This is a genomic window from Evansella clarkii (genome assembly GCF_002019695.1).
Classification (GTDB): Bacteria; Bacillota; Bacilli; order Bacillales; family Salisediminibacteriaceae; genus Evansella; species Evansella clarkii.
Map to the genome: position 1 here is coordinate 1,682,390 of NZ_KV917376.1, position 57,671 is coordinate 1,740,060.

General features: G+C 44.0%; 43 protein-coding genes (2 of these 43 running past the window's edge). 27 read left to right on the forward strand and 16 right to left on the reverse strand.

Annotated elements, in window-relative coordinates; all coding sequences use genetic code 11:
- The 8 genes from BK582_RS07735 to BK582_RS07765 form a co-directional block, all read left to right on the forward strand.
- Positions 1–58: the end of a sulfite exporter TauE/SafE family protein gene (locus tag BK582_RS07735; RefSeq protein WP_078593976.1), read on the forward strand. It extends 680 nt beyond the left edge of the window; the window shows 58 of its 738 coding nt (coding positions 681–738); its start codon lies beyond the left edge, outside the window; the stop codon is at positions 56–58.
- Positions 59–192: 134 nt separating this feature from the next.
- Positions 193–336: a sporulation protein YjcZ gene (gene yjcZ / locus BK582_RS26445; RefSeq protein ID WP_134163543.1), complete on the forward strand. Its 144-nt coding sequence runs from the start codon at positions 193–195 to the stop codon at positions 334–336.
- A gap of 345 nt (positions 337–681) precedes the next feature.
- Positions 682–1,809, forward strand: a complete 1,128-nt coding sequence (locus BK582_RS07745) for a cytochrome-c peroxidase (protein WP_078593980.1) — start codon at positions 682–684, stop codon at positions 1,807–1,809.
- Positions 1,810–2,182: 373 nt separating this feature from the next.
- On the forward strand, positions 2,183–3,349 hold the full coding sequence (locus tag BK582_RS07750; RefSeq protein ID WP_078593981.1) for an endo-1,4-beta-xylanase: 1,167 nt from the start codon (positions 2,183–2,185) through the stop codon (positions 3,347–3,349).
- Positions 3,350–3,705: 356 nt separating this feature from the next.
- Positions 3,706–5,778, forward strand: coding sequence for a bifunctional 2',3'-cyclic-nucleotide 2'-phosphodiesterase/3'-nucleotidase (locus BK582_RS07755; RefSeq protein ID WP_078593983.1), 2,073 nt, complete (start codon positions 3,706–3,708; stop codon positions 5,776–5,778).
- A 462-nt stretch (positions 5,779–6,240) separates the two neighbouring features.
- Positions 6,241–7,407 carry a nucleotide sugar dehydrogenase gene (locus BK582_RS07760; protein WP_078593985.1) on the forward strand — a complete coding sequence of 389 codons (1,167 nt, stop codon included), beginning with the start codon at positions 6,241–6,243 and terminating at the stop codon, positions 7,405–7,407.
- A 401-nt stretch (positions 7,408–7,808) separates the two neighbouring features.
- A complete protein-coding gene (locus BK582_RS26860) occupies positions 7,809–7,955 on the forward strand; it encodes a hypothetical protein (protein WP_169910896.1) in 147 nt (48 codons plus the stop codon).
- A gap of 14 nt (positions 7,956–7,969) precedes the next feature.
- On the forward strand, positions 7,970–9,223 hold the full coding sequence (locus BK582_RS07765) for a glycerate kinase (protein WP_078593987.1): 1,254 nt from the start codon (positions 7,970–7,972) through the stop codon (positions 9,221–9,223).
- Between the two features lie 129 nt (positions 9,224–9,352).
- Here the strand turns inward: BK582_RS07765 and BK582_RS07770 are convergent, their stop codons facing one another.
- Positions 9,353–10,447: a multicopper oxidase domain-containing protein gene (locus tag BK582_RS07770; RefSeq protein ID WP_236939108.1), complete on the reverse strand. Its 1,095-nt coding sequence runs from the start codon at positions 10,445–10,447 to the stop codon at positions 9,353–9,355.
- A gap of 489 nt (positions 10,448–10,936) precedes the next feature.
- Here BK582_RS07770 and BK582_RS07775 point away from each other — a divergent pair, with 489 nt between their 5' ends.
- The 4 genes from BK582_RS07775 to BK582_RS07790 all read left to right on the forward strand — a co-directional run bounded on the left by BK582_RS07775 (position 10,937) and on the right by BK582_RS07790 (position 16,549).
- Positions 10,937–11,998 carry a tartrate dehydrogenase gene (locus BK582_RS07775; RefSeq protein ID WP_078593990.1) on the forward strand — a complete coding sequence of 354 codons (1,062 nt, stop codon included), beginning with the start codon at positions 10,937–10,939 and terminating at the stop codon, positions 11,996–11,998.
- Positions 11,999–12,189: 191 nt separating this feature from the next.
- Positions 12,190–12,462: a YciI family protein gene (locus tag BK582_RS07780; RefSeq protein WP_078593992.1), complete on the forward strand. Its 273-nt coding sequence runs from the start codon at positions 12,190–12,192 to the stop codon at positions 12,460–12,462.
- Between the two features lie 537 nt (positions 12,463–12,999).
- On the forward strand, positions 13,000–13,839 hold the full coding sequence (locus BK582_RS07785) for a hypothetical protein (RefSeq protein WP_078593995.1): 840 nt from the start codon (positions 13,000–13,002) through the stop codon (positions 13,837–13,839).
- Positions 13,840–13,885: 46 nt separating this feature from the next.
- Positions 13,886–16,549 (forward strand): cation-transporting P-type ATPase, encoded by a 2,664-nt coding sequence (locus BK582_RS07790; RefSeq protein WP_078593997.1) that lies wholly within the window; start codon positions 13,886–13,888, stop codon positions 16,547–16,549.
- Between the two features lie 74 nt (positions 16,550–16,623).
- On the opposite strand, the gene adhP is transcribed toward BK582_RS07790, so the two are convergent.
- Positions 16,624–17,688: an alcohol dehydrogenase AdhP gene (gene adhP, locus BK582_RS07795; RefSeq protein ID WP_078597882.1), complete on the reverse strand. Its 1,065-nt coding sequence runs from the start codon at positions 17,686–17,688 to the stop codon at positions 16,624–16,626.
- A 376-nt stretch (positions 17,689–18,064) separates the two neighbouring features.
- Between adhP and pruA the strand changes: the two genes are divergently transcribed.
- Entirely contained in the window at positions 18,065–19,612 is a 1,548-nt protein-coding gene (gene pruA / locus BK582_RS07800; RefSeq protein WP_078594000.1) for an L-glutamate gamma-semialdehyde dehydrogenase, read from the forward strand.
- A gap of 185 nt (positions 19,613–19,797) precedes the next feature.
- On the opposite strand, the gene BK582_RS07805 is transcribed toward pruA, so the two are convergent.
- Complete coding sequence (locus BK582_RS07805; protein ID WP_078594002.1) at positions 19,798–21,189, reverse strand: NAD-dependent succinate-semialdehyde dehydrogenase; 1,392 nt, start codon at positions 21,187–21,189, stop codon at positions 19,798–19,800.
- A gap of 235 nt (positions 21,190–21,424) precedes the next feature.
- On the opposite strand from BK582_RS07805, the gene BK582_RS07810 reads away from it, so the two are divergent.
- A complete protein-coding gene (locus BK582_RS07810) occupies positions 21,425–22,147 on the forward strand; it encodes a metallophosphoesterase family protein (RefSeq protein ID WP_078594005.1) in 723 nt (240 codons plus the stop codon).
- A gap of 86 nt (positions 22,148–22,233) precedes the next feature.
- On the opposite strand, the gene BK582_RS07815 is transcribed toward BK582_RS07810, so the two are convergent.
- The 3 genes from BK582_RS07815 to BK582_RS07825 form a co-directional block, all read right to left on the reverse strand.
- On the reverse strand, positions 22,234–22,764 hold the full coding sequence (locus tag BK582_RS07815; protein ID WP_177344637.1) for a hypothetical protein: 531 nt from the start codon (positions 22,762–22,764) through the stop codon (positions 22,234–22,236).
- A 159-nt stretch (positions 22,765–22,923) separates the two neighbouring features.
- Positions 22,924–24,696, reverse strand: coding sequence for a M4 family metallopeptidase (locus BK582_RS07820; protein WP_139368220.1), 1,773 nt, complete (start codon positions 24,694–24,696; stop codon positions 22,924–22,926).
- Between the two features lie 296 nt (positions 24,697–24,992).
- Positions 24,993–25,226 carry a hypothetical protein gene (locus BK582_RS07825; protein WP_078594007.1) on the reverse strand — a complete coding sequence of 78 codons (234 nt, stop codon included), beginning with the start codon at positions 25,224–25,226 and terminating at the stop codon, positions 24,993–24,995.
- A 506-nt stretch (positions 25,227–25,732) separates the two neighbouring features.
- Here BK582_RS07825 and BK582_RS07830 point away from each other — a divergent pair.
- The 4 genes from BK582_RS07830 (at position 25,733) to BK582_RS07845 (ending at position 31,084) form a co-directional block, all read left to right on the forward strand.
- Entirely contained in the window at positions 25,733–28,129 is a 2,397-nt protein-coding gene (locus BK582_RS07830) for a M14 family metallopeptidase (RefSeq protein WP_139368221.1), read from the forward strand.
- A gap of 114 nt (positions 28,130–28,243) precedes the next feature.
- Positions 28,244–29,110, forward strand: coding sequence for a VanZ family protein (locus BK582_RS07835; protein WP_167553047.1), 867 nt, complete (start codon positions 28,244–28,246; stop codon positions 29,108–29,110).
- Between the two features lie 9 nt (positions 29,111–29,119).
- Positions 29,120–29,446 carry a hypothetical protein gene (locus tag BK582_RS07840; RefSeq protein WP_139368222.1) on the forward strand — a complete coding sequence of 109 codons (327 nt, stop codon included), beginning with the start codon at positions 29,120–29,122 and terminating at the stop codon, positions 29,444–29,446.
- A 231-nt stretch (positions 29,447–29,677) separates the two neighbouring features.
- Positions 29,678–31,084, forward strand: a complete 1,407-nt coding sequence (locus BK582_RS07845) for an LVIVD repeat-containing protein (protein WP_078597888.1) — start codon at positions 29,678–29,680, stop codon at positions 31,082–31,084.
- Positions 31,085–31,281: 197 nt separating this feature from the next.
- On the opposite strand, the gene BK582_RS07850 is transcribed toward BK582_RS07845, so the two are convergent.
- Together BK582_RS07850 and BK582_RS07855 are read right to left on the reverse strand one after the other, a co-directional pair.
- Positions 31,282–32,901: a glycoside hydrolase family 43 protein gene (locus BK582_RS07850; protein WP_078594013.1), complete on the reverse strand. Its 1,620-nt coding sequence runs from the start codon at positions 32,899–32,901 to the stop codon at positions 31,282–31,284.
- Between the two features lie 453 nt (positions 32,902–33,354).
- The gene (locus tag BK582_RS07855; RefSeq protein WP_078597890.1) at positions 33,355–34,542 is read right to left on the reverse strand and encodes an ROK family transcriptional regulator; all 1,188 of its coding nucleotides are present in this window, start codon (positions 34,540–34,542) and stop codon (positions 33,355–33,357) included.
- A 356-nt stretch (positions 34,543–34,898) separates the two neighbouring features.
- Between BK582_RS07855 and BK582_RS07860 the strand changes: the two genes are divergently transcribed.
- From BK582_RS07860 to BK582_RS07870, 3 genes are all read left to right on the forward strand, one after another.
- A complete protein-coding gene (locus tag BK582_RS07860) occupies positions 34,899–36,248 on the forward strand; it encodes an extracellular solute-binding protein (RefSeq protein WP_078594015.1) in 1,350 nt (449 codons plus the stop codon).
- A 131-nt stretch (positions 36,249–36,379) separates the two neighbouring features.
- A complete protein-coding gene (locus tag BK582_RS07865; RefSeq protein ID WP_078594017.1) occupies positions 36,380–37,258 on the forward strand; it encodes a carbohydrate ABC transporter permease in 879 nt (292 codons plus the stop codon).
- A 15-nt stretch (positions 37,259–37,273) separates the two neighbouring features.
- Positions 37,274–38,095, forward strand: coding sequence for a carbohydrate ABC transporter permease (locus tag BK582_RS07870; RefSeq protein ID WP_078594019.1), 822 nt, complete (start codon positions 37,274–37,276; stop codon positions 38,093–38,095).
- A gap of 245 nt (positions 38,096–38,340) precedes the next feature.
- Here BK582_RS07870 and BK582_RS07875 read toward each other — a convergent pair whose 3' ends face one another.
- Positions 38,341–38,949, reverse strand: coding sequence for a YesL family protein (locus BK582_RS07875; protein ID WP_078594021.1), 609 nt, complete (start codon positions 38,947–38,949; stop codon positions 38,341–38,343).
- A gap of 197 nt (positions 38,950–39,146) precedes the next feature.
- Between BK582_RS07875 and xylA the strand changes: the two genes are divergently transcribed.
- From xylA to BK582_RS07895, 3 genes are all read left to right on the forward strand, one after another.
- The gene (gene xylA / locus BK582_RS07880) at positions 39,147–40,472 is read left to right on the forward strand and encodes a xylose isomerase (RefSeq protein WP_078594023.1); all 1,326 of its coding nucleotides are present in this window, start codon (positions 39,147–39,149) and stop codon (positions 40,470–40,472) included.
- A gap of 30 nt (positions 40,473–40,502) precedes the next feature.
- On the forward strand, positions 40,503–42,002 hold the full coding sequence (gene xylB, locus BK582_RS07885) for a xylulokinase (RefSeq protein WP_078594025.1): 1,500 nt from the start codon (positions 40,503–40,505) through the stop codon (positions 42,000–42,002).
- 1,229 nt (positions 42,003–43,231) lie between these two features.
- Positions 43,232–44,215 carry an aldo/keto reductase gene (locus BK582_RS07895; protein WP_078594029.1) on the forward strand — a complete coding sequence of 328 codons (984 nt, stop codon included), beginning with the start codon at positions 43,232–43,234 and terminating at the stop codon, positions 44,213–44,215.
- A 67-nt stretch (positions 44,216–44,282) separates the two neighbouring features.
- Here BK582_RS07895 and BK582_RS07900 read toward each other — a convergent pair whose 3' ends face one another.
- Positions 44,283–45,320, reverse strand: a complete 1,038-nt coding sequence (locus BK582_RS07900) for an aldose epimerase family protein (protein ID WP_078594031.1) — start codon at positions 45,318–45,320, stop codon at positions 44,283–44,285.
- Between the two features lie 348 nt (positions 45,321–45,668).
- On the opposite strand from BK582_RS07900, the gene BK582_RS07905 reads away from it, so the two are divergent.
- Positions 45,669–47,045, forward strand: coding sequence for a M28 family peptidase (locus tag BK582_RS07905; RefSeq protein WP_078594033.1), 1,377 nt, complete (start codon positions 45,669–45,671; stop codon positions 47,043–47,045).
- A gap of 56 nt (positions 47,046–47,101) precedes the next feature.
- Here the strand turns inward: BK582_RS07905 and BK582_RS07910 are convergent, their stop codons facing one another.
- Positions 47,102–47,716, reverse strand: a complete 615-nt coding sequence (locus BK582_RS07910; protein WP_078594035.1) for a cell wall hydrolase — start codon at positions 47,714–47,716, stop codon at positions 47,102–47,104.
- A 253-nt stretch (positions 47,717–47,969) separates the two neighbouring features.
- On the opposite strand from BK582_RS07910, the gene BK582_RS07915 reads away from it, so the two are divergent.
- The gene (locus BK582_RS07915) at positions 47,970–48,551 is read left to right on the forward strand and encodes a protein-L-isoaspartate(D-aspartate) O-methyltransferase (protein WP_078594037.1); all 582 of its coding nucleotides are present in this window, start codon (positions 47,970–47,972) and stop codon (positions 48,549–48,551) included.
- A 210-nt stretch (positions 48,552–48,761) separates the two neighbouring features.
- Here BK582_RS07915 and BK582_RS07920 read toward each other — a convergent pair whose 3' ends face one another.
- Both BK582_RS07920 and BK582_RS07925 read right to left on the reverse strand, forming a co-directional pair.
- Positions 48,762–49,991, reverse strand: coding sequence for a glycoside hydrolase domain-containing protein (locus BK582_RS07920; RefSeq protein WP_078594039.1), 1,230 nt, complete (start codon positions 49,989–49,991; stop codon positions 48,762–48,764).
- A 147-nt stretch (positions 49,992–50,138) separates the two neighbouring features.
- Positions 50,139–51,551 carry an LVIVD repeat-containing protein gene (locus tag BK582_RS07925; protein WP_244895362.1) on the reverse strand — a complete coding sequence of 471 codons (1,413 nt, stop codon included), beginning with the start codon at positions 51,549–51,551 and terminating at the stop codon, positions 50,139–50,141.
- A gap of 475 nt (positions 51,552–52,026) precedes the next feature.
- Between BK582_RS07925 and BK582_RS07930 the strand changes: the two genes are divergently transcribed.
- Positions 52,027–53,460, forward strand: coding sequence for an LVIVD repeat-containing protein (locus tag BK582_RS07930; RefSeq protein WP_078594041.1), 1,434 nt, complete (start codon positions 52,027–52,029; stop codon positions 53,458–53,460).
- 330 nt (positions 53,461–53,790) lie between these two features.
- On the opposite strand, the gene BK582_RS07935 is transcribed toward BK582_RS07930, so the two are convergent.
- The 3 genes from BK582_RS07935 to BK582_RS07945 form a co-directional block, all read right to left on the reverse strand.
- Positions 53,791–54,024 carry a hypothetical protein gene (locus BK582_RS07935; protein WP_078594042.1) on the reverse strand — a complete coding sequence of 78 codons (234 nt, stop codon included), beginning with the start codon at positions 54,022–54,024 and terminating at the stop codon, positions 53,791–53,793.
- Between the two features lie 1,068 nt (positions 54,025–55,092).
- Complete coding sequence (locus tag BK582_RS07940) at positions 55,093–56,142, reverse strand: YhjD/YihY/BrkB family envelope integrity protein (RefSeq protein ID WP_078594044.1); 1,050 nt, start codon at positions 56,140–56,142, stop codon at positions 55,093–55,095.
- A gap of 405 nt (positions 56,143–56,547) precedes the next feature.
- A protein-coding gene (locus BK582_RS07945; RefSeq protein WP_078594046.1) for a S8 family serine peptidase crosses the window boundary here: on the reverse strand, positions 56,548–57,671 show its 3' portion. It continues 4,186 nt past the right edge of the window; 1,124 of the gene's 5,310 nt are visible here — the last part of the coding sequence; its start codon lies beyond the right edge, outside the window — the gene reads right to left on this strand; the stop codon is at positions 56,548–56,550.

Genomic DNA, 57,671 nt, shown 5'->3' on the forward strand with positions numbered 1-57,671 from the left:
AAAGTTTGCAGGAGTGGTAGTCGCACTTGCTGCCATCAACCTCATGCTGTTTGGATGATAGATGGCCGGCTGCAACAAGATGGCGTTTTTCCAGGTGAAAGCCCAATTAGGAAGAAGCGTTGTAAACGTCCAACCGATGGGCATGCAGTTACATATGCTATGAGTGAAGCCATATTAAAAGGAGCTGAAATAATGTCTCATCCAGGTAAAGGACCGGAAGTTTGCCCGCCAGCAGAAGGAGCACCTGTTGCAGGGGCAGGAGCGGGCTTCGCTTTTGTTGTTGTAGTGTTTGTGCTGCTCGTAATAATCGGGGCAGTAATCGTAAGGCCATATTAGAAGTTTTTTCAGTAGTTCCAGTCAGCAGAGAACTATTGTGAAAAATTAATTTCTTATAATATAAGCAGCCTGTGCCGGCAATAAAACCGGACCAGGCTGCTTTATTCATGAGGAGAGATTTTAAGCAGATGTAAGGTATTTTTCAATATTTTTCAAAAAGGAAGCCAAAAACCTTGTTTAAAAAAGCGACATTGTTAAATTGTGAACAAACATTCATAATGCCTTCATAAAATGTGCCAGTTTTTAATAAAACTTATTTTATAATAGTACTAGATAGTGAAAGGAGGGGGGACTTTCGATCTGTTTTGCTGACATAGGGGAGTACACATTAATGGAGGGATTAAAATGAAGGGGAAAAAAGTATTACTTAGTATTTCTGCCGCTTGTCTGATGCTCTTTGCCGCTGCCTGCTCGGGGGATAATGAAGATGTAAGTTTAGGAGCAGTGGATAATAACGTTGGGGAAAGCGATTCCGCTGCAGAAACTAGTGGTCCAGTGGCAAAAAGTGGACAAGATCTTGAGCCTGTAATTGACGAGCTTATGAGCAATGAACTTTTAGTACCGCTTGGAAATGTGCCTGTTCCTGAAGATAACCCGATGACAGAAGAGAAAGTGGAACTAGGTCATCTATTATTTTTTGATACACGTCTTTCCGGTAACGATGAAGTAAGTTGTATGCACTGTCACATACCTGAATTAGGATATGGAGATGGAAGAGCTACATTCGAAACCTTCCATGGGGAAGATGGGCCGAGAAACTCACCAACTGTAATTAATTCAGCATACTATACTTCAAATTTCTGGGACGGCCGGGCTGAATCTTTAGAAGAGCAGGCACTTGGGCCAATCCAGGATCCGAACGAAATGAACATGTCGCTGGATGAGTTAATTCCTAAGCTGGAAGCTATAGAGGGATATGAGGAGTTATTCATTGAGGCAGGTTATGGAGACGGCATCACTCCGGAAGCCATTGGATATGCGCTTGCTGCGTTTCAAAGGTTAATCGTCGTTGAGAATACACCGTATGACCAGTTCCTGAATGGCGACAGAGAGGCTTTATCGGATGCGGAAATCCGGGGTCTTGATTTATTCGCCGGAGATGCAGGATGCATTAACTGCCACCAGGGTGAAAACTTATCGGATAATGATTTTTATAATATTGGACTGGACAAAGATGATGAAGGCCGTTTTGCTGTAACTGGGGATGAAGAGGATATGGGGGCTATACGCACACCTGGTTTATACGGCATAACACATACTGGCCCTTACATGAGTGACGGAAGCATCAGAACCCTGGAAGAAGTTATTGACTTTTATGACCGGGGCGGGGACGGACATGAGAACACACACCGCCTGATCACTGAGCTGAATTTAACGGATCAGGAAAAAGAGGATTTACTGGCGTTCCTTAAAGTACTTGGAGGAGAGCCGACAATGTTTTCGAAACCTGAGCTTCCTGGTACGAATGATTAAGTGAGTAGTGACGAGGGGGTGTCCGAAAAGCCTGGCTTTTGGTGACACCCTCTTTTTTTAGTCCGGGGACCGCTTTGCTGCAGAAACAAGGCGTGAAGCTTTTCTTTCGTCTCCTTTCGAAATTGATCAGCCTCTCTCTGGTTGTCCTGGTTTCCCATATATCGTTTTAAGCTGGATAAGTAATATTACTTATTTATGAAAGCGATTACACAGCTAAAGTAACGAAGTTATTTTGAAGTAGTTAGGTATATTTCATAGTCTTCAGAAAACTTCGTTAGTTCACTAGATAAACAAAGTATCCCGGGCTATAATCAGATTTGTGAGAGGTGGTAACTCTTTTTTTACATTATCTATTTTAAAAGGAGAACTGACTATGATTAAAAATGCCAGAAAGTATGCTGCTGCAGGTTTAGCTCTTACAATGCTTTTACCAGCCGGAATGACAAGTGTATCCGCTCAGGAAACGGTAAGCGGGCTGGATGTAACTCCTATTAAAGATCTTTACGAAGACTCATTTTCTGTCGGAGCAGCTGTGGAGCTTTATCAGCTTGAAGGTATCCACGGAGAAATGCTGAAGAAGCACTATAACAGCATCGTTGCGGAAAACGTCAAGAAGCCTCTTTATATTCAGCCGGAAGAGGGAGTTTTCTACTGGGATGATGCGGACAGAATCGTAGAATTCGCACGAGAAAACGACATGGAGCTTCGTTTCCATACATTGCTGTGGCACAATCAGGTACCGGACTGGTTCTTCCTTGATAAAGACGGAAATGAAATGGTAGACGAAACAGATCCGAAAAAACGGGAAAAGAATAAAAGAATAGTTTTAAAGCGTCTTGAAAAGCATATTAAAGAAGTGGTAAAACGTTACAGAGACGATGTAGATGCATGGGATGTAGTGAACGAAGTAATCGATCCATGGGCTTCTAATGATGAAGGGCTGCGTGAGTCAAAATGGTACCAGATTACCGGCACTGATTATATTGAAACCGCCTTCGTAACAGCGAGAAGATTTGCAGGCAAGGACGCTATGCTTTATATTAACGACTATAATACAAACGAATCACCGAAGAGAGAGTACCTTTATGATCTTGTAACGGACATGCTGGACAAGGGAGTGCCAATTGACGGTGTTGGACATCAGACACATATCAACGTGAGCTGGCCGGAAATCGATGAAATTAGCGAAACATTTGACATGTTCACCGATTTAGGGCTGGATAATCAGGTTACAGAGCTTGATATGAGTGTATATCCATGGCCTCCAAGCGGTGAATATAAGTCATATGAGGAAATTCCACAGGAAGTGCTCGACCTGCAAGCTGACAGATACAGAGATTTATTTGAACTGTTCGTGGAGAAAGACGAAGATATCAGCAACGTCACCTTCTGGGGGATCGCTGACGACCATACATGGCTCGATGACAGCCTTGTAGATTCTCCAGGCGGACCTGGTAAAGACGCACCTTTCGTATTTGATGTTAACTTCAATGTAAAGCCTGCTTACTGGGCACTTGTTGAAGCTGCACAAAAACAATAAAAACGATGAAGAGTGACTGGTCCCCTGCCTCGTCAGGAAGGGGGCCGGTTTTTGTATGATTTTGGTTAGTTTTGACTAAAAGAGGAGACTTAAGAGCCTTACAAAACATCGATTAATCGGCATTGCTCTTCACAGGTCTGAGCTTCAGCATTCCTCAACAAACTGCCCCGGAGTAAAAATATTGTAATTTTATAGCCCTTTTACACATAGCAGGAATACTCCTTTTTCCCTGTATTTTTTAACTGTATACTATGGTAACCTGTTCAATGAAAACGCCATCATGTCTGAGCTCTTACTTTTTGTCCAACATATTTACATAAAGTAGAGGAGACAAAAATTCAAGGGAGGAATATTTTATGGGAAATTTTAAAGATAGCGCCCGACGCGTACTGATTAGTATGTTGTCTGTTTTAGTCGTGTTTTCTCTGTTTTTACCTGGGGCTTCCGCAGAAAACGCAGAAAACAGTGAAACTCATAAACTGGCAATCATGGGAACTACCGATATTCACGCCCACATTATGCCATATGATTATATGGAAGATGTGGAGGATGAAACAATTGGATTATCAAAGGTTTACAGCGTAGTAGAAGAAATTCGCGAACAATATGATCATAGCCTGTTAATTGACAACGGTGATATGATTCAGGGCAGCATTCTGGGAGATATTGAGGCCACAGTGAACCCGAGGGAAGACGGCGGGAGCACTATTATCGATGTAATGAACTTTATGGGATATGATGCTGCGGCATTAGGGAACCATGAGTTTAATTTCGGCCTTGATCTGCTGGACCGGTTTGTAGATCAGTCTGAATTCACGTGGCTCGGCGGAAATATTTATAACGTGGGAACAGATGAACACCGTTATGATCCTTATGTTTTGATAGATCAGGAGATTGATGGGGAAGAACTGACCGTAGGAGTTCTTGGTTTTGTGCCGCCTCAGATCATGATCTGGGACAGGGTTCATCTTGAGGGCAATGTTTATGTAAACGAGATTGTTGAAACAGCGGAAGAGCTTATTCCGCAGATAAAGGCAGAAGGTGCGGATGTTATTGTTGTTGCTGCACATTCCGGTTTTGACCTTTCAGAAAATGCCAGTGAAAATGCTTCATACCAGCTTAGCCAGCTTGATGGAGTCGATGCTTTAATCACCGGGCACCAGCATTACACTTTCCCTAACGATACAGACCGTTACGGGGATATGGAAGGTGCTGATGTAGAAAAAGGAACTTTAAACGGCACTCCGACAGTTATGCCTGGAGCATGGGGAAGCCACCTTGGGCTGATAGAACTTGAGCTTGAGTTTAACGATGGAGAATGGTCGGTTGTTGGCGGGTTCGCCAATGCTATTGAAACAGCAGACTATGATTCTCATGAGGCTGTGGAACAGATCATAATGGAACGCCATCTGGAAACAGTTGAATATGTGAACAGCCCTGTCGGCGAGACAGTGAATGAGCTGAATACATTCTTCTCCCGTGTGATGGATAACGAAGTAGTTCAGCTTGTCAATGATGCCCAGCTTGATTTTGCAGAAAGCCGTTTTGAAGGAACAGAATACGAAGGTATGCCTTTATTGTCAGCTGCCGCACCATTCCGTGCCGGACGCGGCGGACCAGGTTACTTTACTGATGTTCGCGGAGACATTGCGATAAAGGATGTTGCAGACCTTTACATTTACCCAAATACAATTCATGTCGTGAAGGTTGACGGAAATGATCTTCGCGGCTGGCTGGAAGAGTCTGCACGGGCGTTTTTCCAGATTGACCCGGAGGCTGCAGAAGACCAGTATTTAACCGACATGGATTTCCGCGGGTACAACTTTGACACCATTGAAGGTGCAGAGTATTTAATTGATGTTACCCGTCCTGAAGGGGAACGTATCGTCAGCCTCACATATAATGGTGAGCCTGTAGAAGATGATGCGGAATACCTCGTTGTGACGAACAACTACCGTGCAAGCGGCGGAGGCGGCCACATCGCAGACGCTGAAAGCGCGGAAATAGTATATTCAGGTACGGAAGAAAACCGTGAAGTGCTGATTGATTACATTCGTGAACAAGGCACGATAGAAGTAGAAGTGACAAACAACTGGTCTATTGTCCCATTTGAAGCGGAAGGGCGTATTCTTTTCCAAAGCTCTCCTGAAGGGGCGGACTATATTAACCGTGCCGGAGTAGAAGGAATCTCTTTCGCAGAAATTGATACTAATGGCTGGGGTGTGTACGAATACCACACTGAAGAGATGGAATTTGTGGATTTCGATCCGTCGCTGAAAGGGAAGAATGCACTTGTTGCTTTATATAAAGCAGGGCTGATCGACAGTCCGGATAAAGATTTCCCGCCAGCGAAGCATATTAACCGAGGCAACGGCAATCCTGACCCGGGAAGCGGAAACAACAGAGGGAAGGGAAACAGTAACAGATAATGATAAGAGAGGGGCCGGCAGAAAGCCGGCTCCTCTTTTACTGCAGCTGCGTTCTGGGATGTATCGCATTAATAAGGCTTCACAAAATTAGTGGCCTAATTATATGAATGGAGCGTCGCACAGGCGTTAACTGTCTATTCTCCCGCCAGCTTAATCTTATAACCTGGTGCCAGTCCCCTGGAATGTGCATAGTATATTTTGTAAGTAAGTTCAAAGGATGATATTTCGGGTTTGCTTTTGTTGAAATATGTTATAATTTAAGAGTTAATTTGAGGTATTAATTTTATCCCGATGTAAGCGTCCGTAAAACTCCACTCTCAAAAAAGAGCAGGAGCGAAAATGTATAGTCCGAGTTAACGGACGCTTACATCCCGATTGGTTCAACTAACAATCAGTGGGGGGGATGAATAAAACCCCCACTGATTGAAGGTTCACTTTATTAGTAATGGAGATGTGTTAAGTATGAAGATAGCAGTTGCAGGCACGGGGTATGTGGGATTGTCGAATGCAGTGTTGCTTGCCCAGCACAATGAAGTGGTGGCGCTTGATATCGTCCAGGAAAAGGTAGACAAGATCAACAGTAAAGAATCTCCGATTGCGGATAACGAGATTGAAGATTTTCTGAAAAATAAAGAGCTGAACCTTTCAGCTACGACTGATAAAAAGAAAGCGTTCAAGGATGCTGAGTTTGTAATTATTGCCACACCAACAGATTACGATCCGGTACAGAATTACTTTAATACGAAGTCCGTGGAAAGTGTTATAGAAGGTGTGATGAAAGTAAACCCTCAGGCGGTCATGGTCATTAAATCCACGATTCCTGTAGGCTACACAAAAGAAATTAAGGAAAAATACGGGACAGATAATATTATCTTTTCTCCGGAGTTTCTTCGGGAAGGAAAAGCGCTCTACGATAACCTTTACCCTTCCAGAATCATCGTGGGGGAACAGTCTGAGCGTGCGAAGAAGTTTGCTGACCTTCTTGCTGAAGGGGCTGTAAAAGAAGATATTCCTGTTTTGTTTACGGAATCTACCGAAGCAGAAGCAGTAAAATTGTTTTCCAATACGTATCTTGCTCTCAGGGTTGCATACTTTAACGAACTTGATACGTATGCGGAAATCAAAGGTTTAAATACAAAACAAATTATTGAAGGAGTTGGTCTCGATCCCCGCATCGGCGACCACTACAATAATCCTTCGTTTGGTTACGGCGGTTACTGCCTGCCGAAGGATACAAAGCAGCTTAGAGCCAATTATGCTGACGTTCCTCATGAAATCATCGGTGCCATTGTTGATGCCAACTCTACAAGGAAGGATTTTATTGCTTCCCAGATTATGAAGAGAAAGCCTCAAACAGTGGGTATTTACAGACTGACAATGAAAACGGACTCTGATAACTTCCGGGCGTCTGCTGTACAGGGTATTATGAAGCGTCTCCGAGGTGAAGGCGTTGAAGTTGTTATTTATGAGCCGGTATTAGACACAGAGAATTTTGAAGGCTTCCGTGTCGTGAATGATTTCGAAGAGTTCAAAAATACAGCCGATGTTATCGTAAGCAACCGTATGTCGGGCGAACTTGAAGATGTAAAAGAAAAAGTGTATACAAGAGATCTGTATCAGCGGGATTAAATTTCAATTTTTTATCCCGATGTAAGCGTCCGTAAAACTCCCGCCTCAAAACATGAGTGGGAGCGAAGATGTTTAGGCGGGGATAACGGACGCTAACATCCCGATTGGTTCAACTAACAATCAGTGGGGGAATGAATAAAACCCCCACTGATTGAAGGTTCACTTTATAAGGGATGAGCCCTTACCAAAAATCCCTTCCGTCTTATACTATATTAATTAACTAAGCAGATGGTCAGGTGATCATTTGCTTGTTTTTTTACACTATAGAAAAGGATAAAATTTTGGAAGCGGAGCAGTCTCGGTGCAGATAAAATCTTTAAAGTTATAGTATAAGTGCAACTAAGGCAATCCTTCGCCTTGTATGGCTTGGCTGCAAAGTTTTCTTGAAGGAGGAGCGTAAGTTGGGGCTGGATGAGCTGATAAGACTGATGAATGATGTCAAACGGCGGGGAGAAGAGGATCCAGGTGCATGCGCCTGCGAAATGGTTAAATTTATTCAAGAGAGACTTGGCGGAAAGTTAAACCTCCCTGGACAGCGGGAAGATTAACAGCTTAGGAGAAAATGTCTGCAGAGCCGGCTTTGGCCACTGGTGGCATAAAGGGGCAGGGACGGCTCCATTATTTTGTAACGGGAGTTGGTATTGATATGAATATTCTGGTGACACCGGATTCTTTTAAAGGATCTATGACAAGTGCGGAGGCTGCTGAAGCAATATACAGCGGAATAAAGAAGAGCCCGTTTGCCGGAGCAAAAATTCAGATGGTCCCAATGGCCGATGGTGGTGAAGGAACAGCCGATGCGCTGCTAGCCCCTCTTCATGCAGAGAAGGTGCTGGTAAAGACAGTTGACCCAATAGGAAGAAAAACAGAAGGTTTTTTTGCCTGGAACGAAGAAAGAAAGCTAGCATTAATCGAAACTGCAGCAGCATCCGGAATCACTCTCCTTTCAGAACCGGAACTGGACCCTTTAGCGGCCACCACTCATGGAACTGGAATCATCATGAAAGCAGCCCTTGATAAAGGTGCGGAAGAAATCGTCCTTGGTATTGGCGGAAGTGCCACGGTTGATGGGGGAGCAGGCTGCCTCCAGGAGCTTGGCTGCGAGTTCTTTAATGAAAAAGGACAACCGATCCAGCGGGTTTCGGGCAGGCTGGAAGAAATAGAGCATATACATACTGAAAATCTGGATGTCAGACTTAAAAACGTAAAGCTGGTCATCGCGTCTGATGTTAAAAACCCCCTGCTTGGGGAAAAAGGAGCAATTGCAGTCTTTGGCCCGCAGAAGGGTGTCCTGAAAGAAGAAATCCCATTTTTCGAAAATGGTATGGAGCAGTTTGCTGAGTTAACAGTTAAAGCAACAGGTAAAGATTACAGAAACGCTCCAGGAGCAGGTGCTGCGGGAGGGGTCGGTTTTTCCCTTATGTCCTATTTTGAAGGGGAAATGAAAAATGGTTTTGATTTGATAGCTGAACTGACCAGCCTGGAAGAGAAAATTGAATGGGCGGACCTGGTTATAAGCGGCGAAGGTAAGCTGGACGAACAAACATTTTATGGGAAAGGGCCAATGGGTGTCGCAAGGACGGCCTTAGCCAAAAATAAAATTGTGCTTTTGTTCGGCGGTTCTGTGTCTGAGTCATTTATAAAAGGAACATATGATGAAGAAAATCTGATTCCGGTGTCTCTTACTCATGAAATTATCCCGCTGCAGCAAGCAATGAGTCATGGGAAACAGCTCCTCGAGCTGGCATGCCGGCAATCACTAAAGACACTTTATACCGGGGCTGACAGATTAGGCGGTTTTATTAATGGGGAGTAATCAGTCTTGCTGCTGTGTATTCAAATCGAAGGAAGCCCTCTCTTCCAGCATACAAAAGCCCGCCCTTTCCGCTTAGGGGGTAAGCGGGAGGCGGGTTTCTTCAAAAAGGGGGGGCAGTATTATATTTACTTACTCTGTTACTTCCAGCAGAGCTGATGCCCCTTTTTCAACATGGTTGAACTGGTGAGTTACGATTGGGTAAGTTCCAGGCTCTTTTACCGTGAATTCAACAACCGCTCCGCCGCTGGCAGGAAGGATCACCGTCTGGAGCCCTTTCATATGGTTTTCCGGGTTGCCGTCTACATATACATCATCCATTACTGTTCCTACTACGTGGAAGGAGCTGATTTCGTTCGGCCCTACGTTGTTGATATACATGCGGATCTTCTCGCCTACTTTAGCCTGGAGTGGAGCTTCTTTCAGGTCGTATGTTGTGCCGTTTGTGTTAATATCTCCTTCTTCCAGGGCTTTTGCGGAGAATACTACCTGGCTCGGAACGCCGTTTGTCATGTCATCTAAGTCATTATACTGGTACCATTCGTTTTGAATGAGTACGAACTCGCGGTCCACTTCGTCATCTGTTGGATAGCCGTCCTTCGGCATTACAATAATTACCCCGTGCATTCCGTTAGCAATGTGAGCCAGTACGGAAGGTGTTCCACAGTGGTACATAAAGACTCCCGGATAATTCGCTGTGTATGTGAAGGTGCCTTCTTCATTCGGCATTACATCGGCAAAATCACGTTTCGGGCTTGCGTGCACTGCATGGAAATCCATGGAGTGAGGGATAGCAGGGTCATGGTTCTTTAAGTTAAAAGTGATTGTATCTCCTTCGTTAACAACTACGAGGGGACCAGGGGCTTCGCCGTTAAACGTCCATGCTTTGTAAAGGAGTCCTTTGTCTATTTCGATATCTGTAATCTGAGATGTCATTTCCACATATACTTCATTTTCTCCGGTGCGTTCCACGATAACTGGTACTGGTTCCTGATGTAATCCATCATGTGCCGCGAATACCGGCATTCCGTTTCGTGTGTATTCACCATCAGTTTCATGATTTTCTTCAGAAGCTTCAGCGTCATTTTCATTTCCATTCTCGTTGTTTTCTTCAGCGGCATAAACAGTGTCATCGGAATTGCTGGTTTCTTCAGCATTACAGGCGACAGAGAGCATCATCAATATAATTCCGGCAAGTAAAAGCTTAAACCATTTAGCATATGACATACTCGATCACTCCTACCATTTTATTAGGCTCTGTTAAAGTGGAATGTAGTTTATATGCTTGAGCTCCCTTTATCCAATTTTCAACTGGATTCCGCTGCGCTCTGTGTGTCAGGTCAAGGCTGAAAACCAATCTGTTTCTTAACAAAGCCTTTGGTTAAGGAACGCTTTCCTTACCTTTAATATATAGGGGTGGGGGAGCATTCTTGGTGATTTGAATCACCTTTGTTAAGTTGTTCACAGGCCGTTCAAGCGTTATTCACAGAAAATTCTTAACTCTATATTGGAAGGGAAAATAGTAAATATACAGAAGACAGTCATGGGGAAAATCCTGGAGGAGAAGAGATCTGATCAAGCCAAATGACTGTAATACATACCCAGCCGCCTGCTATCATGGACATAGAAAAGGTCTAAAATGCTGTCTATGGAATGCAAAATGAAACTAAAGTAGGTGCGAAAATTTTTAAATGAGACAGAGAGAGGAGAATCAGATTGAAAGTTTTAAAGATAGCTAATATACCAGGTGATGGTGTAGGAAAAGAAGTAGTACCCGCAGCTTCTGAAGTTTTGAAAGCGCTGGAAGAAGTTCACGGAGGAATACAGTTTGAATTTGAAAATTTTCCATGGAGCTGTGAATATTATTTGGAGCACGGAAGAATGATGCCGGAAGACGGACTGGAAAGGCTCAGGAATTTTGACGCTGTTTTCCTCGGAGCAGTTGGAAATAAAGAGCTTGTCCCGGATCACATTTCGCTCTGGGAATTACTAATAAAAATTCGCCGTGAGTTTGAGCAGGTTATTAACGTCCGTCCGGCGAAAAGGTTCGATGGTATTCAGTCCCCGCTGGCTAACCCGAAGGACTTTGACCTTATTGTTGTCAGAGAAAACAGCGAAGGAGAGTACAGCTCCATCGGAGGAACAATCCACCAGGGCGAGGACGAAATTGCCATCCAGAATGCTGTTTTTTCAAGAAAAGGTACAGAACGGGCAATCCGGTACGCGTTTGAACTGGCCTCCAGACGGAAAAAGCATGTTACAAGCGCAACTAAGTCCAATGGAATTGTCTATTCTATGCCTTTCTGGGATAAGGTTTTTGAAGAGGTGTCGAGAGATTATCCTGGCTTTGAAACAGACTCCCAGCATATCGATGCTCTTGCAGCGTTTTTTGTAACACGCCCGGAAAAATTTGACGTCATCGTTGCAAGTAATTTATTTGGAGATATTCTTACAGATATTGGAGCTGCGATTATGGGAAGCATCGGTATAGCCCCGGCTGCAAATATAAATGTGAATGGGAAGCACCCATCCATGTTTGAGCCGGTGCACGGGTCTGCGCCGGATATCATAGGAAAAGGAATTGCAAATCCGGTGGGCCAGATTTGGACAGGCAAAATGATGATCGACCATTTTGGCGAGGAAGAACTTGGGCGTGAGCTCCTGGAGATTATTGACAATGTGACCCGGGATGGCTTCCTCACACCTGATGTGGGCGGCAGCCATACAACGAAAGAAGTAACGGACGAAATCATCACTCGTGTGCGAAAGCTGGGTTGATCGTTTTACTGAAACGAATTGCGAAAGCGTCTTGCATGCCCGCTTGCGGGAAAAAATAGAGTGAGCGGTAACGCAAGAGTGTCTTGCATGCCTGTTTAACAGAAAAAATAATATTAAGAGGTAACGCAAACAGTACAGAGGCACCCGGGCTGGGCCTAAACAGAATAAAAGTATAGGAGGCACATAAATAAATGAAGACATTCGCTGTTTTACTGCCAATGAAAGATGAGGAACTGACGAAAAAGTACAGACCGGCACATTTGGAGTTTTTGGAAAAAATGCACGAAGAGAAGAAAGTAGTTTTGTATGGAAGATTTGCTGAAGGTACCGGGGGGCTGGTAATCTATCAGGCGGAGGACCAGGAGGAAGTGGAAGCCTGGGTGAAAAAGGATCCCTACGTCTTACACGGCGCCAGAGAATATAAAATACATGAATGGGAGCTTGTTATTCCTATTAAATCTTGATAGCCACAGCTTACTTGCCGGCGGTCGCACCGCCTGGCAATTTTTTAATGTATGGCCGTGACTGATTTTACCACGTTCGCCGATAAACTATCCGATTTCGCCGATAAAATTAAAATTTCGCCGATAAACCTCCCAATATCGCCGATAAAATCACTTTTTCGCCGATATATCAATCTCTCCTCAGGAAACTACTAAAATATCACCTTTGCTCACTTTATAAATCTTACAATATTCAGTTTTTTGCCATAATGAAGTACCATATTTAACTGGTTAATAAGATATAATTTAATTAAAGATAATAAAAATTCAGGCGGCCTTTCTAAAAGAAGGAATTCACCACAAAATACCGATGCAGTGCAACTCCTTGCCTACCTATGAACAAGGCGTACCCACGCACCGGCATCCACCCACATCCACCCACACCCACCCAAACTTCTCTAAAGGTCCCATTGTTATCTGGCAAACTGATCCAGCCTGAGTTCCCACTGAACTCAGGCTTTGCTTTTAAATAAACGAGCGCAGAAGGGAGGCGGAACGATGCTGAAGAGAGGTGCAGTGGAAGTTTTTGAGAAAATATTAATTAACACGATCAAGACACCAGGAATCAGAGTTAACCGGGAAAACTTTCTGAAAGAATCCCTGGGGAAGTATGCCGACACACAGTCACAGCTTGAAACAGCAATAGAAAAAAGCCCTCTAGCTGCGGGGGTTCAGCTGAGTGTTCTGGATGCGACAGCCGTAAAGCTGATAGAGAAGCGGACAAAACAAACTTCGGCCGCCTCCCTCGTTTCCACGATGCCACTTGGAGCACCGATGGCAGCAACTGTACCGGCGGATATGCTTCAGTATATGTCTATATCTATCCGGCTGGCTCAGGAGCTCGCTTATTTATACGGCTTTAAAGGCTTCTGGGATGGAGAAAACATGAACAGCAGCAGAGTAAAGGAAGAAATCATTCTGTTTCTGGGAGTCATGGCAAAGGTTAAAGGTGCTGCATCCATCATCAGGATAATTAAAGCAACTGATGAAGGGCGGACCATCCTCAATTTTCCGCGTAAATCTATCATTAAATTAATGTACTATCCTATTTTACGAAAAATAACCACACTGATTGTTACTAAACAGTCATTTTCCAAAGGGATTACCAAAGTCGTCCCGATGCTTGGCGGGCCCGTATCCGGCGGCTGGACCTTCGCAAAGATGAAGGTAATGGGCGAGCGGCTCCGGAAAGTTTTATCCGATGCTTCCCGCAGTTATAAGGAGGAAGACCTTCTCAAGGATCTTCGTGCTGTAAAACATGAAGTTCTGACAGAGATTGGATATGAATATACAGGTTACAGACTGGAGGCAGAAACCTCAGCGACGGGAAAACCATGATAATTACGAGATTTATAGTGTAAAGAATTGAGAGGAGGTTTTATTAATGAAAGCAACTAAATGGTACACCTACACTTGTGAAGGAGTGATCAAACAACTCAGGACCAATGCTAAAACCGGATTGACTAAAGAAGAAGCTGTCCGGCGGACGGAAACATACGGTAAAAATGAACTGCCTGAAGCCGAGAAAGACCCTCAGTGGAAAAAATTCATCAGGCATTTTCATGATGTTTTGATATATGTCCTTCTCGCAGCGGCTGTGGTCACAGCTGTCCTCGGCCACTATATTGACACAGCTGTTATTCTGCTGGTTGCTGTCATAAACGCTTTAATTGGCTATATCCAGGAAAATAAGGCGGAGAAGGCTCTCGATGGCATCAGGAATATGCTCTCCCTTAAAGCAAATGTCATCAGGAATGGGGTGCGTACGGAGATTCCGTCCAGTGAAGTGGTGCCAGGAGATATCGTTGTACTCAGTGCCGGGGATAAAGTACCAGCGGACATCCGCATCCTCCGGGCCGATAATTTAAAGGCTGAGGAGTCCCCCCTTACTGGAGAGTCCCTTTCTGTTGAAAAAAAGCAGGATGTTCTTCCTGATGACACTGTCCTTGGCGACAGGAAAAACATGGTGTTTTCCGGTACATCCATTGCCTCTGGTTCAGGACTTGGAGTTGCTGTGGATACAGGGGAGAAAACGGAAATAGGCAAGATTAACACCTCCATCGCCGAAGTGGAAAAAATCCAGACACCCCTGCTCAGGCAGACAGCGAAATTTGGAAAAATGATTTCTGTTGTCATCTTGTTTGGAGCAGCTGCGATGTTTATTTTCGGCTATGTGTTTCATGATTATGAGGCGGCGGAGCTCCTCCTTGCTGTGATTGGCCTTGCTGTTGCCGCTATTCCGGAAGGACTTCCTGCCATTTTATCGATAATATTAGCTATAGGTGTGCAGACGATGGCTGGAAATAATGCAATCGTCAGAAGTCTCCCATCTGTTGAAACATTAGGTGCTGTTTCTGTCATATGTTCTGATAAGACAGGCACCTTGACGAAAAATGAGATGACGGTAACCGCATTGGTTTTACCAGAAGGTGAATATGAAGTTACAGGTACTGGCTATTCTCCGGAAGGACAGATCCTTTCTGAAGAAAGAGGGAAACAGGATGACCATGTACTGCAGGAATTTCTTACTTGTGTAAAAACGGTCAATGAGGCGAGTTTGCAGAAAGACGAAAATGGCAGATGGACAATAAGCGGCGAGCCTACAGAAGGCTGCCTGGTATCCCTTGCTGAGAAGGCTGAGTTCTCTGTGCCTAAGCTAGAGGCTGTGGCAAAAATTCCATTTGATTCTTCGTATAAATATATGGCTTATCTTACAGAAAAGGATGGAGAAAAGGTCATTTATATTAAAGGCGCTCCTGACCGTCTTTTTGGCATGGCAGATCTTGAGCCAGGCTCTCCGGAAAGGACCGCCTGGGAAAATAAAATGACCAATCAGGCACAGCAGGGAAAAAGGGTGCTGGCTGCGGCTATGAAAAAAGTGGATGCAGATAAAATAACTCTTGGCCATGATGATGTATCCTCCGGGCTCACGATCCTTGGTCTCGCAGGAATTATTGACCCGCCCCGGGAAGAGGCAATCACAGCTGTAAGAGAATGCAGAAAAGCAGGAATAACGGTAAAAATGATTACCGGGGATCATAAAGATACCGCTGTAGCTATAGGAAGGGAACTGGGAATCGGCGATGGCGTGAAGGCTGTAGAAGGAAGAGAGCTTGATAAAATGTCCCCTGAGGAACTGGCGAAAGCTGCAGCCGAATACGATATTTTTGCAAGAACGAGCCCGGAAAATAAACTGCAGCTTGTACAGGCGCTCCAGGAGCATGGGCATATTTGCGCCATGACAGGGGACGGAGTAAATGACGCACCGGCGCTTAAGCGGGCGGATATTGGAGTTGCCATGGGAATCAAGGGGACCGAGGTTTCCAAAGATGCCTCCCAGATGATTCTCGTGGACGATAACTTTAATACAATTGTCAACGCTGTCCGGGAAGGCAGGAGGGTATACGATAACTTGAAAAAGACGATTCTGTTTATCCTTCCTACTAACGGGGCAGAGGCGTTTCTCATTTTCGCGGCGATTTTATTCGGCACTATGATGCCCCTGACCCCGGTTCAGATTCTCTGGGTGAATATGATAACAGCCGTGACAATCTCTCTTGCCATCGCATTTGAAAAAATGGAAAAAGGAACGATGGACAGGCCGCCGAGAAATCCAGATACGAAACTGTTAAGCGGGTACTATATTTTCCGGATCGTCTTTGTTTCTCTCTTAATTGGCGGAGGCATACTCGCCATGAATGCTGACCTGATGACGAATGGGTATGATCCAGCGGTAGTTAACACAGTGACGCTGCAGGCTCTCGTGATCGCCCAGTTGTTTCATCTTTTTAACTGCAGAAGTGAAAGGAATTTTGCATTCGGTAAAGGTTTCTTCTCAAATAAGATTGCGTTTATTGTCTCAGGTTTGCTTATCCTGATTCAGCTTGCGGTCACTTATGTGCCGTTTATGAATACGATTCTTGGCACAGTGCCTATCAGTGCAGAATACTGGGTTATCCCTGTTGTTATTGGCCTGGCAGTATTCATTATTGTAGAAATAGAGAAATGGATTACGAGAAAAATAACGGAAAAAAGGATGGCAAAGTAAAATAAGCGAAATCCCCGTCAGTGGCTGGGGATTTTCGCTTATTTGCAAGGATATTTAAGAGAAAAGCTTAATTCTTATGCCGATGTGCTGGTGCTGGCTTTGTCAGTAGCGGGCGCATCGGAAGGAAGGTCATTGACAAGAACAATTCTTCCGTTAATTTTACCTGCCTCCAGGTCTTCGAACACCTTATTTATGTCGCTCAGTGGTGCAGTGTCCACAATTGTTTTTACTTTGCCCTCGGCTGCAAACTGGAGGGACTCCTGAAGGTCTTTACGGGTTCCCACGATAGAGCCTACAATACTTACCCCGTTGAGCACAGTGTCAAAAATAGGTACTTCCATCATTTCCGGTGGCAGCCCTACCGCCACACATTTGCCACCTCTCTTAACCGCTCGGTATGCTTCTGAGAATGCCGGCTTGGAAACAGCTGTGCAAATGGAAGCCTGGACTCCGCCAACTTCCCGCTGGATAAATTCTGCGCTATCCTCTGTCAGAGGGTTAATTACTTTATCAGCTCCAAGTTCCGTGGCAAGCTGGAGCTTTTCGTCAAATGTATCTACTGCCACAACGTTGTAGCCCATTGCTTTCGCATACTGGACGGCAACATGTCCGAGCCCGCCAATACCATATATGGCTACCCAGTCTCCTGGTTTTGCCTCTCCAACTTTGAGCGCTTTATAAGTTGTAACGCCGGCACAGAAAATCGGAGCAGCGTCAACGTACTCAAGGTTGTCAGGAAGTTTAACTACATAATTTGCTTCTGCCAGGCAGAAGTCTGCATAGCTTCCGTCTACAGAATAACCGGCATTCTGCTGGCCGTGGCAGAGTGTTTCTCTTCCGGTTAAACAGTATTCGCAGTGGCCGCAGGCGGAATAAAGCCATGGTATTCCTACACGGTCCCCGATTCGAAGATGATTTACATTTTCTCCAATTTCAACCACTTCTCCTACACCTTCATGCCCTGGGATGAGCGGAAGATTAGGCTTCACCGGCCAGTCTCCGTGAGCGGCATGAAGGTCTGTATGGCAGACTCCGCAGGCTTTGATCTGGACTAATACCTGTCCGCTGCCAACCTCAGGAACTGGTACTTCCTCTATTTTTAATTCCTGTTTGAACTCGTGCACAACTGCTGCTTTCATCAACTTTTTCCCCATTTTAAACTCCCCCTCATTAATTAGCTTTCCTGTTTACTGAGGACAGCCTGGAAGCGGTCCGGCTGTCATAGTTTTATATTAACAGGCAAAGGGAATCAGGAGCAGGTGGGTGTGATTTAATTCACAGAATTGCCATAGCAAAGTATACAGATTGTGAACATTTTTCAGTAATTCACATGATCAACGATTACAGAAAAACAATTTCTTAGTTTTGCAGATTGCTGTAATCAAATAGTCCCAGGTAATCGCTGGTAAAGCTATGATATTGTTTGCGCTTTCAGCACGTCTGTGTTACGTTTTCTTATGGAAGAAAAATTTTTGTGAATTAAAAGATTTCTTATTTTTAAAGGAGGGCTTAGCTTTGGTATTACCATTCAAACATGAACCATTTACTAATTTCAAAGATGACCAGAACCGCCAGGATTATAAAGATGCCCTGGAAAAAGTAAAGGGCCAGCTTGGGCAGGATTACCCACTTGTAATTAACGGCGAGAGGATTTATACGGATAATAAAATCACTTCCTATAACCCTTCCAATAAAGAAGAAGTAATCGGCCATTCTTCTATGGCTACAAAAGAGCATGTTGACCAGGCAATGGAAGCTGCGAATGAAGCTTTCAAGGAGTGGAGAACATGGAGCGCTCAGGCGCGTGCAGAAATTATGTTCCGTGCAGCTAACCTGATTCGCCGCCGCAAGCATGAGTTTTCCGCATGGTTATCTTATGAAGCAGGTAAGCCATGGGGACAGGCAGATGGCGATACGGCGGAAGGAATTGACTTTCTTGAGTACTATGGCCGCCAGATTCTTGAACTGGACAAAGGGAAGCCATTAGCTGACCGTCCGTTTGAAAACAACTCTTATTTCTACCAGCCGTTAGGCCCTGGTGTTACAATCCCGCCGTGGAACTTTGCTTTTGCAATTGTTGCCGGTACTGTTGCAGCGCCAATCGTCACTGGTAACACAGTGTTACTTAAGCCATCTGAAAACACGCCTGTAATCGCGTATAAACTGGTGGAAGTACTGGAAGAAGCAGGACTGCCAAAAGGCGTACTTAACTTCGTCCCAGGGGATCCTGCGGAAATCGGTGACTATCTTGTAGATCACAAAGATACACACTGGATCAACTTTACAGGTTCTGTACCAACTGGACAGCGTATTTTTGAACGCGCTGCTGTAAGGCAGAAAGGCCAGAACCACATTAAGCGTGTAATCGCTGAGATGGGCGGTAAGGATACAATTATCGTTGATAACGATTCTGATCTTGATCTTGCTGCACACTCCATCGCACACTCTGCGTTCGGATTCTCCGGCCAGAAATGTTCTGCATGCTCCCGTGCTATTGTTCATGAGGACGTGTATGACGAAGTGCTTGAAAAAACAATCGAGTATACAAAAGAATTCTCTGTCGGCAACCCGGTAGAAGAAGATGTTTATATGGCTGCTGTTGTTAACCAGAAGCAGTTTGATAAGATTAAAGATTATATTGAGATTGGCAAAAAAGAAGGCGAGCTTGCATATGGAGGCGAAACAGACGACTCTAAAGGCTTCTTCGTTCACCCAACGATCTTTAAAGATGTGGATCCTGAAGGAAGAATCATGCAGGAAGAAATCTTCGGGCCTGTCGTTGCTTTCACAAAAGCGAAAGACTTCGACGAGCTTCTTGATATCGCCAACAACACAGAGTACGGCCTGACTGGAGCGGTTATTTCCAACAACCGTGCCCACCTGAACCGTGCCCGCCATGAATTCCATGTTGGTAACTTGTACTTCAACCGCGGCTGTACTGCGGCAATCGTAGGATACCACCCATTCGGCGGATTCAAAATGTCCGGAACTGACTCTAAAGCAGGCGGACCGGATTATCTCGTAAACTTCCTGAACGCTAAATCCGTTTCAGAGATGTTTTAAGAGAATAGAAGATAAATAGAAAACGGCCGCATTTTGCGGCCGTTTTTTTAGTGAGTAGGGGGGCAAGATTAGAATTATTTTAAGTTGTGCGATCCGCAACTTAAGTCGTGCAAATCCCTCGAGAAGTCGTGCGAACCCCAACCGAAGTTACGCGATCCTCACTGAGAACTAGATATCCCCTCTTATTAATACCCTCCAATCGACAAATACTTCGTTTCCAGGTAAGGCTCGATACCTTCAAGGCCACCTTCACGTCCGAGGCCGCTTTCTTTCATTCCCCCGAAAGGAGCATGTGCCGCAGAAGGACCTCCGTCGTTCCAGCCAAGTATGCCGAATTTAAGATTTTCGTGCAGGAAGGTTCCTGTACGGTAATCATTTGTGAAGAAATAGGCAGCAAGCCCATATGGGGTGCTGTTGGCAATATCCACTGCTTCTTCAATGGACTGGAAGCTAGTAATTGGTGCTACCGGGCCGAAAGTTTCCTCGTGCATGATTGTCATTTCCGTCGTGACATTTTTCAGCACGGTCGGTTTTATAAAGAAGTAGCCTTTTTCTTTATCACTGTCGTATTCCTGGCCTGCTGCTACTTCTGCCCCTTTTTCCACCGCATCCTCAATATGCTCTTTAATTTTTTCAAACCCTTGCTCATTAATAATCGGACCAATATCAGTTCCTTCTTCAAATCCGTTGCCGGTTTTCAGTTTATTCGTTGCTTCTGCCAGTTTATCCGCGAACTCGTCGGCAATGCTTTCATGTACGATGATACGGTTAGCGCAGACGCATGTCTGTCCTGAATTTCTGAACTTAGTGGAGATCGTCTGCTCTACAGCCAGATCAATATCGGCATCTTCCGCCACAATAAGAGGTGCGTGCCCACCCAGTTCCATTGTTACATGCTTAACAGTATCAGCACTGTTTTTTATCAGAGATTTTCCAACAGGTGTACTTCCGGTAAAAGTAATTTTGCGAACGTATTCACTGCTTGTGAAGAGATCGCCAACAACGCTGCCCCTGCCGTTCACATATTGCACAGCTTCCTCAGGTATGCCGGCTTCATGAGCAAGTTCAATGAACCTCATACCTGATAAAGGAGTCTCAGATGCAGGTTTCACGATAAAAGTACAGCCGGCTGCCAGTGCAGGTGCCGCTTTTCGCGCCATCATTGCGGCAGGGAAGTTCCATGGAGTAATCGCCGCCACAAGCCCCACAGGCTCCTTTGTTACGATAAGACGCTTTGACTCCATATGAGTGGGAATCGTCCGTCCGTATATCCGCTTCGCCTCTTCCGCGAACCAGTCGATGTAAGCGCAGGAATACAACACTTCTCCCTGTGCTTCTTTCAAAGGCTTACCGTTTTCTTTCGTAATAAGCTCCGCCAGTTCATCTTTATGCTGACGAACTTTTTGAGACCATTTTTGCAGGAGCCGCGCCCGCTTGTGGGCATTTACGCTGGACCACTCCTTAAAAAACTTATGACCGTTTTCGATTTTCTGTTTAATCTCTTCTTTACTGTCTGCCTGAATCTCTTTGATTACTTCTCCGGTTGCAGGATTTGTTACCTGGATTGTTTCAGCCATGCTTAAAAACCCCTTTCTACTGGAAAATTTAATATTCTGTCACTTACATTACTTCTACTAAAACGCCGTTTTTCCTGTTTAAGGAGAGATTAACTTTTTTTATGGGTATGAAAAGACCTCTTCCGTTGAAATCGTCTCTTTGTTTTTCTATGCTATAAGTACTTAAAAGCTTTTCTTTCTTTTTTTGAAAAAAAGCATGACACGACAAACTATCAGAAAAGGGGACCAGTATACGATGAAAACAGCCTTTATATCTGACATTCACGGTAATGCGACAGCTCTCGAAGCAGTCCTGGAGGATATTAACAGGAAGCAGGTGGATAAAATAATCGTTCTTGGCGACATTTGTTACCGGGGACCGGAGCCTAAAAGAGCACTGGATTTAGTGCGTTCTCTTGATGCCCCTGTTATTAAAGGAAATGCGGATGAATGGGTTGTGAGGGGAATCAGAGAAGGTGAGGTCCCTGACAAAGCTTTGGAAATGATGAGAAAAGAGCGGGAATGGACGGTAAGCAAGCTGAATGAGGACGATATTAACTACTTAAAGGACCTTCCGGAGGACTATTCATTCGAGCTTTCGGACGGATTAGAGGTTCACTGTTTCCATGCTGTGCCTGGCAATTTGTTTGAAGTTGTCCGCCCTGAGGAGGAAGCAGGAGTGATAGAACAGAAGCTGATGGTAAAAACATCGGCGAGCCTTTATGTATATGGGCATATCCACCTTCCATATGTGAGGTTTATTAACGGTAAGACGGTCGCGAATATGGGGAGTACAGGTTTGCCGTTCGATGGTTTGAATTACGCCTCTTATTTAATTGCGGAAGCTGACGGAGGTCAGTTTCAAACCGGGATACAGCGTGTTTCTTACGATACGGAGCAAGCGGGAGAAAAGTACTTTGAAGCAGACTACCCGAATGCAGAGTTTATGGCTAACGTAGTGAGAAACGGGAGATTGTAAGTTACCAGAGTGCTGGAAAACGGGTTGCTGAGCTGTTAAACGAAGGAAAAGCGGTTGGGTCATGCGGCCGAAATTGACTATAATCATCAAGAAACAGTCGTACACAGCACCCGGACAGCTATAATTACAGAGCAGGTATTTACTGTCAAGTAGCCCTCATCATTATAGTCCCATAATATTTTCCATTCTCTGTTTTCCTTTGTTGCGTAAACATCCTGCACAAACTGAAAACGGCCATACTTGCCGTAGTAATTTTTTGTCACTGTTACTTTATAGACTTTGTTAAGCAGCTCGGAGCCTTCGGACATGGCCCAGCTGCTTTTTCTTTTGGGTTTTCCTGATGAAAAACGAAAGGAGTCAGCTCCGAAGTGATTCATAAAGACATGAGCCCGATCCTGCATGTAAGCATTCCGTGTAAATTTTTCTTTCATTTGGGTATGGAGCATTTCCCATGATGAAGAAAATTTTCCATCCTGTTCATACGAATATAAAGTGTCCACTGCTTTTTTTGCCTGCTGAGCAGGAGAGGCAAAATAAGATATTGTTACTATAAGGCCGAAGACTAAGAAAAGTGGGATAATTAAAGATAATATATTATGATTTCTGTACTTTTTCACATATACCCAGCCTCCCGCAGATGTGCAGTATCAATACATATCCTATTCTTCTTTTCTTATATATATTATTCTTTTAGACGGGCTGTTAAGTGGAATGCCAATATACACAGGAAAGCCCGGGAACTTTTAATTAATAGTCCCCGGGCTTAAAGTTAAACCTTATTCTTCGTAAATCCCTACCCCGTCAAAACCAGCTTCAGTCAGTTCAACCACTTCACTGTCTTCTCCGTACAGGTCTTTCGCAGACTGAACGAAAGCAAAACGGGTATCCTGGAAGTCAGAGTTTGAAGTGAGGTAAACCGTTAAAGCACGGTAAACAATTTGTCCTAATACTTCACGTCCTGTTTCAATACCGATTAAATAGGCGGCATGGTTAATAATAGAGGAATTTGTGTGAACCCCGCCATTATCAAGGTTTCGAGGCAGGTCATAATATTCATCCATGTGGGAAGGATAACGTCCGCTTCCGTCACCATACTCCCAGTAATCTTCATTTACCTGGAACTTCCCTGGCTCTTCAAGGCTGCGAAGGGCTGTTCTTCCTGCTTCTACCTGTGCCGGAGCCATAATATTGTCGCCAACATCCCAGGAAGAATCATCTACAAGAACACCAAAGATATCAGAAATAGCCTCGTTGACAGCACCTGGCTGGTAACGGTAGACAAGCCCTGCAGTGTGGGCGGTTACGCCATGGGCGATTTCATGTGCTGCTACATCAAGACCGGCTGACAACGGGATGAAAAATTCTCCGTCTCCGTCCCCATAAGTCATCTGTCTTCCATTCCAGAATGCATTATTAAATTCATTTCCGTAGTGGACTGTGGAAACGAGCGGCATACCGTTGTCATCAATGGAATTTCGCCCATGCTCCTCAAGGAAATACTCATAAACTATCGTTGAATTATAATGTGCGTCAACGCCTGCGCCGGATCTCTCATCTTTAAAGGAAGCGTTATTGTTTGCGTACGGTACACCCGGAAGGCTTGTCTGATATTGAGCATCAAAAGTAAAGATTCCATCCAGATCAGGACGGGAAAAATCGATTAGGTGGAAATCCCTTCCTCTGTCACCGGCAGTATGGGAGATTTTCAAATTGCGATGGTCTCCAAGAACGCCGAGTCCTGCACCACCAGAACCTCTGTAGTCAAGAGGGTTAATATCTTCAGGGCTGACCATTATGGAAACTGAAGAATCGCTGGCTGTATTAACTGAACTTTCTTCTGAAACTGTTTCAGTACCTTCACTTTGGAGACCTGCTGCATCAGCCATATTATGGATAGTATTATATTTGTCCAGGACTTCACCTGTTTCCGCATCAATAAATACATACCAGTCCCCTGGCTTTTCAGACAGGAAGTTTACATTGGCTTTATAAGTAAGCGGGACGCTTCCGCCGATAGGGTAATAGATCAATTCTGCAGAGCTGTCTACCAACTCGTCAGGTGCAGTAACAGCATCAATGGCAGCTTCCAGCGCTTCTGATGCTGTTACTGCTGGTGAAGGATCGGCCGAAAGCTGTTCAACCTCTGCAAGATAATGGCCGTTCACACTCTGAATATTTCCTTTTTTATCAAAATGGACAATTAGTTCATGCCCCATGACAGGTACGCCATCTTTAACTTGCTGAAAACGCAGATGTGTCATACCTAAGTCGTCAGTCTGCTCTGAAACTAACTCCAGATTTGAGTTTGCGTTAGAGATACCGGCATATTGCTGAACAAAGGAAGCGGCCTGCTGCTCCTTTGTCTGGACAGATTGAACACTGAACGTATTCATTGACCCAGCCTGGCTGTCACCATTTTGTAACTGTATTCTCGTTTTTTCCCCTAATTGTTCTACCACTTTTTCACCGCCAGCTCCTGCGCTTGCTGAGAAGGGAGAAACAAGCATAATAGATGCGGCTGCCACAACCATACTCTTTTTAAATCTCATTTTATCATCCTTTCAATTTAAGTGTTTCCTTCATGCTCCCTGCATTGACGTTTGTTTCTCATATCTTTACATGGGAGAACCTATAGGATTTCTGGAGGTATAAAAAGGAAACATTGAGGGTTACTTATATTTTGACATACGAAACATTTCGTTTCATCGAACTAATGGTTGAGAAATTATGTAGTAAATTTCTATTTTTCTGACATTTTTACCATATAATTAACAATAGTCCTGCTCCTAAACTCTTAAATTAGCGAAAAAACACTTAAAAAACCACACTGCTTTTGCAATGTGGTTTATACTGACTCATTTTTTGCTTTTTGAAAGTTTACCATTAACCCTTTTATCTTATTTTTGCCTTGTTTTCTGTACTTTTCAGCTTTAGAGATTTTAATTTCCAGCAGTTTATCTTCATGATAATATGCTCGTTTTATCAGCTTTCCTCGTTCTTCTGAGTCGCTGGGACTACAGCAGTTATACCGGCGGAGGTAATACTCAGCCAGCAAATTATGAAAAAAAGCGTTCAGCATAAAGTCTCCTCCTGATGTTATTTAGAAAAATGTTCCTGTACTAGTTAAAGATCCTATTCCCAAATAGATAAAAGAGTAATCTATAAAATAGTCCTGCATTAATTCCATAATATCCCTCTTGTTTTTCGCTATGAAGTTCGTGCCAGCTTTGAAAGGAAATTATTCTGAGAGAATTTGATGAATTATGACTTTCGTTCCTCCATAACTGTCAAGTTACTGTATTTTTCTGACCGAGGAGGTCATCGACTATTTTTTTACAAATAATATATGATTTATACCTGTATAGAAAAATCAACAATTTTCCCGGGAAATATATAGTTTATTAATCAGGGGAATAAACCTTCCTGCCTACAAATGAGTATAGTTTTTATATTTATAATTCGGGAGAAATCAGCATTTTCCTGTAAGACGATTCCTAAATGATAAGTCGACAAAGTGACAAAAAATTCGAGATTTAATTAATATAATAAACTTGCTTTTAAATAAGAAGGAGGTGTGCGTATTACATGGGGAAGAGGAGAGAATGGTTTCAAAAATTAACAGTAATCGCAGTAATTGTCGCTCTTTTTGGTTCTATGCTTTATGCAGGTGTTGGGGAAAGGACAGCTGCAGAACCGGAACCAGGTGAACCGATTGTGGAAGAGGAACTGCTCCACGCCCAACTGGAAGTGCCTGACGTGGAGGCAGCGATGAAAATCATGGAAATGGGAATTGAGTTTGACCATGGTATTCATGAGCATGACGGTGTTTACGAAGTGGAAGCAATGGTAACTCCTTCGGAAATTGAAAAACTGGAGAGTTACGGTATTGAGGTACACGACGTGTTGATGACACAGCAGCTGTGGGAAGAAAGAGTAGAGGAAATGAATGTAACAATTCAGCAGAATGCAAGCATTCAGGCATCATCGGCTGACAGCGTGCAGATACTTCGCGCTGACCACTATACAAACCAGGCTGCAACGTTCCTCTATGTGGAAGCGAAGTCAAGTGCAGGAGCTGCATCCAGCACTTCGCTCAGAGCTACATGGATGGAGAATGGAGAAGAACGATCTGCAACGTTATCCCGCAGGTCCGATTACGGAGAATACTTATACCACTGGTTCGAGCTTACTGTAGACGAGGTTCCTGATACAGTAACGGTGACAAGCAACCAGGGTGGATCGGCTACAGCCGAAGTTACGGAATGGCTTGGCGGGGAAAAGAGAGGTAATCCTAAAGAGCATTATGTAACTGATTTCATAGATTCCTATATGACGCCAACTATGATTAATGAACGTATTGACCAGCTGGCAGCTGAATTCCCTGATCTCGTGGAAGTTATCGAAATGCCTCATAAAACGAACGGTTACCGCCGGCATGCTCAGGCAACCATGGGCGGATTCACTAATACGGCAGTAGTTGTTGCGTCGAAGGCATGGGGCCATGAAGGTGGTAACGGGCTGGAAGTAGAATTTGTAAATCCAGGCGAAGCCAATTCACCGCTGACAGTTACAACTGGGGATAATAAAGTGACTGTCAGCCTGGCAACGAATGCTTCCGGAAGTCTGACAAGTACAGCAAGGCAGGTTGCTGAAGCACTTAGCAGAGAAGCGGGAGATCTTGTTTCCGCAAATACTTACCGTGGTAACACTGGGGCAGGAATTGCACAAGTCTGGTCATCAACTCTTACTGATGGTCTGAACGGACCGGAGTATGTTTCCCGTGAACCTGAAACGGTAAAAGCACTTCGTATCGGCAAGACACGTGACGGGTCTAAACCAGGGGTGCTTGGTTATGCACAGGAGCACGCACGTGAGTGGGTAACTCCTCTTGTTGTCGTTGAAACTGCCGAGCGACTGCTCAGAAACTATGCTCATGACGGAGATACTAAGCGTCTCGTTAACAATCTGGATATTTTCCTGATTCCAATGGTTAACCCGGATGGAGCTAACTACAGTTTTTATGATTACAATATGCAGCGAAGAAATATGACGAACTATTGCGGGCCTAACCAGTCAAACGATTTTGGCGCGAGAAATGCCTGGGGTGTTGACTTAAACCGTAACCACTCTGTAGGAAGCATTCATGATGGTTTTGTGGGAGCTTCCTTAAGCTGTACGAGCGACACTTATGCAGGGCCGGAGATAAACTCTGAGCCGGAAGCGAAAAATATCGTATGGCTCGCTGACACATATGACAACCTGAAATTTGGTATGAACATCCACAGCCATGGCGGATATTTCATGTGGTCCCCTGGCGCATATGACACTAACCGTGAGACATTACCACGACCTACAGCAGGAGAAGAAGCATTCTACTGGGGTGCATCTGAACATATCTTAAAGAGAATTCAGGAACACCGCGGTACAGTAATTCGTCCTACACGTACTGGTCCTATTCCTGATGTACTTTACTCTGCTGCTGGTAACTCTGCCGACTACCTATGGTATGAAAAAGGCATCTACACATGGAACTTTGAAGTTGGCGCCCAGCTCTGGAATGGAAGACAATGGGTATCCGTCGGCTTCCAGCCAGCTTATGAAGAGGGGCATGAAGAAGCGATGGAGTTCGCTAACGGTCTTATTGGTCTCCTGGAAGTTGCTTACCAGCATTCAAAAGATAAGCAGCCTCCGAAGTCTAACGCGGTACCTGGTAAAGGAACTTTCTCTGAGCCAGTAGAGGTGGCGTTCGAGCTAAGTGAGCCAGCTACTATCTACTACACACTTGATGGCAGCCGTCCGAACTTTGAATCTGCGAAACTCCAGCTTTCCGGAACGCGTGAACCAGCAGAGAAGCTCTTAATTGAGAAAACGACTACGATTAACTGGTTTTCTGTTGATCCGGCAGGAAACGTAGAAAAGAACTATAACCCGTTAGGGAAAGGGAATAACTTTAATTCTGCAACGATAAGAATTAATAAGTAATCAATCCAGTGTCTGGCCCTTCAGCATTATTGTGGGGCCAGGCACTTTATTTTTGTGTTAAAATAAGATCCATGAATGCTGATTATTTAGATGCTTCAAAAACGGGGAGTTTTCATGGATAAATTCAAACTTTTATTTTTTAATTTACTGCCATTTTTAGTAGTTGCCTCAGTAATTTTTATTGCATCCTCACAGTCATCAGACGAACAGGATATCAGTCCGATTCTGGACCGGGTATCTGATGAAACAAGTCTGAGGGAAAGTATAGATTTAGGCAGAGGTATACTTGAATCCTTAGTTGCAAGAGGGATATTGTTTACGGAAAGCAACCCGCTGCTCGCAGCGGGATTAATAGTGATCTTTCTCGTTATAATTACGGCCATTTTTTATAAATTTACTGATTCAGGGAAGCCTGCAAAAAAACGAATAAGAAGTTCCATAGCTTTTACTGTCTTTTTAGGATTTTCTGGTCTGCTTCTCCTGGCCTTACTTAAAAGTGAAGCAGTAATCCTGATATTAAGAAACTATATCTCGTTTGATCATCTGCGTGCTGTTCTTCAGTATATCGATTTTACTTACGCGGGGACACGTGTAAACGTGGATTACTGGGGTGTAGAAGGTTTGCTGCAGTTCTTTATCAGAAAGTCTGCACACTTTATATTGTTTGCCCTGCTGGCCTTCTTCCTGTTCCTTACTTTGTTCAGGCTCAGCAGAAGAAAGTTCATCTCGTTTTTTCTAACCATGATATTTGTCGTTGCCTATGCTGCCCTGGATGAATATCGCCAGTCATTTATCCCTACCAGGTCCGCGCTTGTGGAGGATGTGATACTGGATAGCGCCGGAGGCTTGTTTGGGGCCACGATAGCTTTTCTCAAGGTTTCCATTTTCAACAGGGGAGGCCGGGGAAAGAAGCCGAAGGGCCGGTCGAATCGTGGAGCCGGTAACCCAAATACGAGAGTGGGCAGACGAAAAAAGCGATAAAAGTAATACTTGAAACAGCCAGGGAGGAGAGTTTCCCGGCTGTTTTTTTGGGGTTATGAGGGTCTTGCATGCCCGAACTCGGGTATGAACCACGAGAAAGGCAACACTGGAGCATCCATCGTGCCCGAACTCCGTGGAAACTCCAGAGAAAGGCAACACTGGAGCATCCATCGTGCCCGAACTCAGGAAAAAGCTAAGAGAAGGGTAATAACAAGAATAGTCCCGTGGATGCCCCTGACAATCCCGAATGTTGATCTTCATAAAAAACCACTTTTCATAATCGAAAATCCCCTTTATAGAGACCATTACCCGAAAATTACAACCCTTCCAGAATAAAATAGCGGAAGACAAATTAACCATACTTTAAGGAAATATCAGGAAATGCCCCGTTACAATTCGACGGGGAAAGTTCACCACTTTCGACACTTGAGAGAGTCCTTGTATTTTTACTAAAATTGGATAAAGTTAAAAGTTACAAATATTCTTAATTTTTGGAGGGGTTTGGTGAAGAAAAAAAGAGGATTGTTTGTAAAAGGTACACTCGTGGGAGTGCTTGCATTAGGAGCGATGGCCCCAGCAGGGTTTGCTCATGACGCTCTGGATGAGTCTTCAGCTCAGAAAGGTGAGAGATATGTATTCAGCAATGATGAGCTCCCGAATTTGAGTGACCCGTACATAGGTGGGAGTAAGCAGTTTTCCAACCTGAGGGAAGCTGCGTCAATTCAGCTTACTGAGCTGGATGGCAGACAAAATAACGCAGCAGACGTTTATGCACATAAGGGATTCGCATATGTGGGGACACATACTGCCAACGGTGCTGAAGGCGGAGTAAGAGTATTTGATATGAAGGATCCGGAAAATCCGGAAGAAGTGGCTGTATTCGGCCATGATGATGTACCAGGCGCCTGGCATGAGAAGGTTATCGTTAAAAGCGTTAACACCCCTGACTTTAAAGGAGATCTGGCTGTGGTAAGTGTACAGCAGCTGAACAGAAATGCTGATACTTCCGGCGGCACTTTGCTTTACGATGTGACAGATCCACATAATCCGGAAAAACTGGGTTACTGGGAAACTTATGCAGATACCCGCGGTACTCACGAACTATATTTAACAACACAAGGAAACAGAGCATTACTGCTTACTTCTAATCCGTATGCTGATTATTACAGCACGACAATTGACGCTGTAGACGAAGAAGAGCGCAGAATGGATTTTGCTATTGTTGATGTATCAAATCCGGCAGAACCGGAAACATTGTGGGAATTCGACCCAAGAACACTTCCGGAAGTACCTGAAGATTTCAATGGTTATAACTGGGTGGACGAGCATGGGAAAACAAGAGCAGTGTTCAATCATAGTGTAATCACTGACAATAACGGACAGTATGCTTATGTATCCATGTGGGATCTTGGTACCCTCATTTTCGATATTACAGACCCTGAAAATCCAGAGTATATCTCCCGTACAGACTATGCTTCTGACCAGCAAGGAGCTGCTCACTCAGCTGCACTTGCAAGAGGCGGAAACATTCTTATTGAAACAAGAGAAGTATCGAATCCGGTGAGAGAAGGATTTGAATCGGCTTATGGGTACACACGTATTTTTGACATCAGCGACAAGTCCAATCCGGAACTGCTGAGCGAGTTCAAAACAGATTTAACATACCAGGTAGAGGACGGAACAACATTTGCAAATACGGTTCATGATCCTAAAGTCCGCGGTAACATGCTTTACCTGAGCTATTATGCCGGCGGCGTCGTAATGGTTGATATTTCTGATCCGGCCAACCCGGAGAAGATCGGACAGTACACACCTGAGCAGGCAGATGTATGGGGAGTTTTCGTGGACAGAAACTACATCCTCGCTTCTGACATGGGACAAGGCCTGAAAGTGCTGCAAAGAAACAACGGCGGCGGAAATAACGGAAACAACGGAAACAATGGGAATGCTCACGGGCATACACAAGGAAGATAACTAAATTAAAAAGCAGGAGCCATTATCAGAAATGGCTCCTGCTTTTAACTTTGTCCCGATGAAAACGTCCGTAAAACTCCCACCACAAAACATGAGTTGAACCGGTGATGTTCAGGTGGGAGATAACGGACGCTAACATCCCGATTGGTTCAACTAACAATCAGTGGGGGATGAACAAACTCCCACTGATTGAAGGTTCACTTTATCTTATTTTTTTCCTTGTAAACGAAATAATCAAAATCAGCAGAGAGGTTTTCACCTGATGTGTCCTGGCACTGCATGCCTACGAATGCCCCAGTGAAGAATCCGCCGCCCTGGATATAGTCATCTGAAAGCTTGTAAGAATGGAAATCAACCGGGATTTCCGTCCAGCTGCTTCCGTCAAAAGAGTAAGAGTAGCGGTAGGTATTTGTTTTTACATCTACTTTCAGGTGTACATATTCCACATCATCAGGAACCTCAATTTCATTACCCTTTAATGGCTGGTCAAAGGAAAAATTATCGCATATAGTGATGTCGAGAATTCTTCCTTTATCTTCGTGCCATGTAACCTGGAGGGCTGTCCAGTTCTGCGTGTTGTAGTAGTTTACAAGGCCTGCTGCCTGCTGGAAAGATTCAGGCTGGAATGCTACCTTTGTTTCCGCTGTGAAGTTAAAGTGCTGCCAGCGTCTTGCTACAAATGCCTGAGTGTGTTTGGATGTTAAAGATTCTTTTCCGTACAAACGGAGATGGCCAGGATTATCCTTTAAGGACACTGTTTCTTCCCCAAGAGGTATACGCAGTGTCTGGAAATGCAAGCTTAGCTCGTCTCCATCGAAATCATCCTGAACAACAGGATCCTCATCCCATTTGACTTCTTCAATTGCCGGTCCTTCGATTTCCATGGACGGCTGGTTTCCACCGACAACATATGGCCAGTCTTCTCTCCACTCAAGGCGCTGGATCGCTGTTTCACGTCCTAACGGGCAGTATCCTCTAGGGTCAAGAAGCGGCTTGTTTTCCTGAGGCAGCGGTCTTCCTGTTAAGTGAACAAGGAACCATTCATCCGTGTGAGTCTGCACGATGGAAGCATGTCCGGCTTTTTGAAGCGGATTCCTTGGATAAGGGAAAGACGTAATTAACGGATTTTCCGGATGCACCTCATACGGCCCGCGCAAGTCTTTTGATCTGGCGATAGTTGCCTGGTGGTCATATTTAGTACCGCCCTCGGCAGTTAACAGATAATAATAGCCATTTAATTTATATAAATGAGGAGCTTCCGTAAGCATTACATCTGTACCTTTAAAAATAATATCCTTTTTACCCACAAGCTTCTGTTCTTCCACACTGTACTCCTGAAGTACAATACCGTAAAAATTATGGTGGGAAATACGGTGATCCCACACCATGTTAACGAGATATTTTTTCCCGTCATCATCATGGAAAAGGGAAGGGTCGAATCCTGAGCTGTTCAAACGGACAGGCTCAGACCATTCTCCATCAATCGTATCGCATGTAACTAAATAGTTATGGCTGTCCTTCCACTGGCCTTCTGTTACTTTTACATCCGTATAGATAAGCCAGAATTTGCCGTCACTGTAGGAGAGGGCAGGGGCCCAGATACCGCCGGAATCAGGATTTCCTAGCATATTCAGCTGGCTGAGACGGTTCAGCGGGCGTGAAACGAGCTTCCAGTTTTTCAGATCTTTAGAATGATAGATACCCACGCCAGGGAACCACTCAAAAGTAGAAACAGCAATATAGTAATCTTCGCCGGCACGGCAAATGCTTGGGTCAGGGTTGAAGCCTGTTAAAATAGGGTTCTGAATTGTTGTCATTGTTAACATCCACCTTTGTCTAAAAGTTTCGTTTAGCTTTAATAAAAAAATAATACGAGTATCCCTTTTGCTCAGAATCATCATTATTACTTTAAATAAAATGTGTTAATGAGCTCTGCACAAACTCGCTTTCCTCGGGCAACGGCTCAGCCTCCTCGGAAAAAAAGCGTGTCTCTTCCTCTGCGAGCATTTCTTAGAAGCGTATACGTCGAGACAACACGCAGCGGATTCGTGAGGCAACGCTCGTTCCTGCGGGGTCTTCGGCCGTTGCTTTTCCCGAAGGAGTCTCCTTTGTTCCGATCTCATTAACATCTCTGTTATAAATGAATTTTATAGACATTCTGAGCTAATGACATAGTCATTAAAAATAAAAGTTGTAAAACCAGTGTCAACCCTTACATAATAAGGAAAAATGATTAAGGCTCTTTTCGTATTAACAGGCTGGGGGCTGAATTAATTTTCCTCAAGGTTTACTGAAAGGAAATTCTCGGCCGCAAAAGCAGCGACTCCAAGGGCTGCAGAGCGCTTTTCAAGTTTTGAAAAATGAAGCTGTAAATCTTTTTTATGTGTGGCAAGTGCATACTCGCCAACATGCTTTTTTAAAGGTTCCTTCAGCCACTTTTGCAGGACAGCGAGGCGGTTGCCTAAAATAATCTGTTCCGGATTAAACGTGTTGATAATATTATTAAGCCCCGTAACTAAATTTTTCCCTACTTCTTCTATAACTTGTAAAACCTCCTCGTCTCCTGCTTCAGCAAGCCTGACGATCTGCTCTAAAGTTAATTCATTTCCATTTTCAGGAGTAATTCCTTTTTTCAGTGCAAGCTGGATCAGAGCCTGTTCAGAGGCATACAATTCCCAGCATCCTTTATTGCCGCATTTACAGACAGGGCCTTCAAAGTTAATTGTCATGTGGCCAAGCTCTCCGGAAAGGCCGTTATGCCCCTTGTACAGTTTTTCGTTTAATATCAGCCCAACACCAATCCCAATACCGCAGCTTACATAAACGATGTCGCTGCATTCTTTCCCTGCTCCGAATTTTTTCTCCCCATAAGCACCTGCATTTGCTTCATTTTTAATCTTAACTGGAATTTTATATTTTTCTTCTATCAAACTCTTTAAATCTATGTCTTTCCAGTGAAGGTTAGGTGCCATGAGAACTTCGCCTGTCATACTGACTGTACCAGGAACCCCGATACCGATGCCGACTACTCCATATGGGCTTGGCGGCATCACGCTCTTTAAATCATCAATAATACTGAAAAGAAGTTCAGTCGTCTGCGAGAAAGTGAGATTTTTTACTTTTATCAGTTTTTCTTCGCAGATAGTGCCCTGCAGATCAGTCAGGATAGCGAGGATATAATTTACGCCAATATCAATACCGATAGAATATCCTGCTGACTGATTGAAAAGAAGCATAACAGGTCTTCTTCCGCCGCTTGATACCCCTGGGCCGGACTCGAGTATTAAATGCTCTTCCAGCAGTTCATTTACAAGAGAGGATACCGTGCCTTTATTCAGGCCAGTCTGGCTGGCGATATCCGCTCTTGATAGGGGGGCGGACTCTTTGATAGAGTCCAGCACCAAAGCTTTGTTCCTCTTTTTCACTACATGCTGATTGAAGGTCTGGATCATTTTCATTTTTTGTTCCACGCTTTCCACCATATTTTTGGCTGACCATACAGCCAATATTTTAACTAGACTAACAAAGAAAATTAACAGATGTCCAAGAAAGCTGCCTGTTTTTTGTGAAAACTTTGTTAACTTTGCGTCAGGAACATGGACTTTCACTTTACAGGCGGCTTTCAGAATCGGTAACTAAAAATACAGATAGTATATACAGCAGGGGTTGTAAGCGCTATCTTTCTATTCCAGTATACCAGATATATTTTTATTATATACTTTGTTTATCCACTAGACAAACCATCTTTTACGTGATATTCTATTTTTGAAGTTAGCAAACGGCTGACTTTTCGAAAAATAAAGGGGGTAACATAATGTTAAAAAGGAAAGCGGTTACATCAATGTGCGCATTGGTAGCAGGTGCTTTAATAGTTACAGGATGTTCAGACGCAGCTGACGGTGGAAATAACGGGGGAGCAGAGAACAACAATAACGCAGGAAATAACGCTAATGGCGGTTCCGGAGAAAGCGCAACAGTTGAATTCATGCACTTATGGCCACAGGGAAGCTCAGCGCAGCACCACAGAATCGTTAATGAAATTATTGAAGACTTCGAAGCAGAAAATGAAAACATTACTATAGATCTTTCAGTATTAAGCAACGAGCAGTATAAAGACCAGATTACTATTCTTTCTTCGTCTAACGAACTGCCGGACGTAGGTATGACCTGGGCAGCGGGTTATCTTGACCCATTCGTAGATGGAAATATGTTCGCACCATTAGATGACATGTTAGAAGACGGTTTAAGAGACGAGTTCGTAGCTGGTACTCTTGAAGCTTATGAAAAAGATGGACAATCTTACGGACTTCCATTAGAGCTTAACACAGTTTACGTTTACTACAATAAAGCAATCTTTGAAGAGCACGGACTTGAAGCTCCGGAAACTTATGATGAGCTCGAGAACGTAATCAATGTTTTAAATGAAAACAATGTAGAACCAATCGCATTAGGAAACAGAGACAGCTGGACAGGTTCAATGTGGTACATGTACTTCGCTGACAGAATTGGCGGATCTGATGTACTGACAAACGCAATCAACCGTTCCGGATCTTTTGAAGACCCAGCTTTAGTAGAAGCTGCAGCTAAAGTTCAGGAAATGGTACAAAATGATTCCTTTGTGAGCGGGTTCAACGGACTTGCTGACGAAGAAGCGAAAAGCATGTTTATGAACGAACAGTCTGCAATGTATATGATCGCAACTTGGGATCTTCCTAACTACACAACCAACGAAGACGTACCACAGGAGTTCAGAGACAATGTTGGCTACTTCAAGTTCCCAACTGTTGACGGCGATGGCGACACTGACAGCTTCGTAGGCGGACCTGGTGTAGGATTATTCGTAGCTGAAAACTCTGATGTAAAGGATGAAGCTAAGCAATTTGCAGCATACTTTGTTGAGCAGTGGGGTTCAAGAGCTGTAACAGACGCTGGTGTTATCCCTGCGACAGTTGTTGATGGCGATGCATTAGATCTTCCTGACATGTATGTTGACGTACTTCAGGATCTTAACGACGCGACTAACCTGACCCTTTATGCAGACGTTCAGATGAGCGCTTCTGTAGCACAGACTCACCTTGATTCAATTCAGGCGCTGTTCGGTCTTGATATGACACCTGAAGAGTTCGGAGCGAAGCACGAAGAAGCTCTGTCTGAAGAAGAATAATTCTTAAATAACGTAAAAAATATTTACTACTATATAAAACTATAATTCAAACCATCCAGTAGTATAACGAAAAGGGCAGGTCCTTTGCTGGATTTGCCCTTTTCGATTTTTCTTTTATGGGGTTGAGTAGCATGAACAAAGTTATGTCCAATAAATGGTTTATTACTTTATATCTTCTCCCTGCATTGCTGCTAGTAGGTATTTTAATATTCATCCCCTTAGTCCTGACAGGCTACTATGGCCTGATGAGGTGGGACGGAATAGGGGCCATGGAGTTTATTGGCCTTACAAACTACATCAATGTTATGCAGGACGGTATGTTCTGGCAGAGTGCCGGACATTCAGGCTTGCTGGCTGTATTCTCCACCCTCAGTCTGGCAATCTATCTGGCAGTTTCAATGATTTTAGCATCAAAAATTAAAGGTTCAGATTTATTAAGAAAGATATATTTACTTCCAATGCTGTTATCCTCAGTGGCGATCGCTCAGCTGTGGATAAAGATTTATAATCCTTCCAACGGGATGCTGAATGAAATTCTTGCATGGTTTGGAGTACAGAATCCGCCATTATGGCTCGCGGATCCGAATATTGTGCTTTACTCCATATTCATTCCGATTTTATGGCAATATGCAGGTTTTTATATCCTTATTTACTATGCTGCCCTTAAAAACATTCCGGAATCTATTATTGAAGCTGCGAAAATTGACGGAGCTTCCCCATTTCAGATCGCATACAGAATTAAACTGCCTCTGATTATGGGGGTAGTTAAAGTAACTATCGTTTTAGCAATCGTTGGTTCACTTAAATACTTCGACTTGATTTATGTTATGACAGGCGGAGGGCCTAACGGAGCAAGTGAAGTTATGGCATCTTATATGTATAAGCTTGCATTCGGTACGAATAACTTCGGCTATGGTAGTGCCGTAGGTTTCATGCTCCTGATCATCACATTAATCGTCACAGTTATTATCCGTAAAGTAACAGCTGATAAAGAAGAGCTTCAATATTAAAGGGAGGTTTTTAGAATGGGGCGTATAGGGTATTTTCTCCTCTATCTATCATTAGGTTTCGTTGCTGTTTTTCAAATCTTCCCTATTGTCTGGCTTTTCCTTTTCTCTCTCAAAGACAATCGTGAAATTTTTGCCGGTTCACCTTTTGCACTTCCGTCTGAAATCAGATGGGAAAACTATTTAAGAGTTTGGGAAGGCGGAATAGGGACGTATTTCTGGAACAGTATCTGGATTACAGGTGTGTCTATCCTGTTTACATTATTATTTGCAAGTATGGCTGTATTCGTAATAACCAGAATGAAGTGGAAGCTTAGCAAACTAGTACTTGGTTTGTTTATGGTAGGATTGATGATCCCGATCCACTCAGCTTTAATACCACTTTTCAGTATGTTTTTAAGTGTTAATTTAATTAATAATCCCCTGGCTATTGTAATCACATATACGGCATATAACCTGCCGATTACGATGATGATTCTGCTTGGGTTTTATTACACGATACCGCGGGAGATCGAAGAGGCAGCTATCATTGACGGGGCATCGCTTCACAGATTGTTTTTCCGCATACTTCTGCCAATTTCTGCGCCAGTATTATCAACGACGGCAATCATTAACATGATCTACAACTGGAACGAGTTCGTGTTTGTTAATACATTTATCAGCTCTGACCGTTATAAGACACTGACAGTAGGAATTAACAACTTCGTCGGCCAGTATATGACTGACTGGGGAGCAATTGGTGCTACACTCGTTATCAGCGTACTGCCAATTATCATTGCCTTCATCTTCTTCAGTAACAAGGTTGTGGAAGGTATTTCATCAAGTGCAGTAAAAGGTTAATAAAAAGAAAAGCGTAAGCGCCTTGTACACGAGCGACACTCATTATCTGCGACGAGTAATCGCAGGAGCAAGCACAGGAGGGCTGGTAAGAAGAAGCACGGTTTTCATTCAGCTTCGATTGACGGACCGAAGTGCCCTCGAGCGAGTAGGCGCTGGAGCTAGACAGTTTTTGTGATGAAGGTAATAATTTCTGCATAAATAAAAAAACCTGGCTTATGTAAAAACCAGGTGGTGAGCTTCGGGATTCAGCTGCTCTGCTTTTTCTGCACTTTTCTGAAAGCATGGAGAGCGAACCAAAGCGTTATGAAGCTGTAAAAGCTGGCTCCGAAAATAAATCCCAGCGGCGGAATAACGTAGACGAGAATGGTAAATGCACTCAGGCTTATAACCATTAAGAAGGTGTTTACCGGACTGATTAGCATAATAAGCAGCGCATTTTTCATGATCTGTAATATATTCAGGTCAAAATGGACGTACGCAGGGAACAAATAGAACAGGTAAAACAGGAATAATAGTATTCCCGCGAGGAGCGGGGCGGAAGTCCATGCTAAAAGTTCACCAATGTTTGCGTACAAAAAGAAAACATTAAATAAAAAAACGAAAGATACGAGATAAACTGGCAAACCTAACAGGTTGCTTTTCCAGAACTCGCTTCTATAGTAGTTCCAGTAAGTATGAAATACAGGCAGGTCTGAGTTTCCGTTCAGCCATTGTCTGATGACTGAAAATATGGCGGTTATTGCAGGAAACAGTCCTAAGATGATTCCACCTGCCAGGGTGAAAAGAACCCATAATAGATTTATATATGCAAAACGAGTGATCCATTCGAGCATACTGTATAACGCGCGTCCCATAACATGTTCCTCCCGGCTGATTAGAAATCCATATTCTATTATAAGGGAATAATGAATATATACCAAAAGGGATGTGGGTCTTCCAAAAGATTACAACTTAGTTTATCTAATAGACAAACTAAGCAAAACACTGGTAAACTGGGAAAGAAAGCACTTACAATTAATATAAAATATTTTACTTTCAGGAGGTAGCCCACATGGCTTATTTCACTAATATCGATAAAATCAAGTACGAAGGTTCTAATTCAACTAATCCTTATGCATTTAAATTTTATAACCCGTCAGAAAAAATCGGCGACAAAACGATGGAAGAATTCCTCCGTTTCGGTGTAGCTTACTGGCACACTTTCACTGCTGATCTGTCTGATCCGTTCGGCGCTGGAACTGCTACCCGCCCTTGGGACAAATTCAGCGGTATGGATTTAGCTAAAGCACGTGTAGAAGCAGCATTCGAGTTTTTTGAAAAACTAGGCGTACCATATTTCTGCTTCCACGATGTAGATATTGCTCCAGAAGGAAACAGCCTGAAAGAAACAAATGATAATTTAGATACTATCGTTGCAATGATTAAAGATTATATGAAAGACAGCAAGACGAAGCTTCTGTGGAACACAGCGAACAACTTTACTAACCCACGCTTTGTTCACGGTGCAGCTTCTTCTAACAATGCTGATGTATTTGCTTACTCCGCTGCGAAAGTGAAAAAAGGCCTTGAAGTCGGTAAAGAGCTTGGCGCGGAAAACTATGTGTTCTGGGGCGGACGTGAAGGATACGAAACTCTTCTGAACACAAACCTGAAGCTTGAAATGGATAACCTTGGCCGTCTATTCCATATGGCTGTTGATTATGCGAAGGAAATCGGCTTTGATGCGCAGTTCCTAATCGAGCCGAAACCAAAAGAGCCTACTTCACACCAGTATGACTTTGACGTAGCAAGCGGTTACGCGTTCCTTCAGCATTACGGACTGCAGGACCACTTCAAATTTAATATTGAAGCAAACCATGCAACACTTGCAGGACACACTTTCGAGCATGAACTTCGCTACGCGCGTGTTCACGGGATGCTGGGATCTGTGGATGCCAACCAGGGTCACCCGCTGCTTGGCTGGGATACAGATGAGTTCCCGACTGACCTTTATTCCACTATCTTCGCTATGTATGAAATTATTAAAAACGGCGGACTTGGTACTGGCGGACTGAACTTTGACGCGAAAGTGCGCAGAGGTTCCTTTGAGCCGGAAGATCTGTTCCACGCTCACATCGCTGGAATGGACAGCTTCGCAGTAGGTCTCAAAGTTGCCCAGAAACTAATCGACGATAAAGTAATGGACGGTGTGATTGAAGACCGTTATAAGAGCTACACTGAAGGAATCGGTAAAGACATCGTTGAAGGCAACACAGATCTTCGTAAGCTTGAAGAGCATGCGCTTGGCCTGACTGAGATCAAAAACCAGTCCGGAAAGCTCGAACTAATTAAAGCACAGATCAACCAGTACTTGTTAAAAGCCTACGCTGGTGAGTAATTAAAACTTTTTTGCAGGAGTGGATATACTGTGAAATATGTAATCGGAGTAGACTTAGGAACAAGCGCGGTAAAGATCTTGCTTGTAAATCAGAACGGTGAAGTAACACAGGAAGTTTCAAAAGACTACCCGTTGATTCAGGAGAAAACCGGACACAGCGAACAAAAGCCGGAAGATTGGGTGAATCAGACAGTTGCAGGACTGTCTGATCTCCTCAGGGATTTTGACGGAAGCCCGGAAGATATTGAAGGCATTAGTTTTTCCGGACAGATGCATGGGCTTGTACTTCTCGATGAAAATAAGGAATCACTCCGTAATGCAATATTATGGAACGATACTCGTACAACCGCTGAGTGTGAAGAGATATATGAAGCAGTTGGCGAGGCTAAGCTTCTGGAGCTTACGAAGAATCCTGCACTGGAAGGATTCACTCTGCCAAAAATTCTCTGGGTGAAAAAGCATGAGCCGGAAATTTTTGAGAAGGCAAGCAGCTTTGTTTTACCAAAGGACTATGTTCGTCTGAAGCTGACTGGCCAGCTCCATATGGAATATTCAGATGCAGCAGGAACTTTGCTGCTGAATGTTGCTGAAAAGCAATGGAGCGCAGAAATTTGCGAGGTGTTTGGTTTAGATCGTGATTTTTGTCCGCCGCTCCTTGGCTCACATGAAGAGGTAGGTACTCTCCTTCCTGAGATTGCAGCTGAGACTGGGCTTTCTGCAAGTACACGTGTATTTGCAGGGGGAGCGGATAACGCATGTGGCGCCATTGGTTCCGGAATTCTTGAAGAAGGCAGAACATTGGCGAGCGTCGGAACTTCAGGAGTAGTACTATCATATGAATCGAGCGACGATAAAGATTTCCAGGGAACTGTGCATTATTTTAACCACAGCTCACCGGATGCGTTTTATACGATGGGGGTAACCTTGTCAGCAGGGCACAGCCTGAGCTGGTTTAAAGAGGTTTTCGCTAAAGACGAGGACTTTACAGAGCTGCTGGCTGATGTGGGTGCTGTGCCTCCAGGAGCGAACGGACTGTTGTTTACTCCATATCTCGTTGGAGAAAGGACTCCGCATGTGGACTCTGCTATCCGCGGAAGTTTCATTGGCATGGACAGTGGGCACAGACGAGCAGACTTTGTTCGTGCAGTTCTTGAAGGAATCACTTTCTCCCTGAATGAATCTGTGGAGATCTTCCGCAGGCATGGCAAGAAAATTGATACAGTGGTATCCATTGGCGGGGGCGCGAAAAATGAAGCCTGGCTGCAGATGCAGGCCGATATTTTTAACGCTAAGATCGTCAAGCTTTCAAGTGAGCAGGGACCAGGCATGGGAGCGGCAATGCTCGCTGCATATGGCTGCGGCTGGTTTGACTCCCTGAAGGACTGTGCTGATTCATTCCTGAAAGTGGAAAAAGAATTCTTGCCGAAAGATGAGAATGTTGGTAAGTACTCAGAGCTTTTCGAGCTATATCAGAAGGTTTACACACAAACGAAAGAATTGAACAAAGACCTCGTTAAATTCAGGAAATAATGCATCGAAGAGCACCAGCTGCTAAACAGGCTGGTGCTGTTTTTACAGGAGGGGCGCTGGTCGATTGATGCTCCAGCGTGCCCGAACTCTGGGGAAAAGTAGTGGAAAGGTAACGGGGGAGTGTCTCGCGTACCCGAACTTCGGGGAAACTCGGGAGAAAGGTAACGCTGGAGCGTCCATCATGCCCGAACTTCGGGGAAAGTCCATGAGAAAGGTAACGCTGGAGTGTCCATCATGCCCGAACTTCGGGGAAACTCCGGGGAAAGGTAACGCAAGAGGGTCTCGCATACCCGCTTGAGATGAAAAACTGCCCAAGCGGTAACGCAAGAGGGTCTCGCATACCCGCTTGAGAGAAAAAATCGTCCAAGCGGTAACGCAAGAGGGTCTCGCATACCCGCTCGAGATGAAAAACTGCCCAAGCGGTAACGCAAGAGGGTCTCGCATACCCGCTTGAGAGAAAAAATCGTCCAAGCGGTAACGCAAGAGGGTCTCGCATGCCCGCTTGTGGGAAAAAACTTCCCAAGTGGTAACGCGAGACGCTCTCACATACCCGCTCGAGATGAAAAACTGCCCAAGCGGTAATGCAAGAGGGTCTCGCATACCCGCTTGAGAGAAAAAATCGTCCAAGCGGTAACACAAGAGGGTCTCGCATACCCGCTCGTGGGAAAAAACTTCCCAAGTGGTAACGCGAGACGCTCTCACATACCCGCTTGAGAGAAAAAATTGCTCAAGCGGTAACGCAAGAGGCTCTCGCATACCCGCTTGAGAGAAAAAATCGTCCAAGCGGTAACACAAGAGGGTCTCGCATACCCGCTCGTGGGAAAAAACTTCCCAAGTGGTAACGCGAGACGCTCTCACATACCCGCTTGAGAGAAAAAATTGCTCAAGCGGTAACGCAAGAGTCTCTCGCATGCCCGCTTGAGAGAAAAAATCGTCCAAGCGATAACGCAAGACGTTCTCGCATACCCGCTTGAGAGAAAAAAACGTCCAAGCGGTAACGCAAGAGGGTCTCGCATACCCGCTCGAGATGAAAAACTGTCCAAGCGGTAACGCAAGAGTCTCTCGCATACCCAAAAGCAGAAGCAATGCACGAAATGAGGAATCCAAAGTACGAAATCACGTTTCAATGAACACAAAGCAAGCACCAATGAACGAAACCAGCATCTCAATGAACGAATGCAGAAACAAAGCAATGGTATGAAGAAGATCAACAACAAGGAGGAATTTATATGAAATACAACCAGCTTGGAAACACAGACCTGAAGATCAGCGAACTAAGTTTTGGCACATGGGCTATTGGAGGAGCATGGGGTAAAACGGATGATGCAGAAGCGTTAAAAGGGCTTGACAGAGCTATGGGCGAGGGAGTGAACTTCTTCGATACAGCTGACGTTTATGGTGACGGGCACAGTGAGAGGCTCCTTGCGAAAGCTGCGAAAGGAAAAGAGGATTCGATCCATATTGCATCAAAATTCTGCCGTGCCGGTGACATACATGACCTTGCTACCTATTCAGAAGAAAGCGTCCGTAACTATTGTGAACAAAGCTTGCAGAGGCTTGAGCGTGAGGCCATTGACTTATATCAAATCCATTGCCCGCCTATGGAGGTCCTCCAGGATGGAAGAGTGTTTGAAGTTCTTGAAAAACTGAAGCAGGAAGGGAAAATTCGCTATTATGGAGTAAGTGTGGAAACTGTTGAGGAAGGATTATTCGTCCTCAAAAACACGAATGCGAGCTCTCTACAGGTAATATTTAATCTTCTCCGCCAGAAACCTCTTGAAAAGCTTTTTCCTGAAGCAGTGGAAAAGAAGGCAGGCATTCTTGCAAGAGTGCCGCTGGCAAGCGGACTTCTGACTGGTAAATTCACAAGGGATGTTAAATTTGAAGAAGATGACCATCGCAATTTTAACCGGGATGGCCAGGCATTCAACGTAGGGGAAACGTTCGGCGGCCTTGAGTTTAAAAAAGGCGTGGAACTCAGCAATGAAATTAGCTGGATTGCAGAAGGCAGAGGCAACATGACAAGGGCTGCATTAAAATGGATTATGCAGCAGAACGGTGTGACTAGTGTAATTCCAGGGTTTAAGACAGTTAAACAGGCTGAAGACAATCTGGAGGCTGTTAATGTAAAAGGTTTCAGCCAGGAAGAGCAGGAGCGGCTGGCTAAGTTTTACAATGAGCAGGTTCACGAACACATCAGAGGTGCTTATTAAGGGTAACACCCCCCCACCTTAACGAATAAGAGACTGACGGGGCGGCCCCTGTCAGTCTCTTTTACAATCAATCTTCTGTTAAAAATGTAAACACTGTTTTTTTCTTATATGTTTCCCCAGCTTGAAGAATGATTTCAGGAAAGCCCTCATGCTGCAGCGAGGCAGGAGAACCTTGTGTCTCAAAACACACACCGAGATATTTTTCGGAGGCGCGTTCTGCCAGCTGGAGGCTGCTGTCCATGCTGTTGGAGGTGTACATTACCATCCCCGGCTGGTCTGTTTCCACAACCATCTTTCTGCCGCTTGCCTCGTCTCGTGCAGTTACTTTTTCGCCCGCTTCTCTGTCAAAAATAAAGTAATGGTCATAGCCATTTCCGGCAACTTTGTTTTGCTCATAGGACGAGTTAAAGCCTTCGCTAAGGTTTCGTTCCTCACGGAAATCAAAGGTGGTGCCAGATGTATCCAGCTGCCTGCCAGTTGGAATCAGATTCTCATCAAGCTCAACAAATTTGCTGCTGTCGATTTTCACTTGATGGTCATGGACAGTCCTTTTCAGATCGCCTGTTAAATTAAAATAAGAATGATTAGTTAGCGTAAGGGCTGTCGTTTTGTCTGTGTCCGCCTGATAATCTATCTGCAGACTGTTACTGTCAGTCAATGTATAAGTTACTTTGACGTCAAGGCTCCCCGGATAACCATCCTTGCCCTCTTTTCGGATGAGAGAAAGCTCAACGCCTGCTTCTGTATCAGACTGAAACTCTCTGGCATCCCAGATTGCCTGGTGAAAACCTTCTGACCCTCCATGAAGGTGATTCTCTCCATCGTTTTTTTCCAGCTCATATTTTTCTCCATTAAGGCTGAACTCAGCATCAGCGATTCTTCCAGCAACTCTTCCGATGATGGCCCCCAGAAAAACAGGGTTCTGAACATAATCTTCGTAGTTTTTATAACCGAGGACAATGTTTTCCGGCTTTCCGTTCCGGTCGGGGACAGTGATATTAGTTATAATCCCTCCGTAATTTAATATATTTACCTTCATGCCATTATCGTTAGAGAGTTCGAATAATTTCCAGTCATTTTTCAACATTTCTGTTTTAATTTTCAAAGAGATCAGCTCCAGGGTGAAAGTTAATTTGTCTCCTTAAATTATAACATTCTTGCGCCCTGAATTTGAACTAAGCCTAGTCCAGGGCTGATAAGAGATAAACTTTCAGCAAATCGATGAAAATATACTACAGCACTTTGAAACGTTGAAGTTGCGGGGGAACAAAGTGCATATAAAGTTTCAGGCAGTAAGACCTATATTGAAGTCCCGGCCAAAGAAATTTCAGGAGGAATCCTCTCGTTTTGATTAAAAACTACTAAATTTCTATAGTGATTAATTCACTTTTCTGAATATTATAACGAAAGTAAAATTTAGTAGATTACGATATTAATTAAGAGGGGGATGTTTATGAAAAAGTTTTTACTGGCCGCAACAGCTGCGGCCACATTAACATTCGGAACAGTTGGCGGGGCTGCTCTGGCTGCAAAGCCTGCAGAGACAGGTTTTCAATCTGCAATGGACCAGAGAATCATCAATCAGATCAATGTGGACAATATTTACAATGACATTGATCATTTACAGCAGACACCAAGGGTTGCAGCGTCGGAAGAAGAGTATGCAGCAGTGCAGTATATTAAGGGAAAATTTGAGGAGTACGGGTATGAACCTGAAATTCAGGAGTTTGAGTTTTTTGGATACACAGCGCCTCACACGGTTGAGTTAACAGTAGATGGAGAAAGCCTAAATACTTTGCCGTTTACATATACTCCAAGTGGTGAAGTAACAGCTCCCCTTGAATATGTTGGCCTGGCTACAGACTTAACAGGGCACGATTTAACCGGTAAAATCGCTCTCGTTGAGCGTGGAGCAATCAGCTTTGCTGATAAAGTAGTGAATGCAGCGGCTGCTGGTGCAGAGGGAGTAATTATTTTCAACAATGCTGCTGGAGTGATTAATGGAACACTGGGTGGTGCGAATGACAATTTCGTTCCAGTCGTTTCACTTACTCAGGCTGATGGACAGGCTATTTTGTCTAAGCTGAACAGCGGGGAAGGAGTGAGTGCTTCCATCACAATTCTTGGGGCAGAAGCAAGTATGAGAACATCCCATAACGTTATCGCTTCAAAGAAGCCTAACAATAAAAACAAAGACAATGGACAAGTAATCACACTTACTTCCCACCATGACTCTGTTCCAGGAGCGCCAGGTGCAAATGATAATGCCTCTGGTACTGCAATGGTGCTGGAGCTGGCAAGAGTGTTCCAAAATGTGCCTACTGACACAGAAATCCGATTTATCACTTTCGGTGCGGAAGAACTCGGTCTGATTGGTTCCAGATACTATGTAAATAACCTGCCGCAAAGCGAGATTAACAGAATTGCCGCTAACTTCAACCTGGATATGGTAGGTAGCCGCGATGCAGGAGATCTCGTAATGAGAACAGTTAACGGCCAGCCGAACCTTGTAACTGAGCTTTCACAGGCTTCAAGCCTCCGTTTAAACGGTGCGTCAACTCCATTTGCCCAGGGTGGAAGCAGTGACCATGTGCCATTTGGAGAAGCAGGGATTCCTGCAGCGTTGTTTATCCATGCACCACTTGAGCCTTGGTACCACACTCCTGAAGACACTATCGACAAAATCAGCAAGGAAAAGCTTCAGGATGTAGCACAGATCGTAAGTACAGCAATATATGACTATGCACGCTTTGACAACAAAGGTCCGAAAGCTAAGAAGGAAAAGGAAACGGTAAGTACACAAATGTACTTCGAGGAAAGCCTGAAATAAACTTTGAAAAAAGCCTGTCCCCGCGATTAAATTAAAAGGGACAGGCTTTTTATTAGTTACTCCGCAAACAAATGGTTTCCGATTCTTAGTATTGTATCGCGGGTGAAAATCCACTCGGATGTAGCAATATCAGGATTATAATAATATGTAGCTCCTCTTGATGGGTCCCACCCTAGCCATGCATCTTTTACTGCCTGGTATGCTGCTGGTTCAGGGGTTAGGTTATATTGTCCGTCATGCACTGCTGTAAAAGCATTTCTTTGAAAAATAACATTATGGATCGTAGAAGGGAAACCTCTGTCTTCCACACGGTTCAGAATAACGCTTGCCACAGCAACTTTACCTTCATATGATTCCCCTCTTGCTTCCCCGTGAACCACACGCGCCATTTTTCGTATATCGTCTACGATTTGATGAGTGACTGGACCGGCAATCCCGTCAACTGAAAGGTGAAAGTCTCTCTGAAGCTGCCTCACAGCGTTCTCAGTCTGACTGCCGTAGTAACCGGTAGCTGAACCTTCAAAATATCCAAGGTGCGATAAAGTCTGCTGAAGCTCCCGGACTTCTGCACCGCTTTTTCCGTTATGTAGTGTCGTCGCTTCTGTTGTTCCATTAAATTGTAAGAAGAATAATCCTGCAAGAATAATTGTAAATACTGATAGTTTTTTCAATGTGCTACCTCTCCTTTGTAGTTTTATTCGCTTCAGTGCATAAAGGCACTTAGAGAGGAAGTTACCCTTCTGGTTTTTCAATAAAACTTTTTTTAATAAAGAAACAAGAATATTCCCTTATTTCCTTGGTAAAAAACGTCGGATGTTTGAGCAGAAAGTCCTTAACCATGGAGGAAATAACCTTTTTCAGATTAGCTGTAGGAGCACCGGGGCAATATGATATATAAATACTCAAAACAGGGAGGTGCTTTACTTGGGAACTCAGGATAAAGACATCATTGAATACTTCAGAAATCTGGACAGGAGTTTTTTCATGGATGTGGATAAAAACCTTGCGAAGTGGGACCGCCCCTTGTCTATCGGCCATGGGCAGACAATTTCCCAGCCATCGCTCGTACTGGATATGACACTCGCGCTCGATCTTCAGCCGGACTCAAAGGTGCTGGAAATCGGGACGGGCTCAGGTTACCAGACAGCACTGCTCGCAAAATTTTCCAGGGAAGTGTTTACAATAGAGCGAATTGAGCAACTCCACGAAAGGGCAAAAGATCGCCTGAAAGAAGCAGGGTTTGAAAATGTACACTTAAAACTGTCAGACGGAAGTGAAGGATGGAGTGACCATGCGCCATTCGACCGAATTATGGCCACAGCAGCTGCTTCTTCTGTACCGAGGGAACTGCTGGACCAGCTTACGGACGCCGGAAAGATGGTCATTCCTGTCGGAGGAGAGGGACTGCAAGAACTACGGCTTATCGAAAAGTTTGGTGAGGGCGAATATAAATCCACAGTTCTTGAACAAGTACAGTTTGTCAGGTTTAAAGGGAAGTACGACTAAAAAAGTGACTGGGCTTCTGAAGACAAGAGGCCAGTCACTTTTTAATTATTTTATTTCTTATTCATCCCAATGTAATCGTACGTAAAACTCCCACCTCCAAACATGAGTGGGAGCGAAGGTGTTTAAGTGAGATAACGTGGACGCTAACATCCCGATTGGTTCAGCTAACAATAAAGAAAGCCCCCAACTGATTGAAGGTTCACTTTATGCTTACCAGAACACCTCAAGAGCGTCACCATTATAATGGACTGTATCAATATTGCATGTTTCTGCGTCAATACCATATTGCCATCCGGCGATTAAGGAGCCTTCTGGTGCTTCAGGGTTATATTCAGGCGCGTTTTCCTCTGTTGTGATTCCTACATTCGGAGCGGCGGTCCAAACCCAGTTGTTTTCCATCAAATCAGCATTTTCCTCTGCAGCAGTTTCATAGGCGATGTAAAGCTCCTCGGAAGGGTCAAAAATTCCGTATACTCCAGATTCATAAGGAGATTCTGCAAGAGTTTCGTACCAGCCCAGGAGGAAGCCGGAATCTATCGGATAGATCGGTTCCACGTTCGCAAAGAGGGCAACCCCCTCCGGAATGCCGAAATCCTCCGCCATTTCTATTGCAGCCTGAGCCTCACTCTGGCCTTTCTCATAGCTGGTTGCATCCTCGAAGTGATTCCAGATAACAAGTATCTGAATGTCTTCCGAGTTGAGAAGTTCCACTTCTTTCTGGGTCAACCCGTAGGAAACACCTTCCTTATCTCCAAGATACCGCCCCCATACTTGTGGGTCGCCGAAATGATCCCTTACACACATCAGCATGTCTTCTGTAGTAAGACTCGCGGAATCAACACCCCACACTGTGTCAGGAACCTCTCCATTTGTTCCTTCGCCGTTTTCATCTCCATTGGTATCCGTACCATTGTCATTTTCTCCGTTGCCATTATTATCGCCATTACCATTTCCTTTTTCTTCTGAGTCATCCTTACTCTTTTTGCTGCCATCCACGTTATTAGTTATATTATTCGTAACGTTTACATCGACTTTTACCTCAATATTATTAGTTATATTGTTTTCCAGCTGATTATTTGATCCGCCCTTAATGTCATTAACTATATTATTTCCCAGATCCGCATTTTTCCCGTTAATATCATTATCAATCTGGTTGTTAACCTCAGCCCCGCTATTGCTCGAGTCTGAATTTTTACTGTTTATGTTATTGCTTATTGCGTTATCAGTGGTGACATTGCTGCCGTTAATGTTGTTGTCAATGATATTGGAAACGTCCGCATCTCCGCCATTTCCTTCGTTTTCGGCCGTTTCGCTTTTCGTAGATGCTTCGGCAGGTTCTGCTTTATCCAGATTGCCGAACATGTAGAATATAGCCGCAGTGAAAAAAATAAGGAGAAACCCCGCAATAAACGGAATAAACCGTTTCAGATGAGCCACCATTATTCAACCTCCTTTCATCCATCTATAGTACGTGCAGGAGGCTGAAGTGTGTGTTATAACGAGGTTTTTAGACAGATGACCAAAAAAGGCCTTACACAGTATCAAAACTATGCAGGGCCGGTGGTTTTTCCTTAATGTTTAGTTTGTTTACTTTTTTGAATTCCCATTGTTTCCATTGTTCCCATTCCCGGTTCTTTGCAGGACCTTCAAGCCGGATTCCATGTCGGAAGCAAGGATATAGTTGCGGTGTGCAAAAACTCCCCAGATGTTTGATTTTTCCGGTACATACGCACCAATTTCCTCAGGTTTTGCCGGATTAGTAATATCTACAATCCTTACACCATCGAAATAGTGTGACAGGAAGAGTGTATTACCCTGAACTTTAGGGTCATGTACTGTAAAGCCTGGATAAGCTTGTCTCATGTTTGCAGAATTGTCGGTCTGGAATGTGCTGATTAATTTTGGATTGGACTTATCTTTAGTATCATAAATTCTCACATAGCCAAAACCTTCTTCATAACCATGTCTTTCAGGATTGAACACTTCCCGGGTTTCAATCAGTACATTGCCGCCTTTAGCAAGAGCTGCAGAGTGGGCGGCACCCTGAACTTCTTTTTCGTAGGAGGTACGGCCGACATATTCAGGTTTTTCAGGGTCGCTGATATCAAGTATCACTGTTCCCATATCCCATGCGGATAAGTAGGCATACTTACCAGTCGTATCTGCGATGACACTGTGAACACTGATAGAACGAGTCTGGCCATGCTCGTCGACAAAACGGTAGTTGTTATCCACGTTAGGAAGGACAGATTTCGGGTCAAACTGATAAAGCTCTTCCGGTTCAGACGGGTTACTTACATCTACGATTACGAAATCATGAATTGCTCCGCCTGATCGTCGGTAAGAGCCTGAGTTAGCTGCAAGGAGCAGTGCTCTGTTTCCTTGTGTTGTTAAGTAAAGCTCATGAGTTCCTCCACCGTTAAGATGTGCTTCAGGGGTCTCCCAGAAACCGAGTTCCACTGGGTTTGTCGGATCGGTTACATCATATATAGCAGTACCTACTTTTTCGGCTGCACCACTGAATCGCTGTACACTGACAACAGCCAGATCGCCTTTAAAGTGAGGGGTGTTTACAGATTTAACAATAATTTTTTCCTGCCATGTACCAGGCATATCGTCTCCAAACTTAGCTACTTCAACCGGGTTGGATGGATCTTTCATATCAAATACCCGGACCCCTTCATTGGAGCCTGAACCGAGCCGGTGAGTACCCATATAGGCGTAGCCTTTGTGAGCATACACATCAGCACCTGTTACCGGAAGGCCTGCATCTGAAGTTTGCAGGGGAACGGCAGCACTTTCATTTAAAAATTTAAAGTTTTTGCTGCCTTCCATGACAGGTATCTCGTTCATACCTTCATCACCGTATCGGTATGAAGCATTGGCGTCATATTCATAGTCGCTTTTACCAAGCCCGTCAATATCACATGCTAAAGCGGGTGTTGCAAACATTAGTGAAGCCAGTGCTGTCATTGAGTATACTTTCAATTTCTTTTTCAATAAATTTCCCTCCAGTTTATGTATAATTAACAAAATATTAAGACGATTCTTACACTTAAGGCAATGTATTTTTATCTATTAGAAGCATCAGGCAGAATAGTCGGACATATATGGACGATTTCAAGAACGTAATCGTGTCAATGTAACTACACAGAGCAGGACATCAGCACTGTTTTTTGCCAGGACGTGTTTTGTTGCTGGGACGGGTGAGGGGATTGTCAGTAACAGCCAGTCAAAATCATATAACCAGGGAAGATAGAACTGTTTATTTAGTAATAAAATGGATATTTACATTGGGAGAAGGGCTGTACTTACACAAGAAATACGGAATTCTGGTGAAAAAGTAACAAAAAATGTGTAATAGTCCTTGTGTATAAGTCGAAATTTTCCGAAAACTATTTATAGCATATTGTAAACAAGTTATATAAACTAAAAACGTTATTAAACTTTGAAAATTGAATAGGAGGAAGATTCATTGAAAAAGAAAAAGAAGCTGATAGTTAATTCGGTGTTGGTCAGTACTCTGGCATTATCTGTTTTATCTCCGACGGCTTTCGCGCATGATGCAATGGAAATTGGCGGTATAGGTAAAGAAGCTTATGTATTTTCCAATGAAGAAATAGGAAACCTGGGGAAAGCAGAAACAAATGGCAGCAAGAACTTAAAGCATTTAAGGGAAGCAGCAGCGGTGCAGATTGAACTTGGGGAAGACGGAAGGCAGAATAATGCTGCTGATGTATATGCACATAAAGGTTTTGCCTATTTAGGGACACATACAGCAAACGGGGCAAATGGCGGTGTCCGTGTTTTTGACCTGAAGGATCCGTCAAACCCCGTGGAAGTAGCACAGTTCGCTCACGAAATTCCACATACATGGCAGGAGAAAGTAATCGTAAAAACGGTAAACACTCCTGATTTTAAAGGAGATCTGGCAGTAGTCAGTCTTCAGCAAACTGGCAGAAACAGAGCAGACAGACCGGACAGTTTTGGCGGAGTGCTGTTATATGACGTGACTGATCCATATAATCCGGTTCGCTTAGGATTCCACAAGCTTGAGGATAGAAGGGTTACAGGAACCCATGAACTATATTTAACAACCCAGGGTAACAGAGCGCTTCTGTTAACATCCAATCCTTATGCTGATTACTATACACATAACGGGCAGTATCAGGATTTTGAAATAATTGATGTAAGTAACCCAGCAGAACCTGAAAAGCTATGGGGATTCGATCCTCGTGATCTGCCGGAAGTCCCGGCAAACTTTAACGGATACCACTGGAATGCACCAGACGGCCATACTAGACCAGTATTTAACCATAGTGTAATCACTGACAATAACGGTCATTATGCTTATGTTTCTATGTGGGATTTAGGAACGGTTATTTTTGATATCCGGGATCCTGAAAATCCGCAATACTTAGGCCGTACTGATTACAGAGATGATCAGAAAGGTGCTGCACACTCTGCGGCTCTTGCAAGAGGCGGAAACATCCTTATTGAAACTCGTGAAATTGCAAATCCTCATGGTGCTGGTTACGAGAGCGCTTACGGGTATACAAGAATTTTTGATATAAAAGATAAATCGAATCCTGTATTATTGAGTGAATTTACTACTGATTTAACGTATGATTTCAGCGCACCGGTACAAACGTTTGCTAAAACAGTACACGATCCGAAAGTTCACGGAAATACACTATATTTATCCTATTACTCTGGCGGTGTTATCTCAGTAGATATCACTGATCCCGCAAATCCTGTAGAAATCCACCGCTATACTTCTGACCAGGCAAACGTCTGGGGAGTATTCGTAGACCGAAACTATGTACTTGCCTCTGATATGGGACAAGGTCTGAAGGTGTTACTGAAGAACAATGGCAATGGGAATGCCAACGGGCAACAACCTAAATAATTTTTCTGATGAAAAGCCTGCTCCTGGTGTGGTTCTTTACCGTACCAGGGGGCAGGCTTTTTTCCTTTTCATGGTTTAAAGCGGAAGGCACTTGCCAACACTTCTAAAAAAAGGAAGGAAGTGGTGGCTATGAAAAGTGAACTTGATTTTTTTATCGGACTTATATGGGCTTCCGTTCTTAGTCTTCCATTATGGGGAATTATCTTGTTTTTAGTGTGGCTTGCTGTTTAAGGTGAGGTTACCGTCACTAAAGAAGTAAGCCGCCAGATCTGGAATGCCTCCTTTAACAAAAGGAAGAACCAGCACTTTGACGGCTTACTTAACTGAATGCTAAATCCACTCAATTATTTCGTCATCGTCCTCTGAATTATCACTGACCTTTACTTTAGCCAGGCGGATCATGTTGACATTATGCAGATTGATTATTGCCTTATCCAGGCGGATCCACTGATTTTTTTCCCGCTCAAGCCAGTCATTTACCCTGTGGCTTGGATTTTCTGTGAAATATGCTGTTTCCTGCTCGCCATTTGTAAAAGTGAAAAAAAGCTTATACCTCTCAGTCAACGGATACAACTCCTTGTTTGTTAAAATTCTGTTCAGATAAGGTATACCCTCTGGAAGCCCCTTCATATCATAAATATAATGTTTTTTTTAACAAAATTTGTGTGGAAATATTGAAAAAAATGGAATTGGAGGAGGGCACTTTAATTAAAGGGGCACATTATCGAGTGCCTTTTTATCTTGGGAGTTGACCTACCATTCAAGTAGTGCAAGGCCGCCTTGCATCCCTTGAAAGTGAGTTGACCTACCATTCAAGTAGTGCAAGGGCGTCTTGCATCCCTTGAAAGTGAGTTGATCGTCCACTCAAGTAGTGCAAGGGCGTCTTGCATCCCTTGAAAGTGAGTTGACCGTCCACTCAAGTAGTGCAAGAGCGTCTTGCATCCCTTGAAAGTGAGTTGATCGTCCACTCAAGTAGTGCAAGGGCGTCTTGCATCCCTTGAAAGTGAGTTGACCGTCCACTCAAGTAGTGCAAGAGCGTCTTGCATCCCTTGAAAGTGAGTTGACCGTCCACTCAAGTAGTGCAAGGGCGTCTTGCATCCCTTGAAAGTGAGTTGATCGTCCACTCAAGTAGTGCAAGAGCGTCTTGCATCCCTTGAAAGTGAGTTGACCGTCCACTCAAGTAGTGCAAGAGCGTCCAGGGGTTCAGAATAAGCATCCGATTCAATAAATAGACGGAATAATTCCGCTTAATTCGTAACTATTATAAAAAAGCGGTTAAATAGACGGAGAGATTCCGCCTATTAACTCGAAAAATACAAAAATGGTTGATTTTAAGATACATAACCGGAAAGCTTCCCCTTAAATCCCAACAAACGGGCTGCTATCTGTATTTAAGCGGAAAATATCCGGTTATCCCGATGTAACCGTCCGTAAAACTCCCGCCTCAAAACATGAGTGGAAGCGAAGATGTTCTTTATGCGTAAGATAACGGACGCTAACATCCCGATTGGTTCAACTAACAATCAGTGGGGGATGAATAACTCCCACCACTGATTGAAGGTTCACTTTATTTTACTTTTATTGACTACCCACTTAAGGAACCGACATCTTAATTAAAGGGGAGTGAGCATGTTAAACAGAGGTGTCATGGTTCCTTCCAGGAACGTTTAATTTCCTGTCCTGATTTCTGCTGCTGACTCTCCGTTCATTGTGCTGCTGTTTGATTCTGTTTCTGTAATTTTCTCTTTTTGTGTTTGAACCATATGCTTCTTGCTTCTTCTTTTGCTTATTGTCATCTGATTTTTTATCATTTGCTTCCAGTACGGTTTCTCCTTCCACTTCCTCATCAACTTTAGAGAGAGGGAGACCCATTTTTCTTCGGTAAAGGACAGCGTTAATTTCTGCGCCAGTAACAAGGATAATGCCTATAATAAACAGCCAGAGCATCAGAACGATGATACCTCCAAGGCTTCCGTACGTCTCGTTGTAATTTCCGAAGTTGCTTACATAAATGGAAAAACCAAAGGAAACAACTTGCCAGGCGAGAGTAGCGAAAACAGCCCCTGGTATTGCCAGTTTAAAAGGAACTTTTTTATTGGGTGCAAAGTGATACAGTGCAGACATGATCGCTGCTATAACTACGAAACTAATGGTCCAGCGAAGGACATGCAGTAAAAACTCCATTTGCTCCGGCACAGGCACCACTGCGTTTATCCCATCAATGATGACATCCCCGAATATTGGGAGAACGAGTGCAATTACTAAAGCAACGATTATTCCTAGCGTTAACGCCATGGAGACCAGTCTCGCTTTTAGAAAAGGCCGGTCGCTTTCTACGTTATAAGCCCGGTTCTGCGCCTTCATAAACGCATTCATCCCTGTGGATGCTGACCAGAGAGTACCGAGGATCCCGATAGTCAGAAGACCGCCCCTTTGTTCTGTGACGATATCGTAAATCTGGTCCTCGAATAAATTAGCTACCTCTTCAGGGACAGCGCTGTTAACCAGTTCCATCGCTCTTTGAGGATCAATATTTAAGTAAGGCACAATGGATATAATTAAAATTAGCAGAGGTATTAATGCCAGTAAATAATAATAGGCCTGCGCAGCTCCGAGAAGGGGGACACTATCATTCTGAAACTCTTTTATCAATGCTTTTACATAACGAACTGCTTTATTCATGTCTTTGCCTCCCTGTCTTTTAATCTATATGTATATCCCCTCAAATAGTAATGATTAATCACTTAAGTCAGACAGAGCAGAAAAAACGGCAGGGACATAGAGTCTCTGCCGTCATTAATTTTATTAAGCTTTGAGGCTGCTATTTATTTAAATCAATTTCTTTATGCAAGATCTCAATCATTAACACGAACATTATCTTAAAGGTTGCTTTGTTGTTCGATTTACGCTTCAGACAGTCGCGTTCTGCGGGCACGGCTTCAACTAATTTTTGATGGCTGAACGCCGTCAAAAATGGATTTTCAGCTTCTCATGCTTTTCCCGCCAGAGTCGCCGTCTTACGCTGCAATCGAAAAGTAATGTTTGTCTTTTTTATTCAAAGCTTATATAGGAAATTCGTTCATTTATTTAATCCTGCCAGTTTTCCATCAGCTGTTCAGCATTGCTTCTTAATAGTTCTTTTGTTTCCTCTGAAGCATCGCGCAAATGGTTGCTGTCGATGAGGGAAATAAATCTTTCCAGCTGACTTAGTGCCTGCCTGACTCTGCCATTGTTGTAATGCTGTTCGGCATTCTCAAGCGTGCCGGCTAACTGGTTGGCGGCCTGTCTGCTGATTTTTCCTTCTTCATATAAGCTGTCGATCAGCTGATAGAGAGATTCTGCAGTTACAGGAGCGAGCACAGTAATTTTACCATCTGCGTTGGCGCTTGACGTATTTCCGGCTGTGTCGGTAATAGATATCGTTACAACAGCCCCTTCAAAGTAAGCATCAGGCGCAGTCCAGGTGCCAGTGTAAACTCCAGGCTCTGTTTCTTCCATAGAGTTACTATGGGCAGAAGCTGGCTGATTTGCCCCTGGGATACTTACAGTAAAGCTTGCTTCGCCTCCTTCTTTGTCACTTTCGAAAGATACAGTAACTGTTTCACCAGGTTTGACGGCCATATCTTCGGCAGGCTCTACATTCTCAATCGCCGGCGCAGTGGTGTCCACAAAAATAGTCAGTTCCTCTGTTGTTGTATTTCCTGCCAGGTCCGCAGCTTCTACAAGTATAGTGTTTTCTCCTTCATCGAGAAGAACTCTTTCAGAGAAGGATCCGTCTTCATCAAAAGCTGCTTCGCTGCCATTTATAAGAACAGAAGCGAGGTTTTCGTCAGATGCTGTACCTGCTACTGTGGCCACTTCCCTGTTCGTAATGGAGCCATCGGCAGGGGAGTCGATACTTATTTCCGGCAGGACGGTATCTCTGATAACAGTAACTGTCCCGGAAGGATCTGATACTCCGTCAGGAATTTCCGCAGTAACATAGATTTCGTTGTCACCTTCGGCTAAATCAATTTCAGCACTGAACCTTCTGTCTTCTGATTCAACTACAGCAGCTGGTTCACCGTTATTATAAACAGTTACTTCACTTTCAGCTGTCACTGAACCGGTTACTTCGATTGTTTCTTCTGCTGTATATGTCTGGTCGGCAGGTGTTTCAATTACCGGAGCTTCAAGAGAATACGCTACATTAGCACGTATCATGAAGTTTC

Bases quoted from the DNA above. Each gene is read 5' to 3' on its own strand.
- BK582_RS07905 (WP_078594033.1), top strand. From the start codon at position 45,669: ATGAAAAAGTTTTTACTGGCCGCAACAGCTGCGGCCACATTAACATTC.
- BK582_RS07810 (WP_078594005.1), top strand. From the start codon at position 21,425: ATGAAAACAGCCTTTATATCTGACATTCACGGTAATGCGACAGCTCTC.
- adhP (WP_078597882.1), bottom strand. From the start codon at position 17,688: ATGAAAGCAGCAGTTGTGCACGAGTTCAAACAGGAATTAAAAATAGAG.
- BK582_RS07745 (WP_078593980.1), top strand. From the start codon at position 682: ATGAAGGGGAAAAAAGTATTACTTAGTATTTCTGCCGCTTGTCTGATG.
- BK582_RS07895 (WP_078594029.1), top strand. From the start codon at position 43,232: ATGAAATACAACCAGCTTGGAAACACAGACCTGAAGATCAGCGAACTA.
- xylA (WP_078594023.1), top strand. From the start codon at position 39,147: ATGGCTTATTTCACTAATATCGATAAAATCAAGTACGAAGGTTCTAAT.
- BK582_RS07820 (WP_139368220.1), bottom strand. From the start codon at position 24,696: ATGAGATTTAAAAAGAGTATGGTTGTGGCAGCCGCATCTATTATGCTT.
- BK582_RS07940 (WP_078594044.1), bottom strand. From the start codon at position 56,142: ATGAATAAAGCAGTTCGTTATGTAAAAGCATTGATAAAAGAGTTTCAG.
- BK582_RS07790 (WP_078593997.1), top strand. From the start codon at position 13,886: ATGAAAGCAACTAAATGGTACACCTACACTTGTGAAGGAGTGATCAAA.
- BK582_RS07860 (WP_078594015.1), top strand. From the start codon at position 34,899: ATGTTAAAAAGGAAAGCGGTTACATCAATGTGCGCATTGGTAGCAGGT.
- BK582_RS07750 (WP_078593981.1), top strand. From the start codon at position 2,183: ATGATTAAAAATGCCAGAAAGTATGCTGCTGCAGGTTTAGCTCTTACA.
- BK582_RS07780 (WP_078593992.1), top strand. From the start codon at position 12,190: ATGAAGACATTCGCTGTTTTACTGCCAATGAAAGATGAGGAACTGACG.
- BK582_RS07835 (WP_167553047.1), top strand. From the start codon at position 28,244: ATGGATAAATTCAAACTTTTATTTTTTAATTTACTGCCATTTTTAGTA.
- BK582_RS07825 (WP_078594007.1), bottom strand. From the start codon at position 25,226: ATGCTGAACGCTTTTTTTCATAATTTGCTGGCTGAGTATTACCTCCGC.
- BK582_RS07830 (WP_139368221.1), top strand. From the start codon at position 25,733: ATGGGGAAGAGGAGAGAATGGTTTCAAAAATTAACAGTAATCGCAGTA.
- BK582_RS07875 (WP_078594021.1), bottom strand. From the start codon at position 38,949: ATGGGACGCGCGTTATACAGTATGCTCGAATGGATCACTCGTTTTGCA.
- BK582_RS07845 (WP_078597888.1), top strand. From the start codon at position 29,678: ATGGCCCCAGCAGGGTTTGCTCATGACGCTCTGGATGAGTCTTCAGCT.
- BK582_RS07865 (WP_078594017.1), top strand. From the start codon at position 36,380: ATGAACAAAGTTATGTCCAATAAATGGTTTATTACTTTATATCTTCTC.
- BK582_RS07920 (WP_078594039.1), bottom strand. From the start codon at position 49,991: ATGGTGGCTCATCTGAAACGGTTTATTCCGTTTATTGCGGGGTTTCTC.
- BK582_RS07855 (WP_078597890.1), bottom strand. From the start codon at position 34,542: ATGAAAATGATCCAGACCTTCAATCAGCATGTAGTGAAAAAGAGGAAC.
- BK582_RS07850 (WP_078594013.1), bottom strand. From the start codon at position 32,901: ATGACAACAATTCAGAACCCTATTTTAACAGGCTTCAACCCTGACCCA.
- BK582_RS07765 (WP_078593987.1), top strand. From the start codon at position 7,970: ATGTCTGCAGAGCCGGCTTTGGCCACTGGTGGCATAAAGGGGCAGGGA.
- BK582_RS07760 (WP_078593985.1), top strand. From the start codon at position 6,241: ATGAAGATAGCAGTTGCAGGCACGGGGTATGTGGGATTGTCGAATGCA.
- BK582_RS07755 (WP_078593983.1), top strand. From the start codon at position 3,706: ATGGGAAATTTTAAAGATAGCGCCCGACGCGTACTGATTAGTATGTTG.
- BK582_RS07785 (WP_078593995.1), top strand. From the start codon at position 13,000: ATGCTGAAGAGAGGTGCAGTGGAAGTTTTTGAGAAAATATTAATTAAC.
- BK582_RS07870 (WP_078594019.1), top strand. From the start codon at position 37,274: ATGGGGCGTATAGGGTATTTTCTCCTCTATCTATCATTAGGTTTCGTT.
- yjcZ (WP_134163543.1), top strand. From the start codon at position 193: ATGTCTCATCCAGGTAAAGGACCGGAAGTTTGCCCGCCAGCAGAAGGA.
- BK582_RS07770 (WP_236939108.1), bottom strand. From the start codon at position 10,447: ATGTCATATGCTAAATGGTTTAAGCTTTTACTTGCCGGAATTATATTG.
- BK582_RS07805 (WP_078594002.1), bottom strand. From the start codon at position 21,189: ATGGCTGAAACAATCCAGGTAACAAATCCTGCAACCGGAGAAGTAATC.